Source organism: Wocania arenilitoris (genome assembly GCF_021728535.1).
GTDB lineage: Bacteria > Bacteroidota > Bacteroidia > Flavobacteriales > Flavobacteriaceae > Wocania_A > Wocania_A arenilitoris.
In genome coordinates this window covers 57,672-115,342 of record NZ_JAKKDU010000005.1, presented here as the reverse complement: position 1 = coordinate 115,342, position 57,671 = coordinate 57,672, and the positions used below count along the sequence as shown (strand labels likewise).

Genomic DNA, 57,671 nt, shown 5'->3' with positions numbered 1-57,671 from the left:
TATAAATGCGAGTTCTTCAATACCTTTTTTCCCGTCTTCTGAAGCATCTAAAATACTTTTTAAACTGTCTATTTGAGATTCAAAAGAACCCGATAAACTAAACAAAGGTTGTAATTTAGAAACACCCTCTTTAGAAATATCTTTAGAAAGCATTTCGGCTTTTACCTTCTCCTCACCTATTTTATCAAGTTTATCTAAAGCTACTGTAAAGTCTATTAACCTATCTGAAGCACCGATAACTTCGGTAATTCCGGATAATATTTTTCGATTATTTATTTTAATGGTAACGCCATCTAATTTTAAAGCAGAAAAAACGGTATCATATAATTGGATAAACTCCACTTCTTGCCATAGACTTTTACTCCCAACCACATCGGCATCGCATTGATAAAACTCTCTAAAACGTCCTTTTTGTGGTCTATCAGCACGCCAAACGGGTTGTATTTGATAGCGTTTAAACGGGAATTCTATTTCGTTTTGATGTTGTACGACGTAACGTGCGAAGGGAACGGTTAGGTCGTAGCGGAGGGCTTTTTCTGATATTAAATTAACTACTTCGTTTGAGTTAAAAATATCTCCATAAAATTTATTCAAAAATTCCCTAAAAGCATTATTCTTTGAGACTTTAATTCCAAATTCATCCAAGTTTTTGTAATTTAATAATTCATCTTTATGATTTATTAAAACTTCTTTTACTGATAATCTTGTAGACTCTTCACTATGCTTATAATGATAGCTAACTACTTTATTAATGATTTCATCAAAATCATTATGAATTTTAATCCTTTCAACGATTTCATCATACATAGGATAAAAATTCCCAGCTTCAATCGAGGAATGAATTTTTTCTTTCTTTACATCTTTAAAATAATCCCCAGAATTTAAAATCTTAAAAATCAATCGGTCTCCTTCATCGCCATATTTCCCCATTAAGGTACTTGAGTTTTCAAAACTTGGGGTTTCAATAGGTTGAAATCCGAAAGTTTCAAAAGCACCACGAATGGTATCAAAAATATAGTTTCGTTTTGCGACTTGCTCTGGATTAAAATCTCTTGTGCCTTTTGGAATACTTGGTTTTTGAGCCATTTACTATTTTAAATTAATATGCACTTTTGCAGTGCCTAGAGTGACAACACACAATGACAAAAATAATAGAATTTAATTTATAAGCTTATCAAAATACCTATATAAATCGCCTTTGGTAATTACAGCACCTTGTTCAATCATTTTAAACTTGTCCAAATTTTTATCTTCAGTATACTCTTTATCGGCTTGTAAAAACTCAACATTTTCATCTAATAAATTTTCGCGAAGCCAATTATAACCGGCCTTAGTGGTTATATCCACGTCATTTTTCAAATTAATAACAATAGCATGCATTTTATTGTCTGCTAAATGAAATAAATACATGTGCTGAGGCGAAATATGCTCTAAATATTCGGCTTTATTTAAGGCACCTTCCCAGATTAAATCACTAAAAACATCTAATTCAGTTTCGGCAAGTTCTGGTTTATTAATTTTTAAATTTTCCCATTCATCTGCAGTAACCGATTGTGTTGCCAAAAAATTAATGAATTCTTGGTGTAATTCTTCAAACTGTTCTTTTGTAAGTCTACTGTATTTCATTTTATTTCATTTTCAATAAAAAAACCGCTTAGAGTGTATCTAAGCGGTTTAATAATATTTTTATAATTTGAAATTATTTTGCTTGTGCAATTACTTCAAAATCTAAATCAACTGATACTTCTCTATGTAAACGTACTACTGCAGTATATTTACCAAGCCTTTTTACAGTTGTAACTGTAATAAACTTTTTATCGATTGATTGCCCTTCTTTTTCTAAAGCAGCAGCAATATCAATATTGTTTACAGAACCAAATAATTTATCGCCTGTACCTACTTTAGCTGGTATTTTAATTTCTAATGCTTTTATTGACTCGGCAACTTTATTAGCGTCGTCAACTATTTTCTTTTCTTTAAAAGCACGTTGCTTTAAGTTTTCTGCTAATACTTTTTTAGCAGATGTAGTAGCTAAAACTGCTTGCTTTTGCGGAATTAAAAAGTTTCTACCATAACCGTTCTTAACTGTTACAATATCGTCTTTAAATCCTAAATTCTCAACGTCTTGTTTTAATATAAGTTCCATTGTTATGATAATTTTATTTTAATAAATCTCCTACGTAAGGCATTAATGCTAAGTGGCGAGCTCTTTTTACAGCTACGGCAACTTTTCTTTGATACTTTAATGATGTTCCTGTTAAACGACGTGGTAAAATTTTACCTTGCTCGTTTATAAATCGCATTAAAAAATCTGGGTCTTTGTAATCAACATACTTAATTCCAGACTTTTGAAACATACAATATTTCTTGGTCTTGTTCGTGTCGATATTTAGCGGAGTTAAATATCTAATTTCTCCGTCTTTTTTTCCTTTAGATTGTTGTTCTATTGATGACATAATTAAGCTTTTTGTTTGTTTCTTTCTCTTCTTCTTTCTGCCCAAGCAACGGCATGTTTATCTAACTTAACTGTTAAATAACGCATAAAGCGCTCGTCGCGTCTAAACTCTACTTCTAAAGCATCAATAACTTCTCCTGGTACAGTGTACTCAAGTAAGTGGTAAAATCCGCTTTTCTTGTTTTGTATTGGGTAGGCTAACTTTTTAAGCCCCCAATCTTCTTTAGCTATCATCTTAGCGCCGTTAGAAACAAGAAAATCTTCATATTTCTTTACTGTTTCCTTTATCTGATCTTCAGATAAAACGGGATTTAAGATGAAAACAGTTTCATAATGATTCATAAAAATCGTTTTTATTGTTAAAAATTGGGTGCAAAAATAATTAATTTTACTATATTACACAACTATAATCTTCCTATTTTTTTCATCGAAGAACATCGCTTCAAAAATGTTAAAACTATGTTAAAATTGGTATTTTAACGATGATTTTTGGTTTTTAACCGAATTATTCGTACTATTGTCGATATCTTAACCGAAATAATATAAAATGTTATGACTTTAAACTGTGTAGTAGTAGACGATTCAGCAATACAACGTCTCTCTATTGTTAAGTTAGTCGAGAATCACCCATCTCTAAACTTAATAGCAGAGTACAGTAGTGCTTTAGAAACTAAAAATGGTTTAAATACGCATCAGGTAGATTTAATTTTTCTGGATATTGAAATGCCAGTGTTAAATGGATTTGAACTTTTAGACGTATTGAACAACAAACCCCAAATTATTTTTGTAACTGGTAAAACCGAGTATGCTTTTAAAGCATTTAACTACGATGCTACCGATTACTTACACAAACCAATTACCAGAGAACGCTTTAATACATCTGTAGATAAAGCTCTAGAGCAACATAAATTGACTTTAGATTTTAACGAAGAGGATGGTGAACACATTTTTGTAAAGAGTAACCTTAAAAAACGTAAAGTTTATATTAAGGATATTAAATGGATTGAAGCACTTGGTGATTACGTAAAACTAGTTACTGAAGAAACTAGCTTAGTAGTACTTTCTACTATGAAATCTTTTGAAAAAGAATTACCGGAAAATAAATTTTTAAGAATTCACAAATCTTATATTGTTAATCTTGATAAAATAGACAGATTTAACAGTAAAAATGTTGAAGTTGGTGCTTACGAAATTCCTTTAAGTAGAAATAAAAAAACACAACTTGTAGACGCTTTAAATAATATTTAAAATTTAAAAGTTATCGACATTTAAAATTACTTTAACCGACCGAAAATCTTTTATACTCAAGAAGCTATTGTTTATTTTAATAATGGCTTCTTTTGTTTTTACCAAACTTTGCTGTTTGGGAATTTTTATCAAAATATTTTTATAAAATTGATTCCTAATTCTACCAATAGGTGGCGATTCTGGTCCTAAAACATTACCCTTAAAAACTTGCCTTAACGATTTAGAAAACCAAATTGAAGCATCATCAACCCTCTTATAATCTTTATGTTTTAAAGTGATTTTTATTTGCTTAAAAACGGGTGGGTATTTATAATTAAACCTATCATCCATTTGCTCGTTAAACATATCTATATAATTATTTGTAGATACTTGCTGCAAAATATTATGATGCGGATTGTAGGTTTGAATTAACACTTTACCTCTTTCATCTGTTCGTCCTGCTCTACCCGACACTTGTAACATTAACTGAAAACTACGCTCGTGGGCTCTAAAATCTGGAAAGTTTAACATATTATCGGCGTTCATAATGCCAACCAATTTTACATTTCTAAAATCCAAACCTTTGGTTAGCATTTGTGTACCTACTAAAACATCAACCTCTTGTTGCTCTAAGGCGGTTATAATTTTTTCGTAACCATATTTACCGCGGGTGGTATCTAAATCCATTCGTGCCACTTTATAGTCGGGAAATAATAGTTTTACTTCTTCTTCTATTTGCTCTGTACCAAAACCTTTATTATCTAAATCTTGACTTCCGCACGCTTCACAATCTTGCATTATTGCTGAGTTGTAGCTACAATAATGACAACGCAATTGATTACGGTATTGATGATATGTTAAACTTACATCGCAATTTGGACATTGTGGCGAATGACCACAAGTTTTACACTCTATAATTGGCGAAAACCCTCTCCTATTTTGAAACAGTATAACTTGTTGTCCTGCTTTTAAGGTTTCGGTCATTTCTTCAATCAATCGATCGCTAAAATGCCCTTTCATACGCTTCTTTTTAAGCTTATCCTTTATATCGACTAATTCAATATCTGGCATTAACACATCATTAAAACGGTGCTTTAATTCAACAAAACCATACTTATTCTGTTTAGTATTAAAATAGCTCTCTAAACTTGGAGTAGCAGAGCCTAACAATACTTTAGCTTGATGTATATTTCCTAAAACAACAGCAGTGTCTCGTGCATGGTATCGTGGTGCGGGATCAAATTGTTTAAACGATTGTTCGTGTTCTTCATCAACCACTATTAAGCCTAAATCATTAAAAGGCAAAAATATTGACGAACGTGCTCCCAAAACTATTTTTGCTTTACTGCTTAACGGCGAGGCAGACGCCGAATTGTGTAAAACATTATTCCAAACCTCAACTCGCTCGTGAGCTGAATATTTAGAATGAAAAATAGATACTTGCTCTCCAAAATATTTTTGCAATCGTGCAACTAATTGTGTGGTTAAAGCTATTTCTGGTAACAAAAACAAAACTTGTTTTCCAGAAGCTATAACATCTTCAATAAGTTTTACATAGATTTCTGTTTTACCCGACGATGTTACACCATGTAGCAATGTAACTGAATGATTGTTAAAAGTTTTTTTTATGTCGCTTAAAGCGGATTTTTGATAATCGTTGAGCCTTTTAGTAGCTTCGTTATTACCGCCAGAATATTGAACTCTATCTATTTGAATATGATATTCTTCTAGAATGCCTTTATCGATTAAAGCTTTTATTATAGCATTTGAGGAACCACTTTTTTTTGCTAAATCTGAAACTTTAACAGGTTTTTTTGTTTTAGCTGAAATAGAAAATAATATCATTACAACATCATGTTGTTTTGGTGCACGACTTAAATCATCTAATAATTTTTGCAATGCTGTCTCAGAAGAAAAATTTGAATGCAATTTTACATAACGCACCAATTTAGGTTTATATTTTTCGTAAACTTCTTCTTCAACAGTAATGACTTCTTTTTCTATTAAGCGATTAATTACAGGAAGTATATTCTTTTTATCTAAAATATTAGAAATATCATGGATTTTTAAAGACGATTGATGATGCAACGCTTCATAAACCAAAAACTCATCATCCTTTAAAACAGATTCATCAATTTGTTTTTTTTGCTTTGTTATTACAGTTTCACTTTCTAAAATAAATGCACTTGGTAAAGCCGCTCGCATTACATCGCCTAACGTACACATATAATAATTAGCAATCCATTGCCACAATTGTAATTGCTTTTGATTCACAATTGGAGTATCATCCAAAATTTGATGAATTTCTTTTGCCTCATAAATAGTTGGCTCTTGGTTATGAATTTTAGAAACAATTCCCGTATATATTTTCGATTTTCCAAAAGGTACAGAAACACGCATTCCAACACTTAAAAAATTAGCCTCAGAAAGTGTTATGCTATACGTAAATAGCTTTGGAAGCGGAATTGGAATAATAACATCAATAAAGTATTGCATAAACTAACATCGTTTTCGTAGTTTATTCAAAGATGCATTTAATTCGTAACCCAACAATAAAATATTTGCATTAAGCCACAAATAGAATAGAAGAATTAATAACGCACCAATAGAACCATATAGTTTGTTGTATTGACTAAAATTTTCAATATAAACACCAAACAAATAGGATGTTAAAATAATAAGCAATGTAGTAAATAATGCTCCAATAGAAAAGAACTTAGAATACCTACCTTCTTTTGTTCCAAAATAATACAAGGTTGCTGTTGCTAAATAAACCATTATCACAAAAAAGGCATATTTTGAAAATAATATCCATGTTAATCCAGAATCGGACTGATCTATTAATTCTCCGCTTATGCTTTCGTAAAGTGGATTGATAATATAAATTTGAAAATACCCAAACACACCAACGGTAATTATAAGCAATAAAGCTAAAATAATGGCAACTCCAAGTGCATATAACCATTGTTTAAAAACATTACGTGTTAATTGTTCGTGATATGAATGTTCAAATCCAGAAAACACAGCATTTACACCATTTGTCATTAATATTATTGATAAAATAAATACAGAGGACAATAAACTACCTTGACTTGTTGTGCTTATGTTATTAAAAATATTATCGTTAAAAAAGTCTGAGGTTTGTGGCGGTAAAAAAGAGTCTAAAAATTCTAAAAATTCCTTTTGAAAATTTTCAAATGGTAAAACAGGAATTATAATTATAATAAATAATAAAAACGGAAAAATGGCTGTAAAAAAACTAAAAGCAATCGCACTTGCTCTGGTTGTTAAAGCACCTTCAACAATACCAACAATGTACATTTCCAGTAAATCGTAAACAGAAAGACCTTCAAACCCTGGCAATTTAATTTGCTTGAAAAAACGAACCAAAACATTTAGTATTGGAATTTTATCAAGTTTATCTTCAATGAGTTCACTCACCTTTCTGTTGTTTAATCGTTAGTTGTTAAGTCGTAAAAAACAACCTAAAACGAAGTCTTTATTTAATAGCTTTTAAACTTAAATCCATATTGTGTACAGAATGTGTTAAAGCACCACACGAAATGTAATTTACACCACACTCGGCATAATGCCTTATTGTAGTTTCATTTATATTACCTGACGATTCGGTTAAGCAGATACTACCAATCATTTTTACAGCTTTTCTAGTATCCTCATAATCAAAATTATCTAGCATTATTCTGTAAATACCATCATTTTGTAAAATTTCTTCAACTTCAAATAAATTTCTAGCCTCAACCATAATATCTAAATCTTTACCCGTTTCAAGAAGATATTCTTTAGTCATCTCAATGGCTTTTGTAATACCGCCTGCAAAATCTATATGATTATCTTTTAGCATAATCATATCATACAAAGCAAATCTATGGTTTTCGCCACCACCTAATTTAACAGCCCATTTTTCTAGCACTCTAATACCTGGCGTTGTTTTGCGTGTATCAAGAATTTTTGTTTTAGTACCTTCTAATAAATCTACAAAAGTTTTAGTTTTTGTTGCAATAGCACTCATGCGCTGCATTGAATTTAAAACCGTACGTTCTGCTTTTAAAATAGATTGAGAAGCCCCTTCAACATACATAACAACATCTCCAAAAGTAACTTCACTACCATCTTCAATACGAACATCTAGTTTTAAATCTTTATCTACATAAGCAAAAACTTTTTTTGCAAAATTAACGCCTCCAATAATTCCTTTGTCTTTTACTAAAAGTTTTGCTTTACCCCTTGCATTATCTGGAATACATGCTAACGAGCTATGGTCGCCATCACCTACATCTTCACGTATAGCGTTAGAAATTATATGCTTTAATTCGTAATCAAATTGTTCTTGTGTAATCATGTTTTAGAATAGTTTGTGCTAAAATAAGAAATTGATTTACCAAATTAAATTTTACATTTATGAAATTTTTAAATTTATCAAGTTTAATTACACAATTCGTTAATAGTAAGCACTAATTTTGTTTTATGACTATAAAACTTATTGCCATTGGCAAAACTGATAATAAAGAACTACAAGCGTTAATTAACAATTACACCAAGCGTTTGGGTTTTTATATTAAGTTTGAACTTGAAATTATTCTAGATATTAAAAACTCTAAAAACCTTAGCGAAGCTCAACAAAAACAGAAAGAAGGTAAACTTATTTTGGGAAAATTAAAACCTATTGATGTTTTAATTTTATTAGATGAAAATGGTAAGCAATATGATTCTGTTGGGTTTTCAAATTACCTACAAAGGTATATGAATTCAGGGATTAAACAATTGGTTTTTGTTATTGGTGGTCCTTATGGTTTTTCTGAAGAGGTGCATAAAAAAGCCAATGGAAAAGTATCATTATCTAAAATGACATTTTCCCATCAAATGATTCGCTTATTTGTTATTGAGCAACTTTATAGAGGTTTTACAATTTTGAGGAATGAGCCTTATCATCATCGTTAATGTTAATAATCAATATTAATTCCATCTTTGTTTTTAAATCTTCCTGTAATTAACCAGCCTCCAAAATCTTCTGAAACGGCCATTAATAATTCATTTTTTCCTTTTTTAAGATTAAGATAAATAGCATCAAATAAACCAACAGTTCCTAAATAGCGATAATCTCTAGAACGCCATTTATTTGTGCCTCTGTAAATGGGTTTACCATTTAAAATTGCAACTGCCCTATCACTATAACCAAATTCGAAAAGTTTTAATTGATCTTTATCAGAATTAATAACCACTTTTGCAAAAACTGTATTTCCAGGTTCTCCGTTATATAATACTTGAATTCTTGAAATATTTGCAGCTGTACCTTCTTCAATTTTTAAAACCCCCTGCCATGTTCTATTTTTTAGTACTTCATTCAGGTTTTCAGGATTATTTAATTGGTTTTCCTCAAACATATCCGAGATTTTCCATTGTGGAATAAGCCCTTCAATTGGTTTTCTTTCAATAGGTTTAAAATCAATTAATGTTGTTGCTTCTTTATTAACTTTTACATCTGCCAAGTGTATACCTGTACGCCTTCCACCTCTTATAGCAATACCACCTTTAACTGGCAAATGTGTAAGATGCCAAGATAAGTTTGGTTTATCTGAATAGTCTAAAAATACTTGAGCTTTATCATTGTTTACAACCACTTTAACATGTGTCCAATCGTTGTATTTATAAGTATATGGAAAAGAATACTTTGGCCCAAAATTCAGTTGAAAAGGTGTAATTCCATTAACTTTTGGTGCTGCTTGATTCGCATCAGCTTTACCGGAGAGGTGAGGTCTTAAAAAAAATTGCTCAGCATTTTCGCCAACTACTCTAAATTCAACTCCAGGAAACGCTTGTTCTTCTTTTAAAAAAACATCAAACTCTATAGTACCATTAATAAATTCAACATCTTTAAGTATTATAGAACCGCCCTGAACATATACTGAATTTTTTCCTTTATATTTTTCGGCAACAAAAGATTTTGTTGTAATTCTCCAATTTAGAGTGTCTAAAGGAATAATATTTTGAGAGAAACTAGTATTGGTAACACCTATTAGAAAAATTATTATGATTTTTTTCATGATTAAAAGTTTTTATAAAAATGAAAAAACATCTCGTAATTTGATGAAACAAGTTCGTTCAAAAACATTCAATATTGTACAACAATAAAAAAAAGGCGATTTTTGTATTACTCTATGAAAAAAGGAAACGAAAAAGAATTAATTGCTAAATGCATCCTACTAATTGAAGAAAAATTAAGCTGGGGGGATTCTTCAAATTGGCATAGTGAGGTTTTTATTGAATTAAGTGAAACAATTCAAGAGCACACTAAAGTTTTGCTTAGTCCTACAACTTTAAAACGGGTTTGGGGAAAAGTAAATTATTCTAGTTCGCCCAGTATAAGCACATTAAATACTTTAGCACAATTTATTGGATATTCTAATTGGAGAGATTTTAAAAGTCAACAAAAAAGTAATAAATCAATAAAAAAACCTTTCGTAAAAATGACTACTGTTTTTTCGTTAGCTGCTTTTTTAGCTTTATTATTTATATCCCTTTTTTCGGTTATTGGTTCTAAAAAAAATGAATTAACAACTGAAGATATTTCTAGAATTAAATTTTCTAGTAAACCAGTTACTAATAAAATACCCAACTCGGTAGTTTTTGATTTTGATTTACATAATATAAAATCCGATAGCATTTATATTCAACAATATTGGGATGCTACTAAAACTATTAAAATAAATAGCACTCAAAAACAAGCCACAGGTATTTACTATTATCCTGGTTATTTTAGAGCAAAACTGCTTGTAGATGGAAGCATTATAAAAGAGCATGATTTATTTATTAAATCGAATGGTTGGAGTGCTTCGGTTGATTATGCACCAGTACCAAAATATTTAGAACCTTATCAATTTATTAAAGATAGACTTAAAATTGATGATGATATTATAGAAGAAATAAAATCTTCAAAATCACCTTTGGTGTCAACCTATCATTTTATTAATGATTTGGGCAATATTTCTGGTGATGATTTCACATTAGAAACCACCCTTAAAAAAACACTTAACGAAAAATGGGCCATATGCCAAACCGCTAGTATCTATTTAATTGGTGAAAAAGGAGCCCTAATCATACCTTTTACAATTCCTGGTTGTATATCAGATATTAATGTGCTACTAAATGATGTTTATCTTAACGGTAAAGAACAAGATTTATCTTCATTTGGTCTTGATCTTTCAACTTTGAAAAACATCAAAATTAATGTGATAAAAAAACACATCAAAGTTATAGTAGATGATCAGCAAATTTTTTCATCAAAGTATAACGAAGAAGTTGGCGATTTAGTTGGAATTCGTTACAAGTTTTTAGGTGCTGGTGAAGTAAAACACATAAATTTACTTAATGCCAAGGGAGAAACTATTTTAAAAGATAATTTTAAGTCTCGCCCTTTCCAATAACAACTCTGATAAAATATTTTTTAAACCTAATGCGTTTTATAAACCTCTTTTCGTTTTTTTAGTTGACGTTCTAGATCGCTTATAGTTTCTCTAACTGACACTTCAAAATTACGTTCGTTAGAAGTTGCAAATATTCTTGGTCCTGGTAAGCTTAATTCTATATTACAAATTTTACCAGAATCGAATTGTTTTTCGTCTTGTTTAAAGTGTACTTTAGCACTAATTAAAAAGTCGTACCTATTAAAAAGTTTTTGTAATTTTTCTTTGGTGAAATTTGAGAGTGTTTCACTATTATCTACATCTACATACTGAATATTAACTGTCATAATTATAGGTTTTATTGTATAATCAAAGTTAATAAAGATTTCCATTTTTAAAAGTGACATTTATCATAATAAAATCATAAATATTAGAGTATTATTCAAAAATTACTTTATCATCCATTGCAAACCATTCTTTATAAAATGGTTGATGAATTTTTTCAATACTACTGCGCTTTACTTTTAATGACGGAGTAACTAAATTGTTATCAACTGTCCAATCTTCCTTCATAACAACAACTTTTTCTACTTTTTCGTGCTTTTCTAAACTTAGATTTACTGCATTAACAGTTGCAACTAATTTGTTAGATAGAACATCCTTAGATTTTGCTCTTCCAAGCTCTGATAAAGTAATTAAAGCAATAGGTTGTGGTATACCTGTACCAACCACACAAATTTGCTCTATATCTGTATTTTTAGTTAGTAACATTTCAATATGTGAAGGTGAAATATACTTACCTTTATCGGTTTTAAATTCATCTTTTGCTCGTCCTGTAATAGTTAAGTATCCATCATGATCGTACTCACCTTTATCGCCTGTTTTAAAATATCCGGCTTCATCAAAAACACTTGCTGTAATTTCAGGAGCTTTGTAATAGCCTTTCATTAAACAATTGTTTTTTATTAAAATTTCGCCCTCTGGAGAAAACTTAATTTGTACGGTTTCTAGAGCTTTTCCAACACTACCAATTTTATTAACTTTTGGTCTTGTGGCATGCGAAATAATGCAATCTTCAGTCATCCCATAAACTTGAAAAATCTCAACATCAATTTTTTTAAACCAATGTATTAAACTTGCTGATAGAGGAGCTGCACCAGAAACAATAAATGATGCGTCTTTTAACCCTAGTTTTTGTTTCAACTTATGTTTTATTAAACGGTTTATAATAGGTGTTTTTAATAAAATATTTAACTTTTTCTGCGGAAGATTTTCTAATATTTTTTCTTGAAACTTAACCCATATTCGTGGAACAGCTAAAAATAAATGTGGCTGGCATTTCTCTAAATCTGAAGCAAACGTTTCTAAAGATTCTGGAAATGAAAATTCTGCTCCAATTACAATACCATGTGTACCAATACCAACGCGTTCTGCAACATGCGCTAGTGGCAAATAAGAAAACAAACGTGGTTTTGGAGACATCTTAATAATAGATTTAATAACACGTATACTTTCCATAATATTACCTACACTATGCATAACACCTTTTGGCAAACCAGTTGTACCCGATGTATAAATAATAGTATGTAATTGGTCTGGATTAATTTCTGGTAATATTTTTAATGATTTTTCAGTTTTAACAATATCTTCCCATAAATCGCCCTCGCTTTCACCAAAAAGACCGACACTAATTTTATGAATATCTGGAATACCCGATTTTTGCGATTTAAAATCATCTAACTTTCCAATAATTATAGCTTTAGATTCACTATGTTCTAAAATTTGATTAATAGATGATTTATTTAAAGTAGGATATATTGGAATAGATACACAATCAGCCATCATAATTGCTAAATCTGAAAGTAACCAATGTGCACAATTTTTTGAAAGTATAGCAACATGACTGCGCTTAGGTAAATTATATGACTTTAATTTTGATGCGATTTTACAAACCTCATCTTTAGCCTCTTTAAATGTAAAAGTGATTAATTTTCCGTTAACCGGTTGCTTTATAAAAATCCTATTTGGTGTTTCGCTTTCCCAATGTAAAAAAGCTTCAAGTGGTGAGTTGAACCTCATCATAGATTGTTTTTTTCTTTTTTTAAAGATAATCAATTATATAAAATAGCCGTTTATTAAAAATTTACACTTTCCATTTTTTAATTAATTGCGTATTCATCTGAGACGCTTCTAACTCATGCAAAGTAATCAAGTCATATTTTTTATTTGGTACTTTTTCAACATTTAACACTTTCATAATTTCTAAAGTAGGTACAGTATCCCTGCCTTTTTTAATGGTGTTTTTAACCAAACATGCAGCAACTTCTTTGTTATTTCTTACTATTTTTTGTTCAACATAAATCCATTTTTCATCTACATAAGATATTCTTGTAAATAATTTTGCTTTCTGCAATACTTTAAGTGGTCTATAATATTGTACACTAATGGCTTGTGTTGGAAAGTACCATTTATTTTTGTTTGCTACTTTAAAAAAGTTGGTTCGTACCATAAAATCTAACCTTCCAATTTCAAATATGGTCATTATAGCTGCATGATTCATTATAGAAACATCTATATCTGTTATCCATACATTAAATGATAATTTTACAACATCGGTAGCTTTTACTTTACTTTTAAATTTTGCTTTAATTAAAGCCAATAATAATCTAATCCATCGCATCGCTAATTAACTTATTTCTATTAAATAGCCTAAGTTAGCCTTATTCTTTTAAATATTTAATATTCTTATACCTTTGGATAAAAATTTAATCTATATATGCAACTCGTTTTCGCAACTAATAACCTCAACAAATTAAAAGAAGTTCAAGCATTAATACCAGCACACATTAAACTTTTAAGCTTAAAAGACGCTGGTTGTTTTGAAGATGTTCCAGAAACCCAAAATACAATTGAAGGTAACGCCATTCAAAAAGCAGAATATATAAAAAACAAGTACGGATATGATTGTTTTGCAGACGATACTGGTTTAGAGGTAAGCGCTTTAAATGGTGAGCCTGGAGTGTATTCGGCACGTTATGCAGGCGAGCAACGTAATGCAGACGATAACACAAATAAACTACTGGAGGCATTAAAAAACAAGGATAGCCGTAAGGCACAATTTAAAACAGTAATTGCTTTACAAATAAACAACAAACAGCATACATTTACTGGCATTTGCAAAGGAGAAATAACAACTACAAAACATGGTAAAAAAGGTTTTGGCTACGACCCTGTTTTTAAACCCAATGGTTACAATCAAACTTTTGCCGAAATGGATTTAAGCTTAAAAAATAGTATTGGACATCGTGGAAAAGCCATTAAACTCCTCATAAACTTTTTAAATTCCTAAAACGCAAAAAATTAAACACAAAAAGTATCATTCTTGTTGTCTGTTAGCTTTCTTTATATTACTTTTAATCTATGACTGAAGAAGCCATAGAAAAAGAAAATACTGCCATTACCAAAGCCTACAAAGAACTATTAAAGGTAAGCTACAGAACACTTTCTACCAAAGATAAAAAACTAATACGTAGCGCTTTTGATGTTGCTATTGATGCCCATAAAGATCAACGTAGAAAATCAGGTGAAGCCTATATTTTTCATCCGCTAGCTGTAGCAAAAATTGTAGCACAAGAAATTGGTTTAGATGCTACATCTATAGCAGCAGCTTTACTTCATGATGTAGTAGAAGATAGCGAAGATTATTCCATATCAGATATCGAAGGCATGTTTGGAGAAACTGTTGCAAAAATTGTAAACGGTCTCACAAAAATATCCTCGCTTAAAAAAGATATGGATATATCGTTACAGGCAGAGAACTTTCGTAAAATGCTGCTCACCCTAAATGATGATGTACGTGTTATCATTATAAAAATTGCTGATAGACTCCATAATATGCAAACTATGGATTCTATGCGTGCAGATAAGCAAGTTAAAATTGCATCTGAAACCTTATACATTTATGCACCTTTAGCACATAGAATTGGTTTATATAATATTAAAACTGAACTTGAAGATTTAGGTTTAAAATATACCGAACCAGAAGTTTATAACGATATTTTAAACAAAATAAAAGAAAGTAAAGAAGAACAAGACAAATATATTGAAACCTTTAGCGCAGTTTTAAAAAAATCTTTAGATAAAGAGTTAATGGATTACACCATAAAGGGTCGTCCAAAATCTATTTTTTCTATCCGAAGAAAAATGCAAGTTCAAGGCGTTTCGTTTGATGAAGTTTACGATAAATTTGCTGTTAGAATTATTTACAAAAGTGATGAAACGAACGAAAAATTTCTAGCTTGGAAAATTTACTCTATTGTTACCGACCATTTTAGACCTAACCCAGTTCGTCTTCGCGATTGGATTTCATCACCAAAAGGCACAGGTTACGAGGCATTACACATTACAGTAATGGGACCTAAAGGACGTTGGGTAGAAGTACAGATACGTAGCGAACGTATGAATGAAATTGCAGAAAAAGGCTATGCAGCCCATTACAAATACAAACAAAATGATGAAAAAGAAGACAACCTAGAAACCTGGATAAATAGATTGCAAGAAGCCCTTGAAAATCCTGATACTAATGCTGTCGATTTTGTTGAGCAATTCAAACTAAACTTATATTCTAAAGAAATATTTGTATTTACACCAACTGGAGAATTAAAATCATTACCTAAAGGTGCAACTTCTCTAGATTTTGCTTTTAGCATACATACTGAGGTTGGTATGAAAACCCGAGGCGCTAAAGTTAATGGAAAATTGGTGCCTTTAAGCCATGAATTACAAAGCGGTGATCAAGTAGATATTTTAACCTCAGAGTCTGCAAAACCTAATGCTAACTGGTTAGATTATGCTACAACAGCCCGAGCTAGAAGTAAAATTAAATCTGCATTAAAAGAAGATAGAAAAATTGTTGGTGAAGAAGGTAAAGAAATTCTTAGGCGTAAGTTAAAGCAATTAAAAATTACTCTTAACGAGGCTTCTGTTAACGAATTAGTTAGCTATTTTAAGTTAAAAACAAGTCTCGATTTATTCTATCGTGTAGGTATTGGCACTATAGACAATACCATGCTAAAAGAATATGTTTCTTCTAGAAGCAATGCTTTAATGAGTTTTATTAAAAATAAAATATCGCGAAAGCAAACCATAAAAAAAGAAGATTTAGAAAAAGACGAGGTAACAGCTAAATACGATTCGCTTGTTTTTGGCAAAGAAGAAGAAAAACTAGATTACAAATTATCAAATTGCTGTAATCCCATTCCTGGTGATATTGTATTTGGGTTTTTAACGGTTAATGAAGGTATTAAAGTCCATAAAAAAAACTGCCCTAATGCGGTAAGCTTACAATCTAATTATGCATACAGAATTATGCCTGCAAAATGGATTGATTCTTCGCAACAAGAATTTATGGCAAAAATTAGACTAACTGGAATTGATCACATAGGATTGGTAAACGAAATTACCAATATCGTATCTGAAAACATGCATGTAAACATGAAAAGTATTAGTTTTGAAAGTAACGACGGCCTATTTTCAGGAAAAATTAGTTTGGTTGTAAAAAATAACACCATCATAAAAAAGCTATTAGAAAAGTTAAAAAAAATTAATGGAATCGATAAGGTAACAAGAGTTTAATAACTTGTTTATAAAAATCCAATTATAAATTTCTAAACAGTCTATAAAAAAAATGTAAATTTGCAATGAAATCATGAGCACAGAAGCAGACACAAAAAACCAAGACATAGTTAAAAGCGTATTTACTAGCTTTTTAGGGAATAACGGGCATAGAAAAACTCCCGAACGCTACGCTATACTTCAAGAAATTTACAATAATAATAATCACTTCGATATAGAGTCTTTATACCTTATAATGAAGAACAAAAAATACCGTGTCTCTCGTGCAACGCTTTACAATACTATTGAATTACTTTTAGAATGTGGCTTAGTTAGAAAACACCAGTTTGGGCAAAGTCAAGCACATTACGAAAAATCGTATTTTGATAGACAACACGACCATGTTATTTTAACCGATACTGGAGAAGTTATAGAATTCTGCGACCCACGAATTCAATCCATCAAAAAAACCATCGAAGAAGTTTTCGATATCGAAATTAATAATCATTCACTTTATTTTTACGGAAATAGAAAAACTCCCGATTCTAAAGAGAAAAATTAACCAAACAAATAAGAAATCACAATGGCAGTAGATTTACTACTAGGATTACAATGGGGAGACGAAGGCAAAGGAAAAATTGTTGACGTACTTACATCCAACTACAACATTATCGCACGTTTTCAAGGAGGACCAAATGCAGGACACACTCTGGTTTTTAACGGAAGAAAACATGTACTACACACCATACCCTCTGGAATTTTTCATGATGATGCCACAAATTTAGTAGGCAACGGTGTAGTTATAGACCCTGTTATTTTTAAAAAGGAATTAGATAAATTAGAAGAACAAGACGTAGATTACAGAAAGTCATTACTTATTTCCCGTAAAGCCCATATTATATTACCAACCCACCGCTTACTTGATGCTGCCAGTGAAGCCTCGAAAGGAAAAGCAAAAATTGGCTCTACACTTAAAGGGATAGGTCCAACTTATATGGATAAAACTGGAAGAAATGGTATCCGCGTTGGCGATTTAGAATTAAGCGATTGGAAAACACGTTATAGAGCTTTAGCCGATAAACATGAGTCAATGATTTCATTCTATAATGTAGATATTCAATACAATTTAAATGAATTAGAAAAAGAATTTTTTGAAGCTGTAAAGGTTTTAAAGTCATTAAAATTTATTGATTCTGAAGAGTATATTTATCAAGCTCAAAAATCTGGACAAACTATTTTAGCCGAGGGTGCTCAGGGGTCGTTACTTGATATTGATTTTGGAACATATCCGTTTGTTACCTCAAGTAACACCACAGCGGCAGGCGCTTGCACTGGTTTAGGTGTATCACCAAATCAAATCGGTGAGGTTTTTGGCATTTTTAAAGCCTATACAACCCGAGTAGGTTCTGGCCCTTTTCCAACCGAATTGTTTGATGAAGATGGTGCTACCATGGCAAAAATTGGTAACGAATTTGGCGCAACAACTGGCAGACCAAGACGCTGTGGCTGGTTAGATTTAATTGCTTTAAAATACGCTTGTCAAGTAAATGGTGTAACCCAACTTATGATGATGAAAGGCGATGTGCTTTCAGGCTTTAAAACCTTAAAGGTATGCACCGCTTACAAATACAGAGGAGAAGTTATTCATCACCTTCCATATAATATAGAACCAGAAAATGTAGAACCTATTTATACAGAATTAGATGGTTGGAGCGAAGACTTAACTCAAATGTCTGAAGTATCACAGTTACCAAATGCTTTAAATGCTTATATAGAATTTTTAGAGGCAGCACTAGAAATCCCAATTACTATAGTTTCTGTTGGGCCAGATAGAAAACAAACTATTTTTAGGCAGGAATTGGTTTCTTACAAATAATTTAACAAACATTTATTAAACGCCTCAAAATATTTTGAGGCGTTTTTTGTTTCTATATATTGTCACCTCATTATTATCGTTATTTTTGCGACAAACAAATTTTTACTTTGAGACTATCTAATCTTTTTTATATCCTACTTTTTATTGTTTTAGGGCAATCGCATTTTTGTCAAGCTCAAAAGAAAATCAAGATTGAATATGCTGGCTCTTTAACAATTAATGAAGAAAAACACCCAGGTGCTAAAGTTTTAACACGAAACGACCAACAACAGGTCCATATTATACACGAAAATATTAATATGTGGTGCGACCAAGCTATTCATTATAAAAATGAAGATTTTGTTGAAGCCTACGGAAATGTAATTATAAAACAAGGCGACACCATAACCATGACGTCTAAATACGTCGAGTACAGTGGTAAAACACAATTGGCTTTTGCTAGTGGCGATGTGATTTTAGAAAATCCAGATTCAAAAATTTCATCAGATACTCTATATTTTGACCGATTAAAACAACGCGCTTTTTATAGAAATGGTGGAATTGTAGAAATTGACTCGTCAAGTACTATTACCAGTGAAATTGGGCATTACTTGATGGATATTAAAAAATATAGGTTTACTGAAGATGTAGTTTTAACTAATGATAGTACCGTTGTAAATTCTAATTATTTTGATTTTTATGACGAAACAAAGCACGCTTATTTATTTGGACCATCGACCATAACTACACCCGAAAGCAAAACGTATTGTGAAAAAGGTTTTTACGATACCGAAAATAAAATAGGTTACGCCGTTAAAAAAGCAAAAATAGATTACAATAACAGAATTATTGAAGGCGATAGTTTGTTTTTTGATAATAATACCAGTTTCGCATCGGCTACTAACAATATTAAGGTAACAGACACTATTAACAAAAGTGTGGTAAAAGGACATTATGCTGAGTTATTTAAAGAAAAAGATTCAGTATTTATTACAAAACGTGCGCTTTTTATAAGTAAACAACAAAACGACTCCATTTACATTCATGCCGACACTCTTATGGTTACTGGTAAATCTGAAAAAAGAATAACAAAAGCTTTTAGAAATGCACGCCTTTATAAAACCGATATGAGTGCTAAAGCAGATTCAATTCACTCAAATCAAGAAACGGGTTTAACAAAATTGATAAACATTTCAAAATTTGATAGTAACGATGCCTTTTCTGTAAAGCGGAAACCTATTCTTTGGAATATTAAAAACCAAATGACAGGTGATACCATTCATTTAAAATCGAATCCGAAAACCGAAAAATTAGATTCACTTATTGTATTCGAGAACGCCTTTATTATAAGTAAGGACACCCTAGGAACAGGCTATAATCAAATAAATGGTAAAAAACTAGTTGGCTTATTTGATGAAGAAAATGAGTTATACCAAGTAGATATTTTGAAAAATGCTCAGTCTATTTACTATTTTAGAAATGATAAAAATGAGTTGGTATCTATTGATAAATCAAAATCTGGAAGTATTAAAATTTTAATTGAAAATAGAGAAATTGAAGAAGTTATAAAACTAAATCAAGTTGATGGTGATGGCTATCCTGAATCTAAGTTTCCTAAAAACGAAACCCTACTTAAAGGTTTTGATTGGCGAGAAGACGAACGACCTAATAGTATTGAAGATTTATTTAAAGATGATCCGCCATTAGTTTTACCAGTTATAAAAGGGCTTGAAGATTATATACCTCAAGAAGATTTTTTTGATGAAGATTTAATGGCACGTATTAAAAAAGCAGATAGTGAAGCTAAACCGACCGAAGAAGGAAAACCCAAAGCTTCAAGAAGTTTACCAAAAAACCTAAAGAAAAAAGGCGAAAAGAAAATAATTTATCCTAAAAGTGTTATAAATCAACAATAAAAAAATGTTGGATGATTTCTTTAAATATCAAGCCCAAACTTCACCTCACCCATTAGCCATGGAAATTTCTCATGCTAAAGGCTCTTATATTTACGATACTAATAATAAAGAATATCTCGATTTTGTAGCAGGTGTTTCGGCATGTACCCTTGGGCATAACCATCCTAAAGTAGTTACCGCTATAAAATCACAATTAGATAAATATATGCATGTTATGGTTTATGGCGAATACATACAAAAACCAGCTATTGAACTTGCAAAACTGTTAGCAAAAAACCTTCCGAAATCATTAGAAAAAACCTATTTAACAAACTCAGGAACCGAAGCCATTGAGGGCGCATTAAAATTAGCAAAACGCGCAACCGGCAGAAGCGAAATTATAGCTGCAAATAAAGCCTATCATGGTAATACTATGGGTGCAATGAGTGTTATGGGTTTTGAAGAACGCAAACAAGCATTCCGTCCTTTATTACCTAATATTAAATTCATAAATTTTAATAAAGAATTAGACTTAAAACACATTACTTCTAAAACCGCTTGTGTCATTCTAGAAACCATTCAAGGTGGCGCAGGGTTTATCGTTCCTTCTAATAATTACTTGCAAAAAGTACAAAAGCGTTGTAACGAAGTTGGTGCTTTATTAATTTTTGATGAAATACAACCCGGAATTGGTAGAACAGGTAAGCTTTTCGGTTTTCAACATTATAATTGCACACCAGATATTTTAGTTACAGGAAAAGGTTTAGGTGGCGGTATGCCTATTGGTGCATTTACTGCTTCGGCAGAATTAATGGATTTACTAAGCGATAACCCTAAATTAGGACACATTACTACTTTTGGTGGGCATCCTGTTATTGCAGCTTCAGCTCTAGCAACTTTACAAGAAGTTACAGCAGGTAATTTAATAGAGCAAGCTTTAGAAAAAGAACAACTTTTTAAAAAACTTTTAGTCCACCCACTAATTAAAGATATTCGAGGAAAAGGATTAATGCTTGCCATTATTACACCATCAAAAACCATTACAAATACATTAATTCTTAAATGCAAAGATGCTGGCTTAATACTTTTTTGGTTGCTTTTTGAGCCCAAAGCGGTTAGAATTACACCTCCACTTACTATATCAAATAAGGAAATCACTAAAGGATGCAACATTATTATTAAAATTTTAGATGATATTCTTCAAGAAAAATAGCATTCAACCAATTGAAAATCAAATCAAAGGAAAACAAAATCTACACTTATCGCACAACTGTTGATTACTTTGTTAAAAACATTTAAAATATAAGTCCATTAAAACAAAATAGAAGCTTAAATTTATTAACGAAGAAACTTACAATGTGCTTATGGAGTTTAGTCATAACGACAACAACAATTTGCCTCTTACAAAGTTTGAATCGATGCTAAAAACAAATCATGTTTTGTTCTTCGATTCAGAAGAATTTGAAAACATCATTCACCACTATCTTAATCAAGGTAAAATTGCTTTAGCAAAAAAAGCGATTAAATTAGGTCTAGATCAGCATCCTTCATCTATCAATTTAAAACTATTTAATGTAGAAATTTATGTTTTTGAAGATAAGCTAGAAAAAGCCGATAACTTACTAAATGAGCTTCACATATTAGATCCTTTAAATGAGGAAATATACATACAGAAAGCCAATATTTTATCAAAAAAAGATGAGCATTTAAAAGCTATTGAAGTATTAAAAGAAGCATTAAAGCTTACAGACGATGTTGTAGATTTATATTCTTTAATTGGGATGGAGTATTTGTTTTTAGATCAATTTGAAGACGCTAAAACATACTTTATGAAATGCTTAGAACAAGATATAGATGATTATTCGGCACTTTATAATGTTATTTATTGTTTTGAATTTCTAAATCAAAATGAAAATGCTATTTCTTATTTAAATGTATTTTTAGACAAAAATCCGTATTGCGAAGTAGCATGGCATCAATTAGGAAAGCAGTATGCTATTTTAAAAAAATACAAAAAAGCTTTAGCTGCTTACGATTTTGCCATAATTTCTGATGATACTTTTGTTGGTGCCTATTTAGAACGCGGAAAAGTACTTGAAAAATTAAAACGCTACGATGATGCTATTGAAAATTACAGCATATCACTTCAGTTAGATGAACCAACTTCATTTGCTTTATTACGTATAGGGAATTGTTATGAGAAATTAAAAAATAATGATTTAGCAGTTCAATATTATTACAAAACCGTACACGAAGACCCACTATTAGATAAAGGTTGGATTGCTATTACAAAATTTTATATCAGAAAAAAGAACTACAATAAAGCCTTATACTATATAAATAAAGCCATAAATATTGACACAGAGAATGTGCATTACTGGAAATGTTATGCTTTAATTAACCAACGTTTAAAGCTATATGAGGAAGCAGAACGTGGGTATAAAAAAGCTTTAGAATTAGGTAATTACGAATTAAATACGTGGTTATATCGCGGCGATTTACTTATAAAATTAGGAGACCCACAGGCAGCCATCTATAATTTTGAGCAAGCCATTGAGTTTTACCCAGACAATGCAGAAATAGAATTCCGGTTAGCTGGACTGTATTTAACATTAAACCAAAACGATAAAGGCGCTTTTTATTTAAAAAACGGATTAAAACATAACGAGGAATTCAACTTTATAATTGAAGAACTCTTTCCAGAAGTTTCTAATAAAATTCTTGTAAAAAACTTACTAAAGCTCAATCTATAATTAACTCATTACATTAAAATGTATATCTTTGGTTGTCGCTTAAAAACCAATATATGCAAAGACGTTTTATAGATTATTTAACCATTTCACTTAAAGGTATTGCTATGGGTGCTGCCGATGCAGTTCCTGGTGTTTCTGGTGGTACCATTGCATTTATTTCTGGCATTTACGAAGAACTAATTTCTAGCATAAGTAATGTAAATATTTCATTATTTAAAACCCTTTTTTCTAAGGATTTTAAAGCGTTTTGGCAACAAGCTAATGGCAACTTTTTAACCGCTCTTTTATTAGGTATTATTATAAGTTTTGTATCCTTTATGCGATTAGCAAAATATTTATTGGAGCATCATCCCATATTGATTTGGTCCTTCTTTTTTGGCTTAATTGTAGCAAGTATTTATTTTGTTGGCAAACAAATAACTAAATGGAATATTACTGTAATTATATCTTTAATTATTGGGGCTTGTATTGCTTTTTATATAACAACACTGCCTGCTTTAGCTACAAACGATAATGATTGGTTTTTATTTTTAGCAGGGGCAATTGCTATTTGCGCCATGATACTTCCTGGTATTTCAGGGTCATTTATTTTAATAATATTAGGCGCTTACAAAACATTAAGTGATGCTTTACATGATTTTGATGTAAAAAAAATAATCATTTTTGCTACTGGGGCTCTTATAGGCTTGCTAAGTTTTAGTAGGATTTTAAAATGGCTTTTTAAGCATTATCACAACATCACTTTAGCACTACTAACAGGATTTATATTTGGATCACTAAATAAGGTTTGGCCTTGGAAAAAAACTTTAACTTGGCATACTAACTCTAAAGGAATTAAAAAACCTATATTAGAAGAAAGTATTTCGCCTTTTTCTTTTGAAGGGGATAACCAAATCACATTCGCCATTGCTTTAATGGTTTTTGGCTTTTTAACTATTTTTATTCTTGAAAAATTAGGCACTAAAAAACAATAATGCAAAGCACCAGAACATTTACAGACAAAATATTTTTAATCCTTAAAGGGTTAGGTATGGGAGCTGCAAATAAAGTTCCTGGTGTTTCTGGTGGTGTAGTAGCTTTTGTGGCTGGCTTTTATGAAGAGTTTATTTACTCACTTCAAAAAATAAACAGGAAAGCATTTAAATTAATTATTAATGGGCGTTTTAAGAGCTTTTATCAATACATAAACGGACGCTTTTTAGGCCTGCTTTTTTTCGGAATGGTAGTAAGCTATTTTAGTGTTTCAAAAATTTTAGACTATTTAATAAAGCATTACGAGCTATTTGTTTGGAGTGTTTTTTTTGGTATGATAATCGGCTCAATTTATTATATCTATAAAGATTTTGAAGATTGGAATTATAAAACATACCTATCATTATTTATAGGTATTGCCATTGGATTAAGCATTAGCTTTTTAAATCCTGCTAAAGAAAATGATAATCTTTGGTTTGTGTTTTTCTGTGGTATAATTAGCGTTTCAGGAATGACACTCCCAGGGTTTTCAGGCTCATTCATACTTATTCTTTTAGGGAATTATGTGTTATTATTAGTAGATGCAGTTAATGCTTTATATGATACCATTTCAGATATTCTAATTGGCGATTTTAGCTTTTTTAAAAACTCAGAACGCATACATATGTTAAAAGTTCTTGGTGTTTTCACATTAGGGTCGATAACAGGTTTAGTTACATTTTCGCACCTATTAAGTTATATACTAAAGCACTACAAGAGCATAACACTTTCTGCTATTATAGGTTTTATAATTGGGTCCTTGGGCGTAGTTTGGCCATGGAAAAAAAATATTTATCAAGTAAACTATAACGGAAGTTTTATACTAGATTCAACAGGAGAAAAAATAATTGCTAACTACAAACGTTTTTTACCAGAGATAAATGAAGAAACGTTTTATGCCATTGCATTTATTGTTTTGGGCATTTGTATTGTTTTAGCACTTGAAATTTATGGTAACAAAACAAGAAAAAATAAATAAATGAATAAATTAGGACTTTTAGGTAAAAACATATCATATTCTTTTTCTAAAACGTATTTTAAAAAGAAATTTGATAAAGAGCATATAAAAGATACTACCTATGAAAATTTTGACATTGAATCTATTGATTTATTCCCTTCAATAATAAAAAACACAAAAGACTTAAAAGGTTTAAACGTTACTATTCCGTATAAAGAACAAGTGATTCCTTTTCTTGATAAATTAAACAAAAAAGCCAAAGCTATTGGCGCTGTAAACACCATAAAAATTACAAAAAAAGGAAATCTAATTGGCTACAATACAGATTGTTACGGATTTAAAAAATCATTAAAGCCTTTTTTAAAAACACATCACAAAAAAGCATTGATTTTAGGCACAGGTGGAGCAAGCAAAGCTATTGCATACAGTTTAAAAGAACTTGATATTGATTACAGCTACGTGTCTAGAACAGCATCAAAAAATGTTCAATTTACTTATGATACACTATCTAAAAACAGTATAAAAAACCATCAAATAATAATAAATTGTTCTCCTTTAGGCACATTTCCTAACGTTAATGATTGCCCGAATATCCCGTATAAAGCCATTTCTAAAACTCATATTTTATTCGATTTAATATACAATCCAGAAGAAACCAAGTTCCTTAACCATGGTAAAACCAATGGAGCGACTACAATTAATGGGTTAAAAATGTTAGAATTTCAAGCTGAAAAAGCTTGGTCTATCTGGAATTTACAATAAAAAAGTCAACCAAAGCGTTAAAACCGTTACATCCACTTTGTAAATACTAGAGTTGTTACTATCTTTAAACTTTAAAGTATAAAACGAACCTAAACATTTTTTAAAATGTCTGAGATAGATAACCTGCAAAAAGCAGACGGAATAGAAGAAAACAAACTTCCCATTAATAATGATGATGCCACTAAAAAAACATCATCTGAAATTAATGAAGAGTTTCCTGCTGAAACTTTAGAAGCAGCTAATGATGAAACTTCATCTCAAACCTCTGAAGTTATAAAAGAAGATAACACTGAGGTTAAAGAAAATGAAAAGGAGGATACTGAAAATGAAGATGTTATTAATGAAATAGAAGCTTCTAACGCTGAGGATGCTGAAGATGAAGGTAATAAAGAAAGGCACACTATTGAGGTTAAAGAATACGATAAAATGTCGTTAGAATCTTTAGCAATTGAATTTGAAAAATTATTAAAAAATGAAAAAATTCAAGCTATAAGATCTCATGCAAATGATATAAACAACGAATTTAAAACTAAATTTCAAGCTTTATTAGACGAGAAAAAAGCAGATTTTTTAAATGATGGAGGAAACGAAATCGATTTTTATTACACCTCTCCCGTTCAAAAAAGATTTAAAGCAGCTTATAAAGAATATAGAAATAAACTAAACGATCACTACAAAAGTTTAGAAAAAAACCTAAAGCAAAATTTATCCCACAAGCTTGAAATTATTGAGGAATTAAAAGGCTTATTAAATCTTGAAGAGAATATAAATACTACATATAAGCACTTTAAAGAACTACAAGAACGCTGGAGAAATACAGGGCCAATTCCTAGAGACAAATACAACAACGCATGGAACTCTTATCACCACCATGTAGAACGATTTTACGACTTTTTACATTTAAATAGAGATTTACGCGATTTAGATTTTAAACATAATTTAGATAAAAAATTAAAAATTATTGAACGTGCCGAAGAGTTGGCAAAAGATGATAATATTACCCGAGCTTTTAGAGAATTACAAGAGCTTCATAAAATGTGGAAAGAAGAGCTTGGGCCTGTTGAAAGATCTAAAAGAGAAGACATTTGGGAGCGTTTTAAGAATGCCACAAAAATAATTAATGACAAACGACAAGAGTACTATAAAGAGATTGATAAGGTTTACGAGAAAAACCTAGAAAACAAACTAGAAATTATTGCAAAAATTGAAGCTATTGCTGCTCAAGAAAGTAAGTCTCACAGCTCTTGGCAAAAGAAAATTAAAGACATAGAAGCTTTACGAAACGATTTTTTTAATGCAGGAAAAGTACCTATAAAAGTAAATGAAGCGACTTGGTCAAAATTTAAACAAGCTGTAAGATCTTTTAATAAAAATAAAAATGCTTTTTATAAAGGTTTAAAAAAGGAACAGTACGAAAATCTTCAGAAAAAGTTAGAACTCATTAAGATTGCCGAAGACAACAAAAATAGTGAAGACACCGATGTTACTACTGTACTAATGAAAAAAATACAAAGTGACTGGAAAAAGATTGGTCATGTTCCTCGTAAAGACAGCGATAAAATCTGGAAACAATTTAAAGCTGCTTGTAACCATTATTTTGATAAACTTCATTCAAAAAGAAATGCCGCAAGTCAAGAACAAATTGATGCGTACAACAAAAAGCAAGACCTATTAAATGGGTTAAAAAAAATCACCTTATCTGGAGAAAAAGATAAAGATTTATCAACTATAAAAGAACAAGTTGATAAATGGAAAAAGATTGGCAGAGTGCCAAACGATAAGCGTTATATTGAAGGTAAGTTTAATAAAACTTTAGACGGTTTATTTTCTAATTTGAAGATGGATAAAAATGAAGTTGAAATGATTAAGTATGAAAACAAATTAGATACGTTAAATAGCGGTGAAAACAATATTACAAACCTAGATAACGAACGCTCTTTTATAAAAAAGAAAATAGACGAAGTTAAAGGTCAAATCAATCAACTAGAGAATAATTTACAATTTTTCACAAATGTTGATGATGAGAATCCTTTGGTTAAAGATGTTCATAATAATATTAAAAAGCATAATGAAGATTTAAAACTTTGGAAATCAAAACTTAGAAAGATTAAAGATTTATATTAAAAAGTTTTGCTATCTGTTTTAAACAAAAAGGTCTAAAAAAGTACAACTGATGTCACATTGAGCACAGTCGAAATGTTTTAATAATGCAACAAAAATAGGTTTTTCGACTAGGCTCAACTTAACAAAGAGTTATAATACCTTTTATCTTTTTTTTGTTTAAAGTTGTTTAGCCTCCTCCCAAAATACATCCATTTCGGCAAGCGTCATGTCTTTAAGTGGTTTGTTTAAACTTTTAGCTTTATTTTCAAGATACTGGAAACGCTTTGAGAATTTTTTATTGGTACGCTCTAAGGCGTTTTCTGGATTTATGCTTAAAAAACGTGCATAGTTCACCATAGAGAATAGAACGTCTCCAAATTCGCTTTCTATAGTTTCAGAATTGCCTGTTTTAATTTCATCATTCAGTTCATTTAATTCTTCTTGAACTTTTTCCCAAACCTGTTCTGGCTTTTCCCAATCAAAACCAACGCCTGCAACTTTTTCCTGAATTCTATTGGCTTTTACTAAAGCTGGTAAACTGTTTGGGACACCTTCCAAAACACTAGTTTTACCTTCTTTTAGTTTTAGGTTTTCCCAATTACGTTTTACATCGCCTTCGTTTTCAACTTTTATATCGCCGTAAATATGCGGGTGTCTGCTTATTAGTTTTTCACAAATACAGTTGCATACATCGGCGATGTCAAAATCCTTGGTTTCACTTCCTATTTTAGCGTAAAACACAATGTGTAATAACACATCGCCTAATTCTTTTTTAACTTCTTCTAAATCGTTATCCAAAATAGCCTCTCCAAGTTCGTAAGTTTCTTCTATGGTTAAATGGCGTAAAGTTTCTATTGTTTGCTTTTTATCCCACGGACATTGCTCGCGCAACTCGTCCATAATGGTTAATAATCTATCAAAAGCTTTTAACTGATCTTGTCTGGAGTTCATTATTTTGAAGTTTTTTCAAAAATACGATTTTGATGTTTTGGATGGGAAGTAATTTGTTTAATAATTACTGCTAATTTCAATATGACCTATCGCTTGACTATGTCAGAAAAATTGACTAAATTCGTTTAACAACCGATAAAGTTCATAACTAACGAACCTTATCTTTGCATTAGCAACAAGTTCAACACAATCAAGTTAAAAAATTATATGTTTGGGATTGAAACATCAAAAGACAAACTTTTACAACTTAAAAATAACTACAGTGAGTTAAAAAAAGAAGCCCTTAATATATCACTTGCTGAAAAAGCTTGTGATGATGCTTGGCATCTTATTGATTGGGTTTGGGCTGATGAAAAACAAAAAGACAGCACCTTAACTAAAGAAAACTTTCGCATTAAAGTTTACAGAGAATGTCCTGAAATGAAAATATTACATGATTTAGTAAATAGTTTTAAACATCGAAATCTGACTAATCCAAAAGTTTATATTAAAGAAACTAAAATATCTCCTGGAACTTTTGACAGTTCCTTTTCCAAAGAATTTGATATTTCTCGATTAGAAATTCATTACGGAGACAACTCCAATATTGACCTTGATGACCTTGTTGAAATAGCTATCAATTACTGGGATAATTTAATTAAATAAAAACCAGTTGCTAACACAGTATATAAAAAATTGCTATTTTGTGCTTAACTAATGTTAGTTGCTTTGTTTGCTAGCTTCTGATTTTCCTTCGGAAAATCCTCGCACGCAAACACGCAACTTTCCTTATACATAAACGTTAAACGAACTTTTCCAAAAACAAAATTACTTTCAGTTTAAAAACAGAGCTAGCAGATACCTGCGTTAGGGATTGCAGTGGCATCTTTTTTTAAAAAATGAAAAATACACCTTATCTAGAACTAAAATTTAACAGATAGCCACACTTCGACTGCGCTCAGTGCAGGCTAGGTCACTCCTCGCTATGACGAAAAAAAAAGATATAACGTAAAACCTGCCTGCCGGCAGGCCCGACCTGGGCCCTGAACTATATTCAGGGTATAGGTAACGCCCAACTTCTCGATAAGATTCCGATTAAAAATCGAAATCACTCGAAGTGACATTATTATAAACTAAAAAATCCAACTTAAAAGCTGGATTTTTTAATGCTATTTATACCTGTAAGGTTTTTAAAACCTTGCAGGTTACTGTAATTTATGCGTTTTGCTTTTTAATCAAATTCAGCGCAGATCCCTCGTTATACCATGCAATTTGTGCATCGTTGTAGGTGTGGTTCAATTTAATTAAATCTTTACTTCCATCTTCATGAACGGCTTCTAGCGTTAATTGTTTTCCAGGAGCAAATTCGTTTAAATCGATAAAGTTAAACGTATCGTTCTCTTGAATTACATCGTAATCACTTTCGTTAGCAAAGGTTAATCCTAACATCCCTTGTTTTTTAAGGTTTGTTTCGTGGATACGTGCAAACGATTTCACAATTACCGCCGCAACGCCTAAATGACGTGGTTGCATTGCAGCATGCTCTCTTGATGAGCCTTCTCCATAATTATGGTCTCCAACTACGATTGACTTAACGCCTGCTGCCTTATAAGCTCTTGCGGTATCTGGAACACCACCATATTCTCCTGTTAGTTGATTTTTAACGAAGTTCGTTTTTTGTCCAAAGGCATTTACCGCTCCAATTAAGGTATTGTTTGCAATATTATCTAAATGCCCTCTGAAACGTAACCATGGTCCTGCCATAGAAATATGGTCGGTAGTACATTTTCCGAATGCTTTTATTAAAAGTTTAGCCCCTGTAATTGAATTCCCGATAGGCTCAAAAGGTGTTAGTAATTGTAAACGTTCTGAATCATCTTTTACTGAAACTTGCACATGACTTCCATCTGCTTCTGGTGCTAAATAACCGTTATCATCTACTGCGAAACCTTTTGGTGGTAACTCCCATCCTGTTGGCTCATCAAACATCACTTCTTGTCCATTTTCATTGATTAAGGTATCTGTTAACGGATTAAAATCTAAACGACCAGCAACTGCTATGGCTGCTGTTAATTCTGGTGATGCTACAAAGGCGTGTGTGTTTGGGTTTCCATCGGCACGCTTAGCAAAGTTTCTATTAAAAGAATGTACAATGCTGTTTTTTGGTGCATTTTTAGGGTCTGAATATCTCGCCCATTGCCCAATACATGGTCCACAAGCATTGGTAAATATTTTAGCATCTAGGTTTTCAAAAATTCCAAGTATTCCATCACGTTCTGCTGTATAGCGAACTTGCTCAGAACCTGGATTAATTCCTAATTCGGCTTTCATTTTTAAACCTTTATCTAAAGCTTGTTGTGCAATAGATGATGCTCTTGATAAATCCTCGTAAGATGAGTTTGTACAAGAACCAATTAATCCCCATTCTACTTTTAAAGGCCACTCGTTTGTAGTTGCTTTTTCAGTCATTGCTTTACCAACTGTTGTTGATAAATCTGGGGTAAATGGGCCGTTTAATAAAGGTCCTAATTCTGATAAATTAATTTCAATCACTTGATCGAAATAGTGTTCAGGATTTGCATAAACCTCAGCATCAGCTGTTAAGTATTCTTTTACAGTGTTTGCAGCATCTGCAACATCTGCTCTATCAGTAGCACGTAAATAGCGTTCCATAGACTCATCGTATCCAAAAGTAGATGTTGTTGCACCTATTTCAGCTCCCATGTTACAAATAGTTCCTTTTCCTGTACAAGACATGGATAAGGCACCAGGTCCAAAATATTCAACAATTGCTCCTGTTCCGCCTTTTACTGTTAGAATTTCAGCTACTTTTAATATAACATCTTTTGGTGCAGTCCAACCCGAAAGTTTTCCAGTTAACTTAACACCTATTAACTTTGGGAACTTCAATTCCCAAGCCATACCTGCCATAACATCTACGGCATCTGCTCCACCCACACCAATAGCAACCATACCTAATCCACCTGCATTCACAGTGTGCGAATCGGTACCAATCATCATGCCACCTGGGAATGCGTAATTTTCTAATACAACTTGATGAATAATACCTGCTCCTGGTTTCCAGAAACCAATACCATATTTATTTGACACTGATTCTAAGAAATTAAAAACCTCGCTACTAACATTGTTAGCGTGTTTTAAATCTGTTGCAGCACCTTCTTTAGCCTGAATTAAGTGATCGCAATGTACCGTTGTAGGAACAGCAACCTTACTTTTTCCTGCTTGCATAAACTGCAATAATGCCATTTGAGCGGTTGCATCTTGACACGCAATTCTATCAGGTGCAAAATCAACGTAATCTTTTCCTCTGGTGAAAGCCTTTGTAGGAGTTCCATCCCATAAATGAGAATATAATATCTTTTCAGATAGAGTTAATGGTTTCCCTACAATTTCACGTGCTTTATCCACACGCTCTGCCATTTTGGTGTACACACCTTTTATCATATCGATGTCAAATGCCATATTTTATATATTTAAATGGTTCTTTTTTTTAAAGCCTTGCAAAAATACAAATAATAGAATGTATTAAAAAATTCTAATCAAATCTATTATACGTTTGAAAAATTCACAATATAAATAACTTTTTGGTTTAAAAAATAACGAATCATCAAAATAACCTTATCAAAATTTTTAAATTAACAAAAAAGAGCATTTTTTTATTCGTTTTTTATGCATCGAAAAAAACAATATGAGAATAACTAAGGTCTATTTATATTTTTAATAAGCTTAAGTTTGCACTAAATAACTCTATATGCTACTCATTTTTTTAAGTTGGGTTTATATTTTTATTACTGCTAAAAATTTTGGAATTTTATTTATAAAAGTTTTCGGCATTAAGAACTGTAACACTATTATTAATCAGATTTTAGGGCTTTTCTTTTATGCATTAATTACGACCATTTTTGCCTTTTTTATTAGAATACATATTGAGTATTATCTGTTCATTTTATGCTTAAATATTTTACTTACTTACAGTTTCAGAAAAGCTATTAAAGTTTATTTAAACTCATTATTGTTCTCTTTTAAAAATTTTAGAATTCCATATAAAATACTCTATTTATTTCTGCTTATTATCATATTAGCTCAGAGTAGCACAAAACCCTATTTAATTGATAATGACACATACTATATACAAACTATAAAGTGGCTTAATGAGTTTGGATATGTAAAAGGGTTGGCAAATGTGCATATGTTTCTTGGGCAGAATTCGTCGTGGCACGTTTTGCAAGCAGGATTTAATTTCCCGTTTATTGATAGCTTTTTTAATGATTTGAATGGATTTTTATTTACAATATTTAGCTTTTTAGCTATTAAAAAATTGAATGATTATAATAAAAAGGGAAATATTCAAAGTTTTAGTTTAGGATTAGTCCTTTTATTTTCACTTTTTTTTATGCAATTTGTTAATGCCCCATCACCTGATTTAATTATTTTTTTAATAGCGCCGTATATATTCTATTTATTTATAATTAAGTACAAAAATATTACCGCAAACGACTTTAAAATCATTTTTAGTTTAGTGCTTTTTTTGTGTTTTGTTAAAGTTACTATGGCTATTTTATTGGTTTTAATTGTCATTCTTTTTATCAAAAATTTTGAGGTTTTAAAAACGAAACTAAAACAATATGCTCTTTTGAGTATTAGTGTTTTTGGGTTATTTGTTGTTAAAAACGCTATTATTTCTGGTTACTTATTGTACCCAATCTCACAAATAGATTTCGTTAATTTTGATTGGAAAGTACCCAAAACACTTTTAGATTTTTATAAACTTGGCACCTATTTAGAAGGTATGAGTAATATTGATGTGTCTCAATTAAGTTTTTTCGAAAAAGTAAAAGTATGGCTTACGTTACCAAAACTTGATGGTTTGTTTAATAAAGTTTTTGTACTATTATTAATTATTTTTCCGTGGTTTGCTTATAAGAATAAGTATAAATCTAGCTTAATAGCAATTTATATTTTAGCAATTCTTCAACTTGCAATTTTATGGTTTGCCTCACCTCAATATCGCTTCTTTTTTGTGTTTGTTTCTTTTTTGGCTATTCAAATATTTGTTACCGTTATAAAGAATAAAAAAGTAGTGTTGTTTTTAATGTCTTTATCAATCTTATTAAGTGCTATTCCCATTGTTGCTAATATTAATTTAAATGCTTTTACTAATAATAATTTTGCAATGAAATTTGATACTTTCAAAATAAAAAACCTTTTTATTCCTGAAGAAAACACAAAAACGGAAGCTATATTTACCAAACACAATATTGATGGTTTTGAGTTTTATTCACCTAGTGAAGATGCCTTTTTTTGGGCTACTGGAAATGGAAAACTGCCCTGTGTAAACAAAAAGCAAATAGATTATATAAGGTATTATTACAACTATGTTCCGCAAATGAGGACAGAAAATTTAAAAGATGGGTTTAAATCTATTCTTGTTGAAAAATAGTTTGGTGTTAAAAAAGACTTTTTATCACCTTATCTTCAGTAACACCTTCAGCTTCAGCCTTGTAGTTTTTAATAATTCGGTGCCTTAAAATACTGTGCGCTACAGCTTGAACATTTTCTATATCTGGAGAAAACTTACCATGAATTGCTGCATGTGTTTTAGCAGCTAAAATTAGGTTTTGAGAGGCTCTTGGTCCTGCTCCCCAATCTATATATGTTTTAACTAAGTCGTTTGCTGCATCAGTATTTGGTCTTGTTTTACCAACCATAGTTACCGCATATTCAACTACATTGTCGGCAACAGGCATACGACGAATAAGCTGCTGAAAATCTATAATTTCTTGAGCAGAAAATAGTGCATTTACTTGTACTTGTTTATCTGTTGTGGTTGCTTTTACAACTTCTACTTCTTCAGTAAACGATGGGTAACTTAAATTAATAGCAAACATAAAACGATCCAATTGCGCCTCTGGCAAAGGGTAAGTTCCTTCTTGCTCAATAGGGTTTTGGGTTGCTAAAACAAAGTATGGTAAACTTAATTTATAATGATGACCAGCGACAGTAACGGCGCGCTCTTGCATAGCTTCTAATAAAGCTGCTTGGGTTTTTGGTGGCGTTCTATTAATCTCATCTGCCAAAATAATATTAGCAAAAATAGGCCCTTTAATAAATTTAAAATGTCGGTCTTCATCTAATATTTCACTACCTAAAATATCACTTGGCATTAAATCTGGAGTAAATTGTATACGCTTAAAATCTAAACCTAGAGCTTGCGCTATGGTGTTAACCATTAATGTTTTTGCTAATCCAGGCACACCGATAAGCAATGAGTGACCGCCAGAGAAAATAGAAATTAAAATTTGATTTACAACCTCATCTTGTCCAACAATAACTTTGGCTATTTCTGCTTTTAAATCTTTATATCGTTTTACAAATTGTTCTACGGCAGCTACGTCTGACATATATTTATTTTTTTAACCAGTTACCAGAAAAATCGCAATCTCTATGTTTTCCACTAATTTTTATGTAGGTATCAAATATTTTCTCACTTTGCCATTTTTCAATTGTTCGAATCTTTTTCTCATTTAAAGCCTGCTTTCTAATTTTTAGATAATCGCGAGCGTAATCAGCTTCGTGTTCATCTATTCTATCTGTAACCATTAAAAGCTTAAATGAAACTTTTCCTTTTCTATCTTGCTCAGTTAAAACCTGACTTACTTCACCATCTTTTAGATTTTGTATTTGAGCATATAACTCAGGTTCCATTCTAGTTAAATCAAATTTATAATCTTGCGTCTTAGGATTTATAAGTTGCCCGCCATCTCCTCTAGTTTCTTTACTGTCACTAGCTTCTCTTGCAGCATCGGCAAAAGTAATATCGCCATCTACAATACGTTTTCTTATTTTTTCAAGACGCTCTTTTGCTTCTTTAATGGCATCATTAGATACCGTTGGGAAAAGTAAAATATGACTTACATCGTACAATTGTCCTCTAATTTTCTCAAGCTTAATAATATGAAATCCAAATTCTGTTTCAAAAGGGTCTGAAATTTCGCCTTCTTGGAGTGAAAATGCAGTATCTCTAAATTCTTTAGCCATTTGCGGTCTTTTTCTATCTAAAGTGTAAATATAACCTGACTGCTTCATCCCTGGGTCTTGACCATATAAAACTACTTTAGATCTAAAACTAGCTCCATTTTCAACAACATCGGCTTTAAAACCTGCCAAGCGATCAATTATTTTTTGCTTTTCGGCTTCAGATACTTTTGGTTCTGCAACAATTTGGGCTACTTTAAGTTCTGTACCAAAAGTTGGTCTTTGGTCTTTAGGAATTTTATTAAAAAATATTCTAACCTCATCTGGTGTTACATCAACCTCTTCTACAACTTTAGCTTGCATTTTTCCAGCTAACTGATTGTTTTTATTAATTTCGAACATTTCATCTCTAAAACTTTTTTCGTCTTCTTTTTTATAAAACTCTAAAAGCTTTTCCATCGAGTTTCCAGTTTGCTGTAAAAACTGTTGTATTTGATAATCTACTTCTTGACGAATCTCTGCATCAGAAACTTGAATACTATCTTGAATAGCATGGTGTGCATATAATTTTTTTTCTAATAAGCTCCCTAATAATTCACAATCGGTAACATTCTCAACAGAACCTCCGGCCGCAACTATTTGAGCTCTTTCTTTATCTACATCCGAATCTAAAACAATAAAATCGCCTACCACTGCAGCAACGCCATCTACCTTTTGCGCTGTAAAGTTGCTTTTTACAGTATCTACTTTTTTAGTAGTTTCTTTAACTTCATCTTGTATAATCTCTTGTGCAGACATAACATTTACAAGTAGTAAGGCTATGCTTAAAATTAATAAATACTTTAAATTAATTGTAAATTTCAAATTGTTTGTTTTTAATGGCATCTTTTGTAATGTCTTTTTCTAATTCTCTAATTAGCTCTAACTTCCTTTTATTAATAACTATTTGTTTAATTGTTGGCTTAACATATTCCAACGGTGCCGTTTCATTACGCAACAAAACATCATTAATTTGCATCAAATATACTCCTAATGAATCTTTGAGTTGTAAAAAATTAGATTTTTTTAACAGTTGATTTTTATTTTCGGCGTTTATAACCGAAATTTTATTGATAACCTGACTTACTTTCACCCAAATAGAATCGTTTAATGAAAAGGATTTGAACTGAATTGATATCGAATCTAACTCCTTTTTATCTTCTAAATTAAAACGCTTGAACTTCTCTTTAATCGCTTTAAAGTCAATTATATTCTCACCTACGTGTACATAGCGTAACTTTATAAGTGCTTCGTTTAATTTAAACCCTTCTTTATTATTATTGTAATAAATTTCAGCAGCATTATCATTAAGCGAAGTATCTAAGTTTTTTCTCACCAAACCTTCAATATAGGCTTTAGTATATAAATCGTTTTTGTATTGCTCTACTAATTTATTAAAGGTTTCTTGTTTTTCTTCACTTAAATTAAGCATCGCACCATCAACTAATAATTGTTGTGTTGCCCAACGGTTTATAAAATTTTGAACCAATAAAATGCTATCTTCTTTTGTGGTTGCATCTGTAGTTAAATCTTTTATATCATCTTCATATAAATAGCTTTTGTTTACTCTAGCAATAGGTACTCTATCATCTACTTTTTTAAAAAAATCGCAGGAGGTAACTATTATTGCTATTAAAATAAATATGAGGGTTTTAAATTTCAACGTTTAGCTTTTAATTTGATTTTTTACTTTATCCAGCACATTTTGGTTGATAACCACTTTATACTTTTCTTCTAATTTTTTAATCCAATTTTCTTCCTTATGAGTTTGAAAGTCACTTATAATTAAACCCTTTGCCTCCTCAAAAGTTTTTAATTGCTTTGGGAGCACTTCGTTTACTTTAGCAACAATAAAAGCCTTGTTATGCTTATAGATTTTAGAGATGCCTTTTGTAAACTGAAAATTATCTGGAAGTGCTTGATGATTAGCATCCATAGTACTAGATGTAAAAACTACGTTAACTTCGCCATTATTATTTACAAGCTTTTTTATATCTTCTAAACTCATATTTTGTTCTAATAGGTTAGCAACTTTTTTTAAAGTTCGTTGTTTAGCAGAAGATGCTACAACTGCATCAATACGCTTTGGCAAAACGTATTTTTCTTTATTGGCATTATAGTAATTTCTGATTTCTACAGAATCTGTTTTTGCAGTATTCCAAATAGTTGTTTCCATTAAATCAAACAGCAACAAACCATCTCTATATTCGTTAACAATATTGGCGAATTCTTCGTTTTCTTCTTCTAAATGATTTTCTTGATAATTAATTAACCGTGCATTTAAAAACGTATTATATTTTTCTGAGACCATATTTTTAAAAGTCGATTTTGGGTTGACACCACGTTGGTTTTTTTCTAAATAAGCACCAAAATTTATAAAGCTGAATTGTTGTTTTCCTATTTTAACTAAGGGTGTATCGCCTTTAAAATCGGCAGGAAGTTTCCAAGTTTTTTTGTAATAATCATCATTTAATATGGATGCAAAATAAGATAGCGCCTCTGGGTTATCTTTAACGTTATACTTAACCCTTAACTTATCGGTTAAAGCTTTATCAATTATTTTTGATCGTTCATCGCGTTTAACCTTGGCTTCTAATTCAGATTTAATATCTTCAAACTCTGGCGTTAGTTTTTTATCATGTAATTTAACAATATGCCAACCATATTTGGTTTTAAAAGGCTCAGAAACATCACCTACTCTTTCTAAACTAAAAGCAACCTCTTCAAATTCTGGCGAGCTTAATTGTCCGCTTGAAAAAGCTGCTAATTTACCACCTTTTGGTGCCGAATTTTTATCATCCGAAAACTGTTTTGCTAAAGCCTCAAATTCTTCACCTTGATTTAATTTTTTATAAATATCCTGAATTCTAGTTTCTGGCTTTTCATTTACAGTATCGTTTTCTCTAATAGCAAGCATAATATGTGCTACTGCACGTTCGCCTCTAGATTTACGCTTATCTAAAACCTTAACAATATGATAACCAAAGCGCGTTCTAAAAGGTTGAGAAATGTCGCCAACATTAGTATTAAAAGCTGCATTTTCAAACCTATAAACCATCCTAAAACCTGAGAAATAGCCTAACTCTTCACCAAAAACAGATTTTCCGTTATGTACTTCTTTTCTAACGGTTTCAAAACCTTCGCTTAAAGCTCTATCTCTTAATTTACTAATCTTATTAAAAGCTACTAAGGTGTCTTGCGGACTTGCATTTTCTGGCAATCTTATTAAAATATGGTTTGCTTTTATATCGTAAGATATTCTTTCGTACGCCTCTTTAACCAACTCATCTGTAACTTTATTATCATAAATAAAGTTTTTAGCCAACTGTTTTTTATATGTATTAAGCTCTCTTAAATACGATGGTTTTTTATCAAGTTCTAAGGCTTTAGCTTCTTTTAATTTTAATTTATAGGTAGTAAAAAGTGACAAGTATTTATCAACATCTTTTTGAGATTCATCTTGAACCAAATCGAGGTTTTTATTATAAACTCTTAAAAATTCTGATACATAAACAGGTTCGTTATCAACTGTAAAAAGCACTTCTTTGGCATCAGATTGTGCATTAACAAAAAACACTATTGCTGTTAATAGTAAAGTAAAAAAACATTTTAATTTCATGGAGAAAAAAATTAATCAGACGGTTACAAAAATACTAATATAAACCTATAATACAAGTTGCTTTAACAAACGTTTAAAAAGCGAAAATATTACTCAAAATTATTATATATCTTTACTTTTAAAATCTGTTGTGCATTTTGATTTATTAGGCTAAATTAAATGTCAGTTCGAGTGATTTTCAATAGAAAATTGTATCGAGAACAGGTTTTGAAATGAAAAATTTTATTCTCGATACAAATTTTATTCATAAAAATGAGTAAAATTCACTCGAATTGACAAATTTTACTCAAAATGCACAACGGGTTTTTAAAATCTATTATTATCTATTAATAAATAATGCGTAAACTAAAACTTATTTGGGATTTTAGAGGTCCTGATGCTTTAAAAATTGCTGAACATCATGAGGTTCATTTAAAAGACTTTATTCAATTAGAAAACATAGTATTAAACATTACTGGTTTTGAAGCTATTAATGATTTACATGCCATTGCTTTTATGGTTGTAGCTGAAGAACATATGAAACCGATAAGAGATAGGTTAAAACCACATCGTGGGGAGATTTATACTGAACAATAATATAGATTACTATGTGGTTTGATTTATTTGACTTTGTCAGAAAAAAATGATAATTTTGGTTAACGTTGGATTTGAGTAATTAAAATGGCACATATCCGCGAACCATTGGCAACAATAGTAGTCGTTGCACAAAGCTCTAAAAAACATATATTTTAACATAAAAGCTCCTTTTTAAGGGGCTTTTCTTTTTTAGAGTATCACAATTTCTGGGTTTTTAAACCCTCTTAAAAGCAATGTATTTGCTTCTCTGCATCCCGTTTTTATAAAACTCAATAAAGGAAGTATTCCTGCCCCACTTTTTACTCGGTTTTGAGTGAATTTCAAGTACTTTTTAAGTATAGGCCATCGCAGAGAGATGCATGACCTTGTTGGCTTGCTCTATTCCAATAGTATTAATTTTTATAAGCCCCATAAACTGGGTAAGGGTTCCAAATACAGGCTCTACTGTGCTTTGCCGATTGGCTTTCATATAAGGTCCTCGGCTGTTGTTTACCCTAGAATTGTTTCTTTCGTATTATTCTCTGTAATAGGAATGCTTATGCGCTTTTCCTGACTCTTTTTTAAACACGATGTGCGCATAGGGCATTCTAAACATACATATTTAGAGGCTCTGTATTCTTTCTTTTTGTTTTTGTTATGACCCTCATAAAAAACCTTTTTAAATGGAATAACCTTCCCCTGTGGACAAAAAATTAACATATTCAAACCAACAAATCCTCTAACGCAGGCTGTAAATGGTGCTGGTTAAAATGAAAATCTTTATCTTCTATCTTTTTAGAACTTACACGCTGGCTCTCGAATAACAACGTATGCATATCGCCTAAAACAAGTTTCATAAAAAATCTAGGAATATTAGGCAAAAACAAAGGTTTACTTAACACTTTCGCTATGGTTTTTGTGAGCTCTAAATTAGTTACCGGGTTTGGTGCAACACCATTATAAACACCAACTAATTGATGCTTTAAAACATATAAAAACAATCGTGCTAAATCGTTAATATGTATCCACGATTGCCATTGTTTACCACTACCAAATGCTGCACCTAAGCCAAATTTTATAGGCTTTACCATTTCTTGTAAAGCCCCACCTTTATTTGATAATACTAAACCAATTCTAACTTTAGAAACTGTTATATTAACTTTTCCAAACCCATCAACTTCTTGCTCCCATACTTTTACAACATCGCTTAAAAAGGTACTATTAAAATCTTTAAAAGTTTCATCATAATAATTAATTAAAGAATTGGGATAAATGCCAATAGCACTTGCAGAAATGACTTGCTTTATAGTATGTGTTTCTCCTTTTAATGCGTTTATTAATAGTTGTGTGCCTTCAATTCTGCTAGAAAGAATTACCTTTTTATAGGCTGCTGTCCATCGCTTTGAAACCGTAGCTCCTACTAAATGGATAATTGCATTAACATTATTAAAACAGTTAGTATCAATATCTTGTTTTTTAGGATTCCAATAAAAACCTTGATAGTTTACTTCTTGCCTAATTTTAGATTTACTTGTAGTTAAGTAGTTTACAGCAATATCTTTTTTATGGCAAAGTTTTACAATCTCCTGCCCGATCAATCCTGTCGCTCCTGTTATTAAAACCCGCATATTTTCTTTTTATATAAAGTTACAAAATGTAAGTCTTAATAGCTATATATTTATACTTAGTTTAACAGATTTAATGGGTATTTAACTTTTTTGTAGCTCTCAGCATTTAGTACATTATTTTATTCACTAGAATCCCTGAATGTTACGCTTCTTTAAAAGCGCGTAACATTTCACGTTTTCCAGGTGGACCAGGTAATCGTTCTACTTTAAATCCAACAGCTTCCATAGCGCGCCTTACACTGCCTTTAGCAGAATAGGTTACTAAAACACCACCTATTTTAAGCGCTTCAAACATTTTTTTAAACATCTTTTCAGTCCATAATTCTGGTTGTACACGTGCCCCGAAAGCATCAAAATATATGATGCTATAACAATCCTTCTCATTTATTTCTGAGAAGAATCGTTTTCGTTTTATTAATGAAAAAAGGGGTGTAATTTTATGTGATTCTTCCCAAGAAACTTCATGAAATTTCTTGAAAATTGAATTGTCGTTTTCAGAATTTAACTGTTTTGAATAATTTAGTTGATCGATTTCATCCATTGAAACAGGATAGCCTTCAACACCAAAATATTCAATAGTCATTTTTAATTTTTCAGCTTCTAAAAAAGTAATAAAGGCATTTAACCCCGTACCAAAACCTATTTCTAATATGGATATATGCTTGTCCTGATTATTTTGAATCACAGAATGACAATAGTGATGTAGCCCATGCTTTATAAATACGTGATAAGCTTCTTGAATTGCACCGTGTTTAGAGTGGTATTGCTCATCCCATCCTGGCAAATGAATGGTTGAAGAACCATCAGCTGTTATTACAATTTCTCGCTGCAAATTATTGTTTTAGCAACACACCATCAGCTTCAAAAGAATAAGTTCTTTTAGGCTCAGTTATACTTACAATTTCTTCGGGTGTTTTACCTCCATCTTCTGCATAATGGCGCTGCTCATCAACTGAAACTTCTTTTACAAAAGCTTTACCATTTATAATAACTTCTTTTCCGGCAATGTCTTTAGGCATAAAAATGGCGTAATCTTTAAATTTAACCAGAACTTCTTCGTCATTACCTAAATTCAAAGTCATCCAACATCCTTTTGCTTGACAAACCTTGTTTACAGTTGCTGTTATTTTAGAGTTTATACTATCTCCAACATTCATAGACTTATAATGTGTTGCCATAGACGAAACATCAATAGCATCATCAGCAATTATTTCATTTCCAAAAGATTTATATACTGTTTTTTCAACTTCAACAGGTTTTTCTTGCTGTTTTTCATCTTTGTTTTTACAAGAATTTAGCATAAATACACAGATAATTAGCAGGATAATTGGCTTCATTATATATAATTTTTAATTTTAAACGATTTGTTACAAATATATGATTTTTAATCGCGTTTTTATTTAAATTTGCACCCTAAAAGCGTAAGAATTATGAGCACTATAGTAAACGATATAGAGGTTATAAAAGCAAATCATACTAAAATTCATGATATAGATTTTAACAATCTAAAGTTTGGTCATGTTTTTTCAGATCATATGTTAGAATGTGATTATAAAGATGGTAAATGGCATACGCCTAAGGTAGTACCATATGCTCCTATTTCTTTAGATCCGTCAGCAAAGATTTTTCATTATGGACAGTCTATTTTTGAAGGGATGAAAGCCTACAAAGATGAGGATGATAACATATTATTATTTCGCCCTTTAGATAATTTTAAACGCTTAAACATTTCTGCAAAACGTCTTGCTATTCCTGAGTTACCAGAAGCATTCTTTATGGATGGTTTAAAAACGTTGTTGAAAGTAGATAGCGACTGGATTCCTAAAAAAGAAGGCAGCTCATTATACATCAGACCTTTTATTTTTGCTACTGGAAAAGGGTTTCATGCATCGCCAGCAGACGAATATAAATTTATAATTTCTACAGCGCCTTCTGGCGCTTATTTTGCTGGTAAAGTAAAGGTTTTAATTGAAGAAAAATATTCGCGATCAGCCAATGGTGGTGTTGGTTTTGCTAAAGCTGGAGGTAATTATGCTGGACAGTTTTACCCAACACAATTAGCTGTTAAAAAAGGTTACCAACAAGTAATTTGGACTGATGATAATACCCACGAATATATTGAAGAAGCTGGTGCTATGAATATTTTTGTTCGTATAAATGACACTTTAATAACTGGACCTACTAGCGACAGAATTTTAGATGGTATTACCCGCAAAAGTATTATTGAATTAGCGAAAACAGAAGGTATTCCTGTTGAAGTTAGAAAAATTACAGTTAGCGAAGTTGTTGAAGCTGCTAAAAACGGAACATTAAAAGAAATGTTTGGTGCTGGTACTGCTGCCGTAATTTCTCCAATAGCTGGTTTTGGATATAAAAATGAAGATTTTGATTTACCAGAATTAGAAAACACCTTTGCGAGCTCTTTAAAGAAACGCATTACAGATATTCAAACCAATAAAGCGGAAGACCCTTTTGGGTGGCGTTATAAAGTTTAAATTATTAATTATAAACAAAATAAAGGAAACTATTTGGTTCCCTTTATTTTGTTTATAGGTCAACCTGAACTTGTCTCAGGTTCTCATCAATATACGATTCTGAAATAAATTCAGAATGACGAAAACGTTTAATTTCTATTTATCTAAAATAGCCTTAATATTAGGTTTAAAATAATTCGGGCCTTTTAACACTTTACCATCTTCTCGATAAATGGGTTGTCCATCTTCACCTAATTTACTCATATTACTACGTTGAATTTCATCAAACACTTCTTCAATTTTATGCTGCAGTCCGTGTTCTATAATGGTACCACACAAAATATAAAGCATATCACCAAGTGCATCAGCTACTTCAATTAAATCGTTATCATTTGCAGCTTCTAAATATTCTTCATTTTCTTCACGCATCAATTTATAACGCAACATATTTTTAGCCATTCCTAAATCTGCTTTTGGTGTTTCTCTGTGCCCTATTTTAAAAGCGGTGTGAAATGCTTTTACAGCTTCAATTTTATTCTTCATCTAATCTCTTTTGTTTAAATTTGCCTAAAAATAATGATATGTTTAGTAAAGGTCAAATTGTTTTCGGTGTTTTATTTTTTATTGTTTTTTCTATCATTATTGGATATACTTACCGCAAAGATTTAAAACTTCATAAGCGCTTTTATAAAGGCAGTATTTGGGTTTTAATAGCTTTTATTTCTTTTATACTATGTATTGTTGCTATTAAATTCTTTTTGAAGTAATTATAAATAAGCTCTATACTTTATTTTATTTTTTAAACTTTCACTAAGAAAAAACCATAGGTACTTCTTATATAAATAAATGTTAAAATTTAACGCAACCAAATGTTAAAATTTACATCTATTAAATAACTGTAAGTATCAAATCGTATGAAAATTATTTTTATAATAACCATTCTTATTGTTATCAATTTAATTCTTTTAGCTTTTAGTGTTAATAAAAAAACAGACCCTTAAAAATATTAAGAATCTGTTTTATAAATAAGGAATTATATAACACTTAATTCACTTCTGGCAAAAAACTATAGTTTTTGCCGTATTCTAACATTTGACTTGAAAATGTTTCTGGTTGTGTAACTTTAATGGTTGTAATTTCTCCAGCATCATTTTTTTCAGCAACTAAAACAGGATTAACAAATCCGCTATATGGAGGCGAAGTAAACTGTTTGTTTCGTTCTAAAACCTCGGCATGATTTTTTTGATCTACTTTTACGCCGTAGCCTTCTACCAAAGCTTCAACTGCTGCGTAATCACCTTCAGATTTTATACGCTGTGTTTCACGTAAAAGCTGTCCGAATAAGTCATGTAATTTATCATAATCGATAATATTAAAATAGGTTTTTCCATCACGAGTTACTTTTTCAATAACATTATCTGCTTTACCTTTTTCAAAAGCCCAAGCAGAAACCCATTGTCTGTTACGCATGTGTGCTTCTTCAACATGATCACCTAAATTTAAACGAATTAACTGCGTCATCAACCCATTTCTAATGTAACCATCGTAAGCTGCTTTACCAACAGCTTTCCAATCTTTTACCAAACCTAATTCTTGTAATTTGGGGTTGTATAAATAATATAATCCTACTAAATCTGCACGACCTTCTTCAAGTGTCGATGCATAATTTTTAAGTGTTTCTTTAGTCTCGCCAACGCCAGGGTTTAATTGTCCTGATGCATGCCCAATCACTTCGTGAAGTGCCGTATGTAACTTATCGGCTAATTGCCCGTGTTCTTCTTCTAACTTTAATTCTTCATCATCATGTACAAATTCTTTTAAACGACCTGAACTACCTGCATTATTATAGGCATTAATAATGTTGCCCAAAGATACCGATTTGCTGCCAACTGCAGCACGAATCCAATTGGCATTTGGCAGATTTACACCAATTGGTGTACTTGGTGAAGCATCGCCAGCTTCTCCAGCAACATTAACCACTTTGTACGTTACACCAACTACATTTTTCTTTTTATGTTCGTCCATTAAAGGTGAATTATCTTCAAACCATTGTGCGTTATCCGATAAAACTTTCATTTTTTGAGACATATCAAAATCATTAATTTGAACAATATTCTCATAAGAACCTCTATAACCTAAGGGGTCGTTATATACTTCAATAAAACTATTAATATAGTCTACATTACCATTAGTTGCAGCTGTCCAAGCAACGTTGTAATCATCCCACGTTTGTAAATCGCCTGTTTTATAGTACTCAATTAATAACCCAAGTGCATTTCCTTGTGCTTCGTTTTCAGCAACACCTTTTGCCAATTCCAACCACTTAACAATCTCATCGATTGCAGAGCCGTACAAGCCACCAGATTTATAAACACGTTCTTTTAAAACACCGTTTTCTTTTACCAATTGAGAATTTAATCCGTGTGATAAAGGCTTTTCTGGATTTGGAGAGACCTTAGCTTTATAAAAACTTTCTACATCGGCATTGGTTACATTTGGTCCGTAAAAATTAACTGCTGAAAGTGCCACATTATCAACGCCTTTTGCCTGATTTACTTTTTTAGAATCGACATCATTAAAAATAACATCAAAAGCTTCGTCTTCTAAATTAGTATTGGTTTCAGCTAATAATTGTTTTAGGTAATCTGAAGAAAATTCGGGTTTTAATTTATCGTTTGAATAATGATGATGAATACCATTACTAAACCAAACCCGCTTTAAATACACTTCAAAAGTCTTCCAATCATCAGAAGTTTTATCTCCTTTGTAATTAGTATAAACCTGCTCTAAGGCTTTTCTTATTTTGAGATTGTGCCGGTAATTTTGGTCCCACATAATATCTCTTCCAGCTAAACCTGCCTGCGTTAAATAATATACTAATTTTTGCTCTTTTAAAGTAAGTTGCTCCCAACCAGGAATTTGATATCGTAATATTTTAATATCTGCAAACTGCTCAACGTTATAGTTAAATGCTACAGTTTCTTTCTCTTTTACGCTATCGGTTTGCTTTTCAGATTTATCGTTTCCGCAGGATAGCAAAAACGTTGCTGCTAAAGCAAAACTTAATACTTTTTTTAGTTTCATTGATTTATTTTAATTTTAGTTATTATGTAAATTAAGGTTAATTAAACTCAAAAAAAATAGTGATTTATCAAAATAAGCAAGCTTAATTATTAAATACTTAATTTTATGGCAGCAAATGTAATAATTTATTAACCAAAGATTAAAATGATTATATTTGATTTTCAATATTTATCATAATTTTTTTTAAATGAAAACACTTAAATATATCCTATTTTTATTGCTCATAGGAATTATTGGTACAGCCATTTATATAGCTGTTCAACCTAATGAATTTGAAGTTACTAGAACGCGAACCATAAAAGCTCCTGCAGCAGTTATATATGATAACGTTATCGATTTTAAGAACTGGGAATCGTGGTCATCTTGGGTTGAAGCCGATCCTGATATGACCATTACATTATCAGACCAGACTAAAGGTGTTAACGGATCTTACTCTTGGGAGGATAAAGATGGTGTTGGTACTATTAAAACTACCGAAGCTACACCTCATGCCTCTATACAGCAACATATGCAATTTGCAGAGTTTCCACCATCAGATGTGAATTGGAATTTTAAGCAGAATAAAGATGGATCAACTGATGCCACATGGACTATTTCTGGTAAAGATTTACCTTTTATCTTTAAAATGTTTTCGGTTTTAATGGGTGGTATGGAAAAACAAATTGGTCCGCACTACGAGCGAAGCCTCGAAAAACTAGATAGTATTGTTGTTGCTAGTATGGAAAAATATACTATTAAAATAGATGGTATTACCGAATATGGTGGCGGATTTTATATGTACAAAACAACCTCGGCAACTGGTGCCAATATTAGCCAAATTATGGGTAAACAATATGGTGAGATATTAGGCTATATGGCAAATAACTCTATTAAGCAAACGGGAATGCCATTTACTATTTATCATAATATGGATACTGCTGAAAATGGTATTATTATGAGTCAAGCTATACCAGTACAAAATAAAGTCACAGTTACCGGAGATAGCAACGTACTTTGTGGTTATATACCAAAAACAAAAGTTTTAAAAACTACATTAAAAGGAAATTACACCTATTTGCCTAAGGCTTGGGAGGCAACTATGAAGCATCTAGCAGAAAATAATATGGAGCAATCTGATATTCTTCCTTTTGAAATTTACCAAACCGATCCTGAGAAAGTACCAAACCCAGCAAATTGGGTAACCGAAATTTATATCCCAATAAAAGAATGATACATAAATGAAACAACTTTTATTAGTTTTTGTTGGTGGCGGTTTTGGTAGTGTACTGCGCTATGTAATTGGTAAATATTTAAATTCTACAGCAACAGGTATACCTTATGGTACGTTTGCGGCTAATATTATTGGTAGTTTACTTATTGGTATTGTATTAGGTTTAGCAGCAAAAAACGATTCGTTAACCCAAAGCCAAACCTTACTTTTAGCCACAGGGTTTTGTGGTGGTTTTACAACCTTTTCTACTTTTGCTTACGAGAACCATGTGTTTTTAAAATCTGGCGATTTCACAAGTTTTGCATTGTATACCATAGGGAGTTTTGTTATTGGTTTTTTAGCCGTTTTTTTAGGCATGTTTTTAGTGAAGTGATATTTGGCTTTATCAGAAAAAAACCGACAAATTCGTTTAAAACTCAATACTTCCCAAAAGTTTTAACACCAGCTTCAATCCTTGTATTTAAATAATTTTCTCGTGGTACTATGGGGCAAGAATATTTGTCATTATAAGCGCAATAAGGGTTATATGCTTTATTAAAATCTATTACCATAGAATCATTTTTGGGTATTCTGGCATCAATATAGCGCCCGCCACCATAACTTTCTATTCCGTTTGTTTCATCTAAAAAAGGTAGAAATAAATAATCATCATAACCTTCTTTATCAATCAAACCTTGATTTTGATATATGTTTAACGTGAAGTTTTTCCCTTTTAAATCAAAATTTAATTCACCATATTTAACATACTCCGGTTCTCTATCTGTGGTCGTTTTCATTTTAAAAACTGTCTCGTTAGGTGTTCTTTTAAAACTTGTTTTAATTACGTAAGTAGAATCGAATTTAAAAAACTCTAACCCTTTAAAATCTTTTCTATCTTTATCTTTTAGAGGTGATATTGTAGCATCTTTAAAATTTGCATTTTGCTCTTTTTGGTATTCGGTTTCTCCTAAAACAGGTCTTTTTTCTTGTTTGCAACTACAAAGAATCACACATAAAGTAAAAAATAAAACATATATTCTCATCTATTTAAAATTTAGTGATTTAATGCTTACCAAATAATTGTTTTCTAGCTTGTTTTAGTTTTCTGGATTAAACGATGGATTAATATTAGATTGATAGGCTTGAATTAGCTGAGACGAAAATTTGTTAAACGCATCTTCATCTGAAAGTGATTTTATTTTATCTGGATTAAAATTTCCTTTTAAATAAAATGCTGTTGTTTCGGTTTAGTTACTATTAAAAATAATAGCATCTGTTACAACTATTCCTGCTTCGCGTACAGAAATAATTCGCGTATTGATTAACTCATTTTTTCTAAACATATCAGTAAAACCAGAATTGGTAACCTGATTTATTTCTGCAATAATACTTTGGCGCTTAACAGTATTAATATTTTTTATCTTTATATATTTAAAATCGGATATATTACCAACTACCGCTTCAACTTCTGGTGAAATATTCCTTAAAATAGCTTTCATAAAATTAGGCACATGAAAATAAGTTGCTCCAATATCTGATTTATGGTTATTATAAAATCTCTGAAAAGAATAACTTCCGCAGGATATAAATAGCAGAATTATACTTATAACTAAAAATCTTTTGTACATTTTTTTAACTTTATTTTATTCAAAAATACAACTTACAAAAATTTTATATAGTTTTGTCTCATTATAAAATGAAAAAAATGCGCATTAACGTCACTATTTATAGAAAGCAATGGACCTCTTGTTTAAAGACAAGGAGTTGGGCTTATTATATATTGTGGTGATATGATTATAAAATATTACAATATTAAAAAGTCCGACTTCCCAGTCGGACTTTTTATTTTTAGTCTATTACAGACTTTAACAAAAAAATTAAATATGTAGAAAAAACAACTTGAACAATTAGAACTAATGAAAACACTATTTAACAATTACCTAAACACTTTTAATGGACTCTCTAGAGAAGTTTGGTGGCTTGCTTTAATAACGCTAATTAATAGAGCTGGTACCATGGTAATACCATTTTTATCACTTTATCTTAAAGAGGATTTAGATTTTAGTATAAGTGATGTTGGCTGGGTTATGAGTGCTTTTGGTTTAGGTTCTGTTATTGGTTCTTGGATTGGCGGACAATTAACCGATAAAATTGGTTTTTATAAAGTTATGGTTTTTAGTTTACTAGCAACTGGCATTTTGTTTGTAGCATTACAATTTCTAACAACCTTTGTATCTTTTTGTATGGGTATTTTACTGGTTATGTTGGTGGCTGATATGTTTCGTCCTGCCATGTTTGTTGCATTAAGTGCTTACAGCAAACTAGAAAATAAAACACGATCGGTAACACTTATTAGGCTAGCCATTAATCTTGGGTTTTCTGCTGGTCCTGCAATTGGTGGATTTATAATAACCACTTTAAGTTATAGTGGTTTATTTTGGGTAGATGGCATCACTTGTATTTTAGCAGCATTAGTTTTAATAAACGTTTTAAACCCAAAAACAACAAAACTAATTGATGAAATAAAAGCTAAAAATCCTAAATCTGCTTATCATGATAAGGCGTTTTTAATATTTTTAGTGTCTATGATGTTTTTTGGTGTTGTATTTTTACAATATTTTTCAACAATGCCAATATATTATAAAGATGTGCATCAATTAACTGAAATAGAAATTGGCGTACTATTAGGCATGAATGGTTTTTTAATATTTGTATTTGAAATGCCCGTAATAAAATGGTTAGAAAACACAACATTTACTAAAACTGGTTTGATGCTTTTTGGTGGTCTATTAACAGGCTTAAGTTTTCTTATTTTAAATTTTACACCGTGGACAGGTGTTTTAATTTTTGGTATGCTTTTAATGACCTTTGGAGAAATGATTGCTTTTCCTTTTTCGAATGCATTTGCAATGGATAGAGCAAAAAAAGGAAACCAAGGTGAATATATGGCTTTGTACACTATAGCGTTTTCAATAGCTCATATTTTTGGACATAATGCTGGTTTACAAATGACAGATAAACTAGGTTTTAAAAACACGTGGTATATTATAACCATATTAGCAGCCCTTTGCGTTTTTCTATTGTTTATATTAGGTAAATATTTAAATAGAAAAAAGAAACTAAAAGAAGAAGAAGAAAAAGAAATTTTATGGATTTAAATCAAATTAGCATTGCGTCTTTAAACGTTGAAAAAGGAACAGCATTTTACAAAATTTTGGGGTTGCATCTTATCGTAGATGCATCTCCAAATTATGTAAGATTTGAATGTCCTAATGGAAATTCTACTTTTTCAATTCATAAAGTTGATGAGTTAAGCAAAGAAAGTGGAATTACAATCTATTTTGAAAATGACAATCTTGATGAATTAGTAAAGCAACTAAAAGCAAAAGGTATTGAATTTACAAGTGAACCTGAAGATAAAATGTGGCTGTGGAGAGAAGCGCATTTAAACGATTTAGATGGTAATCATATCATTTTATATAAAGCAGGAAAAAACAGAAAAAATCCGCCTTGGCGAGTTAATTCATAATTTAAATTGGTTTAACTTCTTTTTGTTTTACAACACTTGATAAAACAATTTGTGTTTTACTTTCGCCATAAATAATTAATTGGTCAATAAATTTCTCAAGATGCTTTTGGTCTTTTAAAACTACTTCCATAACAATATTTTCGTCGCCAGTAATTCTATAACAATTTATAACCTCATCATAGGTTTTTACTTTTTCTAAAAATGGTTTTAACTTGCCCATAAAAGCACGCAAAGTAATTATAGCTTTAAACTGGTACCCTAAATTGAATGGAGAAACTAAGGTTTTATAATCTTCAATAACACCTAAGTCTTCCATTTTTTTTATGCGTTCAGAAACAGCAGGCGAACTAATACCAACTTGTCTTCCAATTTCTGCATTAGATTGTCTTGCGTTTTCTTGCAAACACTTTAAAATCTTCCTATTTAGGCTGTCAATACTCATTTAAAGAAATTAAGTATTAAAATATTAATATTTAAAGCAAATATACGGATTTACTTTAAAATCAAAAGAATATTGTGGTTTCTAGTGAGTAATTTTGATAAAATTGCAACAGAGATTAAGAATATGTTGACTAGTACCCCACAAAATCTATCGGAATTACCGATTTACAAAAAAGCTCTAGATATTTTTGCTTTGTCTCAAAATATATCTACCTACTTAAATCATGATTTATCTGCTTTAAAAGAGGATGGTTCTGAAGATAATAATATTTATTTTTCAGGAGATATTGTACAGCAATCAGTCTCCTTAGTTCCAGAAATTGTAAATGCAGAATTAGAGCGTTATTCAGAGAGAAAGTATAAACATATTGCATCGCTTAAGCGTATTACTAATATGCTATATAAAAACTCGTATCGCTTAGAACGATCTAATAGTAATGGAAAAGATTTTTTACCAATTTTAAGAAGAGAATTGAAAAAATTTAAAAAACTGCAACGTAGTTGGATGCTAACTCTGTAAATATGTTTTAACTTTTTACTTTAATTGTTATCCATTTAGTGTTACAAACCCGCCATCAATTGGATTGGACTTGCAACAAAAAAGTGGACAGATAGTTAAGAGACTATGCGTCTAAATTATTGTTATACATTTCTAATTCAAATTGATTAATCGATTTCATTCCTAAAGCAGAATGTCTTCTGTTTTTTATACCAAGTTTCTATCCAATCAAAGATAAATAATTCAGCTTGTTGTTTAAAATCATACTCGTGTTTATATATCATTCCACTTTTAAGCTTTTAAAGAAACTTTCAGCTACAGCATTGTCCCAACAATTTCCTTTTCGACTCATTGATTGTTTTACAATACCATTATATTTTTTAATAATATTGGTAAACGCATAACTAGCATATTGGGAACCTCTGTTTGAATGAAAAATCAATTCTTTTGTTATTTTATGTTTATTAATTGTCATATTCCATGCTGGAATGATAGTAGCCTCTGTACTTAAATTATCATTCATTGCCCAACCAACAACTTCTCGATTAAATAAACCACTATGGACTAAAGTACCATAGGTTTTTAAATCTGACTAAAGTCAGCAGTACGCAAACAATTCGTGATTACTCAAGTATAAAAGAATCTGTATCATTGTTTGATTTGCGATGATGTTCTAAATATTCATTTACCATTTCATCTGTAATATTACCAGTACTCCAACAACCAAATCCTATAGCCCAAAAATGCCGCCCCCAATATTTTTTGTGCAATTTCGGGAACTCTTGCTGCAATCGACGAGAACTTCTCCCCTTCATTTTCTTTGCTAAACTGCTAATATCTTGTGATGGACGATATTCTATATGCATATGAACATGATCTTTACTAACAACCCCTTTCAAGATATTTATCCCTTCCGCATCACAAATCTGTATCAATATAGACCTACACTTTTTTTGGATATCACCTCCCAAAACTGAATATCTGTATTTTGTACTCCAAACTATATATACTGTTAATCTAGAAACAGTATGTCCATTTACTCTTTGCTCTGACATAAACCAAAGATAAAAATTTTTAGAAGCTAAAGCGAGGTGCACTAAAGTGCATAGTTTTAACTAAATTTGAGACCAATAAAGTTACCGATATTCATGTGTATTCCAATGAGGGAGTACCGACACTAAAAGTAAATAGCAAAATACACAAGTCCTATGAAATAGGTCAAACAAAAGTACATTATATTTTTAAAGGTGTAAGACTGGATAATGGCAAGAACGAAATAATAGTTAACGTAGCAAAAACACTTGAAGATAGTGTGATGTGGTATTTGAATTAGGGGGTATGAATCTTTTATTAAAAAACTATGACAATGGTAGAATTGTAATATAAGGTAAGGAAAAAGTAAGGTTATCTGGAATGTAGTTCTATCCTTATTAGAGCATATATAATTTTGGTTAATAACCCAAAAAACCATAAAAGAATTGGTCTCCGTAAAACAACTGGGTACAAAAGTTTGGTCACAAAACCTGCTTTTATCCATCTTATCTGGTGGCTTATGGTATTTTCAATTCTTCTTTTATGGCTTGGGCCATGTTAGAATGGGAGATTTTAAATTTGCAAGCTGAGTCATCCATATTGGCCATGCTTATCTTTTTTTGTTATATTGTTGGTGTATTAATGAAAGAGTGGAAAAATGTTACTAAGCAAACCTATGTTATATTAATAACAGGGCTAATTGTTTTGGTTTGCTCTTTTATAATAATTACCTATGGCAGCATGCATAGAATTCACTAGTCATGTAATAATAAAAGATTATTAATTTAATAAGATGAACACCAAAAAAAAAATAGCACTAAAAGGAATTGCCTGGAATCATACTCGAGGATTTACATCTGTAGTTGCTACGGCACAACGATTTGAAGAGTTAAATCCAAACGTAAGAATTACATGGGAAAAAAGATCGCTTCAAGCATTTGCAGATGCTTCATTAGATGAATTAACAAATAAGTATGATTTGTTGATTATGGACAACCCCCATATTTCAATTGCTGCGCGTGACAATAACCTTTTAGCCTTCGATGATTTTTTAAGCACCGAATTCATAGAAGAATTAGCAAAAAACAGTGTGGGAAAATCACATGTAAGTTACAATGTAAATAACAAACAATGGACATTGGCAACAGATGCAGCAACACCCATTGCGACTTGGAGGGAAGATTTAATAAGCAAACACAATATTCGAATTCCTAAGACATGGGAAGATTTGTTAGCATTAACCAAAACCGGAAAAGTAGCTTTTGCATCTATACCTATTGACACATTAATGCACCATTACATGCTATGCTCCGCCTTAGGTGCCTCTATTTTTACAAGCAAAACGGAAGTAGCTCCTCAGGCAATTATGATAAACGCTATAAAGATGTACAAAGAACTGGTAGATCTAGCACCTTCATATTGCTTAGAAATGAACCCAATACACATCGCTGAACTTATGACAAGTACAGATGAAATAATATATAGTCCCTTCAATTATGGATACTCTAATTATTCAAAAAAGAATTATGCGGACAAAATTTTGAAAGCTGGAGGTTTGGTCTCTTTTAACGGTAAGAGGTTGCGTTCAATTTTAGGCGGTGCTGGCATAGCAGTATCTTCTAATACAAAGCATCCCAAGATTGCTATGAAATATGCACAATTTAACGCTATAGAAAAAACACAATCAGGGCTTTACTTTGACTTTGGAGGACAGCCTGGACATAGACAATCATGGTTAAATGAAGAAGTAAACAAACAAAGTAACAACTTCTTTATAGACACGCTACAAACTCTAGATGAAGCTATAATGCGTCCACAATATTATGGATATATGTATTTTCAAGATAATGCAAGTCCCATAGTACACGATGCCATTTCCGGAAAAATTTCGGCTGAAAAAGCCGTAAACAAATTAAATGCCATTTATACCGAATCCCATAAATTATAAAAAAGATATTAAATGAAACCTTTAGAAGGCTTATTGGTTATTGTATTTTGTCAGTTTTTATCTGGGCCATCGGCCAGTCTAAAATTGGCCGACCTAGGGGCTAGGGTCATTAAAGTTGAACGCCCCGTAACCGGGGATATTTGCAGACAGTTCTATGTATCTAACGTGGAATTAAATGGCAATTCAACCGTGTTCCACGCCATTAACAGAAATAAAGAAAGTTTTGAAGCCGATTTAAAGAGCCCCATAGATTTAAAACGCATAAAAAAACTCTTAGCGCAAGCCGATGTGGTCATACACAACTTTAGACCTGGTGTAATTGAAAGGCTAGGCTTGGATTATAGTACCGTTTCCAAAATCAAACCAGAAATAGTTTACGGTGAAATATCGGGTTATGGTAAAGAGGGTTCATGGAAAGACAAACCCGGGCAGGATCTATTACTACAATCACTTTCTGGGTTAACATGGCTAACAGGAAACAAAAATGATGGCCCTGTGCCAATGGGGCTCGCTATTGTAGACATAATTTCTGGCGCACACTTGGTTCAAGGTGTTTTGGCCGCACTTATTAGAAAAGGTATTACAGGCAAAGGAGCCAAAGTTGAAGTAAGTATGCTGGAGTCTGTAATCGACTTACAGTTTGAAACCATTACTACTTGCTTTACCGACGGAGGGCAGCCTGTTGAAAGAACAAAATCCAATAATGCCCATTCTTACCTCGGTGCACCTTATGGCATCTACAAAACAAAAGATGGTTATTTAGCTTTGGCCATGGGAAAAATACCTATATTAGGTAATCTATTGAAATGTGAAGCATTAACCGCATATAAAACACCTTCTTCTTTGTTTGACAAGAGAGAAGAGATAAAATATATTTTATCAAAACATTTGATGACGGGGACCACAAAACAATGGTTAGCAATATTAGAACCTGCTGATATTTGGTGCTCTGAAGTTATGGATTGGAAGACATTAATGGAAACTGAGGCCTACCAAGTACTTAAAATGGAACAAGTGGTTGAAATGGAGAACGGTTTTAAATTTAAAACCATTCGATGCCCTATCCGTATTGATGGAGACATACTGTTGTCACCAAAAGGAACTCCCAATTTGGGCGAGCATAACAAACATATTGTTTCAGAGTTTAATTTATAATCGTCATGAGTAACAAATTTAGAATTGCCGTTCGGAAATTTGGCCCATTTGAAACGGCCTTAAAAAAAACATGGGATGCCTTTTGCAAAGAAACCAATTGCTCCCTAGAGTTGGAAGCCATCCCCATGGACCTTCATCCTTTATATGATGCAACTTTAGGTAACGAAAAAGGACTGAAAAATGGAAATTGGGACGTTGCCCACATAAATACCGATTGGATTACCGAAGCACACCACATCAACGCCTTAGAAGATTTAACTCCTTTCATAAAATTGAATGCTCCTAATGATTATCCAAATGGATGGTCCGATTCGCTATTGCATATGCAACGCTTTGAAGACAAAGTATTAGGCTTACCTTTTCACGATGGTCCGGAATGTTTAATATACAGAAAAGATTTGTTCGAAGCCCCAAAAGAACAAGAGACCTTTTTCAACTTACACAACAAACCCCTCTCTCCTCCAAAAACCTGGGAAGATTTCCATGAAATTGCTCGTTTT

Annotated in this window: 57 protein-coding genes and 1 pseudogene (2 of these 58 cut by a window edge); 28 read left to right on the top strand and 30 right to left on the bottom strand. The window is 31.4% G+C overall.

All coding sequences use genetic code 11. The annotated features are described in order from the left end of the window. The 5 genes from hisS to rpsF all read right to left on the bottom strand — a co-directional run. Positions 1-1,086: the 5' portion of a histidine--tRNA ligase gene (gene hisS / locus L3X37_RS05570; protein WP_237239181.1), read on the bottom strand. The gene continues 555 nt to the left of window position 1, outside the view; the window shows 1,086 of its 1,641 coding nt (coding positions 1-1,086); it begins with the start codon at positions 1,084-1,086; its stop codon lies beyond the left edge, outside the window. A gap of 72 nt (positions 1,087-1,158) precedes the next feature. After that, positions 1,159-1,626: a DUF6495 family protein gene (locus L3X37_RS05565; protein ID WP_237239180.1), complete on the bottom strand. Its 468-nt coding sequence runs from the start codon at positions 1,624-1,626 to the stop codon at positions 1,159-1,161. 73 nt (positions 1,627-1,699) lie between these two features. Continuing rightward, complete coding sequence (gene rplI / locus L3X37_RS05560; RefSeq protein WP_237239179.1) at positions 1,700-2,146, bottom strand: 50S ribosomal protein L9; 447 nt, start codon at positions 2,144-2,146, stop codon at positions 1,700-1,702. A gap of 13 nt (positions 2,147-2,159) precedes the next feature. Next, entirely contained in the window at positions 2,160-2,459 is a 300-nt protein-coding gene (gene rpsR / locus L3X37_RS05555; RefSeq protein ID WP_172625923.1) for a 30S ribosomal protein S18, read from the bottom strand. Then, complete coding sequence (gene rpsF, locus L3X37_RS05550; protein WP_237239178.1) at positions 2,459-2,797, bottom strand: 30S ribosomal protein S6; 339 nt, start codon at positions 2,795-2,797, stop codon at positions 2,459-2,461. The genes rpsR and rpsF overlap by 1 nt, the downstream gene beginning before the upstream one ends. Before the next feature lie 210 nt (positions 2,798-3,007). Between rpsF and L3X37_RS05545 the strand changes: the two genes are divergently transcribed. Beyond that, entirely contained in the window at positions 3,008-3,703 is a 696-nt protein-coding gene (locus L3X37_RS05545) for a LytR/AlgR family response regulator transcription factor (RefSeq protein ID WP_099562863.1), read from the top strand. Positions 3,704-3,706: 3 nt separating this feature from the next. Here the strand turns inward: L3X37_RS05545 and priA are convergent, their stop codons facing one another. From priA to nadC, 3 genes are read right to left on the bottom strand one after another with little or no spacing between them, the layout of a single operon-like run. Beyond that, positions 3,707-6,178 (bottom strand): replication restart helicase PriA, encoded by a 2,472-nt coding sequence (gene priA / locus L3X37_RS05540; RefSeq protein ID WP_237239177.1) that lies wholly within the window; start codon positions 6,176-6,178, stop codon positions 3,707-3,709. Positions 6,179-6,181: 3 nt separating this feature from the next. Further along, a complete protein-coding gene (locus tag L3X37_RS05535) occupies positions 6,182-7,123 on the bottom strand; it encodes a YihY/virulence factor BrkB family protein (protein ID WP_237239176.1) in 942 nt (313 codons plus the stop codon). A 58-nt stretch (positions 7,124-7,181) separates the two neighbouring features. Further along, positions 7,182-8,042 (bottom strand): carboxylating nicotinate-nucleotide diphosphorylase, encoded by an 861-nt coding sequence (nadC, locus tag L3X37_RS05530; RefSeq protein ID WP_237239175.1) that lies wholly within the window; start codon positions 8,040-8,042, stop codon positions 7,182-7,184. A gap of 125 nt (positions 8,043-8,167) precedes the next feature. On the opposite strand from nadC, the gene rlmH reads away from it, so the two are divergent. Then, positions 8,168-8,641, top strand: a complete 474-nt coding sequence (gene rlmH / locus L3X37_RS05525; RefSeq protein ID WP_237239174.1) for a 23S rRNA (pseudouridine(1915)-N(3))-methyltransferase RlmH — start codon at positions 8,168-8,170, stop codon at positions 8,639-8,641. A gap of 2 nt (positions 8,642-8,643) precedes the next feature. Here the strand turns inward: rlmH and L3X37_RS05520 are convergent, their stop codons facing one another. After that, positions 8,644-9,744: a hypothetical protein gene (locus L3X37_RS05520; protein ID WP_237239173.1), complete on the bottom strand. Its 1,101-nt coding sequence runs from the start codon at positions 9,742-9,744 to the stop codon at positions 8,644-8,646. 114 nt (positions 9,745-9,858) lie between these two features. On the opposite strand from L3X37_RS05520, the gene L3X37_RS05515 reads away from it, so the two are divergent. Next, positions 9,859-11,124 carry a hypothetical protein gene (locus L3X37_RS05515; protein ID WP_237239172.1) on the top strand — a complete coding sequence of 422 codons (1,266 nt, stop codon included), beginning with the start codon at positions 9,859-9,861 and terminating at the stop codon, positions 11,122-11,124. A gap of 26 nt (positions 11,125-11,150) precedes the next feature. Here L3X37_RS05515 and L3X37_RS05510 read toward each other — a convergent pair whose 3' ends face one another. The 3 genes from L3X37_RS05510 to L3X37_RS05500 form a co-directional block, all read right to left on the bottom strand. Then, complete coding sequence (locus L3X37_RS05510) at positions 11,151-11,450, bottom strand: HPF/RaiA family ribosome-associated protein (RefSeq protein WP_237239171.1); 300 nt, start codon at positions 11,448-11,450, stop codon at positions 11,151-11,153. Positions 11,451-11,541: 91 nt separating this feature from the next. Continuing rightward, entirely contained in the window at positions 11,542-13,185 is a 1,644-nt protein-coding gene (locus L3X37_RS05505) for an AMP-binding protein (RefSeq protein ID WP_237239170.1), read from the bottom strand. A gap of 61 nt (positions 13,186-13,246) precedes the next feature. Next, complete coding sequence (locus tag L3X37_RS05500) at positions 13,247-13,783, bottom strand: acyl-CoA thioesterase (RefSeq protein WP_237239169.1); 537 nt, start codon at positions 13,781-13,783, stop codon at positions 13,247-13,249. A 96-nt stretch (positions 13,784-13,879) separates the two neighbouring features. Here L3X37_RS05500 and L3X37_RS05495 point away from each other — a divergent pair, with 96 nt between their 5' ends. The 11 genes from L3X37_RS05495 to L3X37_RS05445 all read left to right on the top strand — a co-directional run bounded on the left by L3X37_RS05495 (position 13,880) and on the right by L3X37_RS05445 (position 28,074). Continuing rightward, on the top strand, positions 13,880-14,452 hold the full coding sequence (locus L3X37_RS05495; RefSeq protein ID WP_237239168.1) for a non-canonical purine NTP diphosphatase: 573 nt from the start codon (positions 13,880-13,882) through the stop codon (positions 14,450-14,452). A 71-nt stretch (positions 14,453-14,523) separates the two neighbouring features. Further along, complete coding sequence (locus L3X37_RS05490) at positions 14,524-16,737, top strand: RelA/SpoT family protein (RefSeq protein WP_237239167.1); 2,214 nt, start codon at positions 14,524-14,526, stop codon at positions 16,735-16,737. A gap of 73 nt (positions 16,738-16,810) precedes the next feature. Continuing rightward, positions 16,811-17,278, top strand: a complete 468-nt coding sequence (locus L3X37_RS05485) for a Fur family transcriptional regulator (protein ID WP_237239166.1) — start codon at positions 16,811-16,813, stop codon at positions 17,276-17,278. Between the two features lie 21 nt (positions 17,279-17,299). After that, positions 17,300-18,592 carry an adenylosuccinate synthase gene (locus L3X37_RS05480; protein WP_237239165.1) on the top strand — a complete coding sequence of 431 codons (1,293 nt, stop codon included), beginning with the start codon at positions 17,300-17,302 and terminating at the stop codon, positions 18,590-18,592. A gap of 107 nt (positions 18,593-18,699) precedes the next feature. Continuing rightward, complete coding sequence (locus L3X37_RS05475; protein WP_237239164.1) at positions 18,700-20,487, top strand: OstA-like protein; 1,788 nt, start codon at positions 18,700-18,702, stop codon at positions 20,485-20,487. A 4-nt stretch (positions 20,488-20,491) separates the two neighbouring features. Next, positions 20,492-21,679 (top strand): aspartate aminotransferase family protein, encoded by a 1,188-nt coding sequence (locus L3X37_RS05470; protein ID WP_237239163.1) that lies wholly within the window; start codon positions 20,492-20,494, stop codon positions 21,677-21,679. Between the two features lie 151 nt (positions 21,680-21,830). Next, entirely contained in the window at positions 21,831-23,219 is a 1,389-nt protein-coding gene (locus L3X37_RS05465) for a tetratricopeptide repeat protein (RefSeq protein ID WP_237239162.1), read from the top strand. A 53-nt stretch (positions 23,220-23,272) separates the two neighbouring features. Next, entirely contained in the window at positions 23,273-24,193 is a 921-nt protein-coding gene (locus L3X37_RS05460; RefSeq protein WP_237239161.1) for a polyprenyl-phosphate transporter, read from the top strand. Beyond that, positions 24,193-25,209, top strand: coding sequence for a DUF368 domain-containing protein (locus tag L3X37_RS05455; RefSeq protein ID WP_237239160.1), 1,017 nt, complete (start codon positions 24,193-24,195; stop codon positions 25,207-25,209). Before L3X37_RS05460 ends, L3X37_RS05455 begins: the two co-directional genes overlap by 1 nt. Beyond that, a complete protein-coding gene (locus L3X37_RS05450; protein ID WP_237239159.1) occupies positions 25,210-25,950 on the top strand; it encodes a shikimate dehydrogenase family protein in 741 nt (246 codons plus the stop codon). Between the two features lie 105 nt (positions 25,951-26,055). Further along, positions 26,056-28,074 (top strand): DUF349 domain-containing protein, encoded by a 2,019-nt coding sequence (locus L3X37_RS05445; protein ID WP_237239158.1) that lies wholly within the window; start codon positions 26,056-26,058, stop codon positions 28,072-28,074. Between the two features lie 156 nt (positions 28,075-28,230). Here L3X37_RS05445 and mazG read toward each other — a convergent pair whose 3' ends face one another. Beyond that, a complete protein-coding gene (gene mazG, locus L3X37_RS05440) occupies positions 28,231-29,004 on the bottom strand; it encodes a nucleoside triphosphate pyrophosphohydrolase (protein WP_237239157.1) in 774 nt (257 codons plus the stop codon). A gap of 207 nt (positions 29,005-29,211) precedes the next feature. Here mazG and L3X37_RS05435 point away from each other — a divergent pair, with 207 nt between their 5' ends. Continuing rightward, positions 29,212-29,649, top strand: a complete 438-nt coding sequence (locus L3X37_RS05435) for a hypothetical protein (RefSeq protein ID WP_237239156.1) — start codon at positions 29,212-29,214, stop codon at positions 29,647-29,649. Positions 29,650-30,198: 549 nt separating this feature from the next. On the opposite strand, the gene L3X37_RS05430 is transcribed toward L3X37_RS05435, so the two are convergent. After that, positions 30,199-32,466: an aconitate hydratase gene (locus L3X37_RS05430; protein WP_237239155.1), complete on the bottom strand. Its 2,268-nt coding sequence runs from the start codon at positions 32,464-32,466 to the stop codon at positions 30,199-30,201. A 289-nt stretch (positions 32,467-32,755) separates the two neighbouring features. Between L3X37_RS05430 and L3X37_RS05425 the strand changes: the two genes are divergently transcribed. After that, on the top strand, positions 32,756-34,444 hold the full coding sequence (locus L3X37_RS05425; RefSeq protein WP_237239154.1) for a DUF8201 family protein: 1,689 nt from the start codon (positions 32,756-32,758) through the stop codon (positions 34,442-34,444). Positions 34,445-34,451: 7 nt separating this feature from the next. Here L3X37_RS05425 and L3X37_RS05420 read toward each other — a convergent pair whose 3' ends face one another. The 4 genes from L3X37_RS05420 to L3X37_RS05405 are packed head-to-tail and all read right to left on the bottom strand — an operon-like array spanning position 34,452 to position 39,637. Next, positions 34,452-35,405: an AAA family ATPase gene (locus tag L3X37_RS05420; RefSeq protein WP_237239153.1), complete on the bottom strand. Its 954-nt coding sequence runs from the start codon at positions 35,403-35,405 to the stop codon at positions 34,452-34,454. Positions 35,406-35,409: 4 nt separating this feature from the next. Further along, complete coding sequence (locus L3X37_RS05415) at positions 35,410-36,864, bottom strand: peptidylprolyl isomerase (protein ID WP_237239152.1); 1,455 nt, start codon at positions 36,862-36,864, stop codon at positions 35,410-35,412. Then, positions 36,827-37,681: a peptidyl-prolyl cis-trans isomerase gene (locus tag L3X37_RS05410; RefSeq protein ID WP_237239151.1), complete on the bottom strand. Its 855-nt coding sequence runs from the start codon at positions 37,679-37,681 to the stop codon at positions 36,827-36,829. The genes L3X37_RS05415 and L3X37_RS05410 overlap by 38 nt, the downstream gene beginning before the upstream one ends. 3 nt (positions 37,682-37,684) lie before the next feature. Then, complete coding sequence (locus L3X37_RS05405; RefSeq protein WP_237239150.1) at positions 37,685-39,637, bottom strand: peptidylprolyl isomerase; 1,953 nt, start codon at positions 39,635-39,637, stop codon at positions 37,685-37,687. A 336-nt stretch (positions 39,638-39,973) separates the two neighbouring features. Between L3X37_RS05405 and L3X37_RS05400 the strand changes: the two genes are divergently transcribed. Continuing rightward, the gene (locus tag L3X37_RS05400; protein ID WP_237239149.1) at positions 39,974-40,213 is read left to right on the top strand and encodes a hypothetical protein; all 240 of its coding nucleotides are present in this window, start codon (positions 39,974-39,976) and stop codon (positions 40,211-40,213) included. A gap of 331 nt (positions 40,214-40,544) precedes the next feature. Here L3X37_RS05400 and L3X37_RS15515 read toward each other — a convergent pair whose 3' ends face one another. The 5 genes from L3X37_RS15515 to L3X37_RS05380 form a co-directional block, all read right to left on the bottom strand. Continuing rightward, complete coding sequence (locus L3X37_RS15515) at positions 40,545-40,682, bottom strand: transposase (RefSeq protein ID WP_439654828.1); 138 nt, start codon at positions 40,680-40,682, stop codon at positions 40,545-40,547. A 20-nt stretch (positions 40,683-40,702) separates the two neighbouring features. Continuing rightward, positions 40,703-40,912, bottom strand: a complete 210-nt coding sequence (locus L3X37_RS15385; protein WP_237239148.1) for a transposase — start codon at positions 40,910-40,912, stop codon at positions 40,703-40,705. A gap of 2 nt (positions 40,913-40,914) precedes the next feature. After that, positions 40,915-41,820 carry a TIGR01777 family oxidoreductase gene (locus tag L3X37_RS05390; protein ID WP_237239147.1) on the bottom strand — a complete coding sequence of 302 codons (906 nt, stop codon included), beginning with the start codon at positions 41,818-41,820 and terminating at the stop codon, positions 40,915-40,917. 142 nt (positions 41,821-41,962) lie between these two features. Beyond that, entirely contained in the window at positions 41,963-42,652 is a 690-nt protein-coding gene (gene mnmC2, locus L3X37_RS05385) for a tRNA (5-methylaminomethyl-2-thiouridine)(34)-methyltransferase MnmC2 (protein WP_237239146.1), read from the bottom strand. Position 42,653: 1 nt separating this feature from the next. Then, entirely contained in the window at positions 42,654-43,157 is a 504-nt protein-coding gene (locus tag L3X37_RS05380) for a DUF4920 domain-containing protein (protein WP_237239145.1), read from the bottom strand. Positions 43,158-43,250: 93 nt separating this feature from the next. Between L3X37_RS05380 and L3X37_RS05375 the strand changes: the two genes are divergently transcribed. Then, on the top strand, positions 43,251-44,315 hold the full coding sequence (locus L3X37_RS05375; protein ID WP_237239144.1) for a branched-chain amino acid aminotransferase: 1,065 nt from the start codon (positions 43,251-43,253) through the stop codon (positions 44,313-44,315). Between the two features lie 135 nt (positions 44,316-44,450). Here L3X37_RS05375 and L3X37_RS05370 read toward each other — a convergent pair whose 3' ends face one another. Together L3X37_RS05370 and L3X37_RS05360 are read right to left on the bottom strand one after the other, a co-directional pair. Continuing rightward, the gene (locus tag L3X37_RS05370) at positions 44,451-44,837 is read right to left on the bottom strand and encodes a pyrophosphohydrolase domain-containing protein (protein WP_237239143.1); all 387 of its coding nucleotides are present in this window, start codon (positions 44,835-44,837) and stop codon (positions 44,451-44,453) included. 501 nt (positions 44,838-45,338) lie between these two features. Further along, the gene (locus L3X37_RS05360) at positions 45,339-47,378 is read right to left on the bottom strand and encodes a dipeptidyl-peptidase 3 family protein (protein WP_237239141.1); all 2,040 of its coding nucleotides are present in this window, start codon (positions 47,376-47,378) and stop codon (positions 45,339-45,341) included. A gap of 187 nt (positions 47,379-47,565) precedes the next feature. Here L3X37_RS05360 and L3X37_RS05355 point away from each other — a divergent pair, with 187 nt between their 5' ends. Beyond that, a complete protein-coding gene (locus L3X37_RS05355) occupies positions 47,566-48,588 on the top strand; it encodes an SRPBCC family protein (RefSeq protein WP_237239140.1) in 1,023 nt (340 codons plus the stop codon). A 7-nt stretch (positions 48,589-48,595) separates the two neighbouring features. Then, positions 48,596-48,961, top strand: coding sequence for a fluoride efflux transporter CrcB (gene crcB, locus L3X37_RS05350; protein ID WP_237239139.1), 366 nt, complete (start codon positions 48,596-48,598; stop codon positions 48,959-48,961). 43 nt (positions 48,962-49,004) lie between these two features. Here the strand turns inward: crcB and L3X37_RS05345 are convergent, their stop codons facing one another. Beyond that, positions 49,005-49,610: a DUF1684 domain-containing protein gene (locus L3X37_RS05345; RefSeq protein WP_237239138.1), complete on the bottom strand. Its 606-nt coding sequence runs from the start codon at positions 49,608-49,610 to the stop codon at positions 49,005-49,007. Positions 49,611-49,814: 204 nt separating this feature from the next. Continuing rightward, the gene (locus tag L3X37_RS05340; protein WP_237239137.1) at positions 49,815-50,195 is read right to left on the bottom strand and encodes a hypothetical protein; all 381 of its coding nucleotides are present in this window, start codon (positions 50,193-50,195) and stop codon (positions 49,815-49,817) included. A 288-nt stretch (positions 50,196-50,483) separates the two neighbouring features. Here L3X37_RS05340 and L3X37_RS05335 point away from each other — a divergent pair, with 288 nt between their 5' ends. Next, positions 50,484-51,725, top strand: coding sequence for an MDR family MFS transporter (locus tag L3X37_RS05335; protein ID WP_237239136.1), 1,242 nt, complete (start codon positions 50,484-50,486; stop codon positions 51,723-51,725). After that, positions 51,716-52,096, top strand: a complete 381-nt coding sequence (locus tag L3X37_RS05330; protein WP_237239135.1) for a VOC family protein — start codon at positions 51,716-51,718, stop codon at positions 52,094-52,096. Before L3X37_RS05335 ends, L3X37_RS05330 begins: the two co-directional genes overlap by 10 nt. A gap of 1 nt (position 52,097) precedes the next feature. Here L3X37_RS05330 and L3X37_RS05325 read toward each other — a convergent pair whose 3' ends face one another. Beyond that, entirely contained in the window at positions 52,098-52,538 is a 441-nt protein-coding gene (locus L3X37_RS05325) for an Lrp/AsnC family transcriptional regulator (protein WP_237239134.1), read from the bottom strand. Between the two features lie 123 nt (positions 52,539-52,661). Between L3X37_RS05325 and L3X37_RS05320 the strand changes: the two genes are divergently transcribed. Next, a complete protein-coding gene (locus tag L3X37_RS05320) occupies positions 52,662-53,057 on the top strand; it encodes a hypothetical protein (RefSeq protein ID WP_237239133.1) in 396 nt (131 codons plus the stop codon). A 103-nt stretch (positions 53,058-53,160) separates the two neighbouring features. Here the strand turns inward: L3X37_RS05320 and L3X37_RS05315 are convergent. Both L3X37_RS05315 and tnpA read right to left on the bottom strand, forming a co-directional pair. Continuing rightward, a pseudogene (locus L3X37_RS05315) lies at positions 53,161-53,589 on the bottom strand (integrase core domain-containing protein); the annotation flags it as partial. Between the two features lie 70 nt (positions 53,590-53,659). Further along, positions 53,660-54,091, bottom strand: coding sequence for an IS200/IS605 family transposase (gene tnpA / locus L3X37_RS05310; protein ID WP_237239132.1), 432 nt, complete (start codon positions 54,089-54,091; stop codon positions 53,660-53,662). A gap of 423 nt (positions 54,092-54,514) precedes the next feature. Here tnpA and L3X37_RS15380 point away from each other — a divergent pair, with 423 nt between their 5' ends. The 5 genes in view from L3X37_RS15380 to L3X37_RS05290 are tightly spaced (at most 34 nt apart) and all read left to right on the top strand, a layout consistent with a single transcriptional unit that may run on beyond the window. Further along, positions 54,515-54,658: an L-rhamnose/proton symporter RhaT gene (locus tag L3X37_RS15380; RefSeq protein WP_369409875.1), complete on the top strand. Its 144-nt coding sequence runs from the start codon at positions 54,515-54,517 to the stop codon at positions 54,656-54,658. Continuing rightward, positions 54,612-54,827, top strand: a complete 216-nt coding sequence (locus L3X37_RS05305; RefSeq protein WP_237239131.1) for an L-rhamnose/proton symporter RhaT — start codon at positions 54,612-54,614, stop codon at positions 54,825-54,827. The genes L3X37_RS15380 and L3X37_RS05305 overlap by 47 nt, the downstream gene beginning before the upstream one ends. A 34-nt stretch (positions 54,828-54,861) precedes the next feature. Then, positions 54,862-56,016, top strand: a complete 1,155-nt coding sequence (locus tag L3X37_RS05300; protein ID WP_237239130.1) for an ABC transporter substrate-binding protein — start codon at positions 54,862-54,864, stop codon at positions 56,014-56,016. A gap of 12 nt (positions 56,017-56,028) precedes the next feature. Beyond that, the gene (locus L3X37_RS05295) at positions 56,029-57,171 is read left to right on the top strand and encodes a CaiB/BaiF CoA transferase family protein (RefSeq protein ID WP_237239129.1); all 1,143 of its coding nucleotides are present in this window, start codon (positions 56,029-56,031) and stop codon (positions 57,169-57,171) included. Between the two features lie 5 nt (positions 57,172-57,176). Continuing rightward, a protein-coding gene (locus tag L3X37_RS05290) for an extracellular solute-binding protein (RefSeq protein ID WP_262910786.1) crosses the window boundary here: on the top strand, positions 57,177-57,671 show its 5' portion. The gene runs 741 nt beyond the window's last position; only the first 495 of its 1,236 coding nucleotides appear in the window; its start codon is at positions 57,177-57,179; its stop codon lies beyond the right edge, outside the window.

Bases quoted from the DNA above. Each gene is read 5' to 3' on its own strand.
- L3X37_RS05565 (WP_237239180.1), bottom strand. From the start codon at position 1,626: ATGAAATACAGTAGACTTACAAAAGAACAGTTTGAAGAATTACACCAA.
- rplI (WP_237239179.1), bottom strand. From the start codon at position 2,146: ATGGAACTTATATTAAAACAAGACGTTGAGAATTTAGGATTTAAAGAC.
- rpsF (WP_237239178.1), bottom strand. From the start codon at position 2,797: ATGAATCATTATGAAACTGTTTTCATCTTAAATCCCGTTTTATCTGAA.
- L3X37_RS05545 (WP_099562863.1), top strand. From the start codon at position 3,008: ATGACTTTAAACTGTGTAGTAGTAGACGATTCAGCAATACAACGTCTC.
- priA (WP_237239177.1), bottom strand. From the start codon at position 6,178: ATGCAATACTTTATTGATGTTATTATTCCAATTCCGCTTCCAAAGCTA.
- nadC (WP_237239175.1), bottom strand. From the start codon at position 8,042: ATGATTACACAAGAACAATTTGATTACGAATTAAAGCATATAATTTCT.
- rlmH (WP_237239174.1), top strand. From the start codon at position 8,168: ATGACTATAAAACTTATTGCCATTGGCAAAACTGATAATAAAGAACTA.
- L3X37_RS05520 (WP_237239173.1), bottom strand. From the start codon at position 9,744: ATGAAAAAAATCATAATAATTTTTCTAATAGGTGTTACCAATACTAGT.
- L3X37_RS05515 (WP_237239172.1), top strand. From the start codon at position 9,859: ATGAAAAAAGGAAACGAAAAAGAATTAATTGCTAAATGCATCCTACTA.
- L3X37_RS05510 (WP_237239171.1), bottom strand. From the start codon at position 11,450: ATGACAGTTAATATTCAGTATGTAGATGTAGATAATAGTGAAACACTC.
- L3X37_RS05505 (WP_237239170.1), bottom strand. From the start codon at position 13,185: ATGATGAGGTTCAACTCACCACTTGAAGCTTTTTTACATTGGGAAAGC.
- L3X37_RS05500 (WP_237239169.1), bottom strand. From the start codon at position 13,783: ATGCGATGGATTAGATTATTATTGGCTTTAATTAAAGCAAAATTTAAA.
- L3X37_RS05495 (WP_237239168.1), top strand. From the start codon at position 13,880: ATGCAACTCGTTTTCGCAACTAATAACCTCAACAAATTAAAAGAAGTT.
- L3X37_RS05490 (WP_237239167.1), top strand. From the start codon at position 14,524: ATGACTGAAGAAGCCATAGAAAAAGAAAATACTGCCATTACCAAAGCC.
- L3X37_RS05485 (WP_237239166.1), top strand. From the start codon at position 16,811: ATGAGCACAGAAGCAGACACAAAAAACCAAGACATAGTTAAAAGCGTA.
- L3X37_RS05480 (WP_237239165.1), top strand. From the start codon at position 17,300: ATGGCAGTAGATTTACTACTAGGATTACAATGGGGAGACGAAGGCAAA.
- L3X37_RS05470 (WP_237239163.1), top strand. From the start codon at position 20,492: ATGTTGGATGATTTCTTTAAATATCAAGCCCAAACTTCACCTCACCCA.
- L3X37_RS05465 (WP_237239162.1), top strand. From the start codon at position 21,831: ATGGAGTTTAGTCATAACGACAACAACAATTTGCCTCTTACAAAGTTT.
- L3X37_RS05460 (WP_237239161.1), top strand. From the start codon at position 23,273: ATGCAAAGACGTTTTATAGATTATTTAACCATTTCACTTAAAGGTATT.
- L3X37_RS05455 (WP_237239160.1), top strand. From the start codon at position 24,193: ATGCAAAGCACCAGAACATTTACAGACAAAATATTTTTAATCCTTAAA.
- L3X37_RS05450 (WP_237239159.1), top strand. From the start codon at position 25,210: ATGAATAAATTAGGACTTTTAGGTAAAAACATATCATATTCTTTTTCT.
- L3X37_RS05445 (WP_237239158.1), top strand. From the start codon at position 26,056: ATGTCTGAGATAGATAACCTGCAAAAAGCAGACGGAATAGAAGAAAAC.
- mazG (WP_237239157.1), bottom strand. From the start codon at position 29,004: ATGAACTCCAGACAAGATCAGTTAAAAGCTTTTGATAGATTATTAACC.
- L3X37_RS05435 (WP_237239156.1), top strand. From the start codon at position 29,212: ATGTTTGGGATTGAAACATCAAAAGACAAACTTTTACAACTTAAAAAT.
- L3X37_RS05430 (WP_237239155.1), bottom strand. From the start codon at position 32,466: ATGGCATTTGACATCGATATGATAAAAGGTGTGTACACCAAAATGGCA.
- L3X37_RS05425 (WP_237239154.1), top strand. From the start codon at position 32,756: ATGCTACTCATTTTTTTAAGTTGGGTTTATATTTTTATTACTGCTAAA.
- L3X37_RS05420 (WP_237239153.1), bottom strand. From the start codon at position 35,405: ATGTCAGACGTAGCTGCCGTAGAACAATTTGTAAAACGATATAAAGAT.
- L3X37_RS05415 (WP_237239152.1), bottom strand. From the start codon at position 36,864: ATGCCATTAAAAACAAACAATTTGAAATTTACAATTAATTTAAAGTAT.
- L3X37_RS05405 (WP_237239150.1), bottom strand. From the start codon at position 39,637: ATGAAATTAAAATGTTTTTTTACTTTACTATTAACAGCAATAGTGTTT.
- L3X37_RS05400 (WP_237239149.1), top strand. From the start codon at position 39,974: ATGCGTAAACTAAAACTTATTTGGGATTTTAGAGGTCCTGATGCTTTA.
- L3X37_RS15515 (WP_439654828.1), bottom strand. From the start codon at position 40,682: ATGAAAGCCAATCGGCAAAGCACAGTAGAGCCTGTATTTGGAACCCTT.
- L3X37_RS15385 (WP_237239148.1), bottom strand. From the start codon at position 40,912: ATGTTAATTTTTTGTCCACAGGGGAAGGTTATTCCATTTAAAAAGGTT.
- L3X37_RS05390 (WP_237239147.1), bottom strand. From the start codon at position 41,820: ATGCGGGTTTTAATAACAGGAGCGACAGGATTGATCGGGCAGGAGATT.
- L3X37_RS05380 (WP_237239145.1), bottom strand. From the start codon at position 43,157: ATGAAGCCAATTATCCTGCTAATTATCTGTGTATTTATGCTAAATTCT.
- L3X37_RS05375 (WP_237239144.1), top strand. From the start codon at position 43,251: ATGAGCACTATAGTAAACGATATAGAGGTTATAAAAGCAAATCATACT.
- L3X37_RS05370 (WP_237239143.1), bottom strand. From the start codon at position 44,837: ATGAAGAATAAAATTGAAGCTGTAAAAGCATTTCACACCGCTTTTAAA.
- L3X37_RS05360 (WP_237239141.1), bottom strand. From the start codon at position 47,378: ATGAAACTAAAAAAAGTATTAAGTTTTGCTTTAGCAGCAACGTTTTTG.
- L3X37_RS05355 (WP_237239140.1), top strand. From the start codon at position 47,566: ATGAAAACACTTAAATATATCCTATTTTTATTGCTCATAGGAATTATT.
- crcB (WP_237239139.1), top strand. From the start codon at position 48,596: ATGAAACAACTTTTATTAGTTTTTGTTGGTGGCGGTTTTGGTAGTGTA.
- L3X37_RS05345 (WP_237239138.1), bottom strand. From the start codon at position 49,610: ATGAGAATATATGTTTTATTTTTTACTTTATGTGTGATTCTTTGTAGT.
- L3X37_RS05340 (WP_237239137.1), bottom strand. From the start codon at position 50,195: ATGTACAAAAGATTTTTAGTTATAAGTATAATTCTGCTATTTATATCC.
- L3X37_RS05335 (WP_237239136.1), top strand. From the start codon at position 50,484: ATGAAAACACTATTTAACAATTACCTAAACACTTTTAATGGACTCTCT.
- L3X37_RS05330 (WP_237239135.1), top strand. From the start codon at position 51,716: ATGGATTTAAATCAAATTAGCATTGCGTCTTTAAACGTTGAAAAAGGA.
- L3X37_RS05325 (WP_237239134.1), bottom strand. From the start codon at position 52,538: ATGAGTATTGACAGCCTAAATAGGAAGATTTTAAAGTGTTTGCAAGAA.
- L3X37_RS05320 (WP_237239133.1), top strand. From the start codon at position 52,662: ATGTTGACTAGTACCCCACAAAATCTATCGGAATTACCGATTTACAAA.
- tnpA (WP_237239132.1), bottom strand. From the start codon at position 54,091: ATGTCAGAGCAAAGAGTAAATGGACATACTGTTTCTAGATTAACAGTA.
- L3X37_RS05305 (WP_237239131.1), top strand. From the start codon at position 54,612: ATGGCTTGGGCCATGTTAGAATGGGAGATTTTAAATTTGCAAGCTGAG.
- L3X37_RS05300 (WP_237239130.1), top strand. From the start codon at position 54,862: ATGAACACCAAAAAAAAAATAGCACTAAAAGGAATTGCCTGGAATCAT.
- L3X37_RS05295 (WP_237239129.1), top strand. From the start codon at position 56,029: ATGAAACCTTTAGAAGGCTTATTGGTTATTGTATTTTGTCAGTTTTTA.